This window comes from Deltaproteobacteria bacterium (genome assembly GCA_015233135.1).
In the GTDB taxonomy this organism is placed as follows: domain Bacteria; phylum UBA10199; class UBA10199; order JADFYH01; family JADFYH01; genus JADFYH01.
The window spans coordinates 1-48,779 of record JADFYH010000022.1 but is presented as its reverse complement, the minus strand read 5'-3'; the positions used below and the strand labels follow the sequence as shown (position 1 = coordinate 48,779).

Here is a 48,779-nt window from a genome sequence, read left to right as displayed (position 1 = left end):
CAAAAAAAGTGAGCCAGGGGAAAATAATTAAAAGAAAAAGGGGCCACTACATTTTGACCCTAAAATCCTCATCCTTACTTTTCATCCACTTATCTGAATATTTCAAAATTTAGCGCGGAAGTCGGGAGACTTTCCTAACCTACTGCGCAATCCCTCTGCTGCATTGGGATTCCCCCATTTTTCCTCACTGTACATGAGGTGCTCTTTCTTTCGGCTCATGCTCCGCCTTCAACTGCCCACAAGCCCCTAAAATATCACTCCCTCGGCTGCTGCGAATATTGGTCTGAAAATCACGTTCAGCCAGATAATTTTGAAACTGTTTTACGCTTTCGTCATTGGGACGCTTGAATTCTGAACCTGGGAATTCGTTGAATGGAATTAAATTAATTTTGCAAGGGACGTCCGATAAAATTTTGGTGAGACGCCTGGCATCTTCTTTGGTGTCGTTCACTCCAGCAAGCATCACATATTCCATGGTAATGCGTCCGCGTTTGGGGAGAGGATATTTGCGACAGGCCTCCAACAACACTTCCAGGGGATATTTTTTATTGATGGGTACCAGCACACTTCGTATTTCATTGGTAGTGGCACAGAGAGAAATCGCCAAACGCACATCCGAATGAGCACCAAACTCCAACATCTCAGGCACCAAACCACTGGTAGACACGGTCACTTTGCGTTTGGAAAAATTCAAGCAACGCGGCTCCACCAAGATGTGAACTGCGGGAATTACAGCCTTCAAATTATGCATGGGCTCGCCCATGCCCATAAAGACAATATTGCTCATGCGCTCACCTTCTCTCAAATTGCGTCTAACGACCATCACCTGTTCCACAATTTCAAATTGAGTGAGGTTTCTCTTTAAGCCCAAAAGCCCCGTCAAACAATAGCGACAACTCATCGCGCAACCCACCTGAGAAGAAATACAAAGGGTGAGGCGATCTTCGTTAGGAATCAGCACCGATTCTACGGTTTCGTTGTCCTGCAAGCGGAGAAGGTATTTGCGGGTGCCATCATTCGAGATCTGCTCGGACACAACAGAAAGGCGTTCTATATTGTAGCGTTCTGACAACTCCTGGCGCAATTTTTTAGAGACATTGGTCATCTCTTCAAAAGTCGTCACATCGCGCTCATAGAGCCATTGCAGAACTTGCTGCAGACGGTATTTCTCTATACCCATTTCTGCCAGCTCAGCTTCCAACTGAGCTAAAGGAATATTTTTGATGTTTATTTTCTGCACGCCAGGAGCGGGCTATAGTCTAGGAAGCCTACTTGTCAAGGGCTGTTGGGCGGACCACCAAAATGGCTCAAGATATCACGAAATTTTCCAATAGTGAGTATGGGCATGGGGTTAGTAAGCAGCTTTCCCTCCAAGGCAAGGTCATAGCTTCCATCCGGATTTTTTTGAGGCTCAATGAGCACAAAGAAAGGCACCGTTTTTACTACCTCAGGGCTCACCTTAAACTTTCCCTCTAAACTCAAGTTTGAATCTGCGACCGTTTTCCCCGCAAGAATTTTCCCTTTCAAGTTCAGATTTAAATCTTCACCGTTCAAATTCAGTTGAACCAAGTCTAGAGAAGACCCTTTTAAATTCATTTCGAGTATTGATCCTTTATCTTGAGCAATCTTTAATTCGTTAATGTGCAAGGCCGAGCTGGGGTTGCTGAGATCTAAGGGGATGTTCAAATCGAGTACTTTTGCGTTTTTAACTTCAAGTTTTAACCTTCCGTTTGTCTCAGAATTATTTTTCTTATTTATTTTGTAACTCATCTCCCCATTTATTAATCCTTCCATCGAAATACCTGTAAGGCTTTTTGCAAATCCGAGGTTATAATTGTCGGCCTCAAGCTCTATAGACGTTTGATTGGAATCATCGATTAGCATTCCCTCAATAATTCCCTTTCCTGATTTGAGCTGAAAACTCGATTTGGTTTTTCCAAACAATAGAGACAGTAGGCTGGGATTGATTCGAAAACGATCCACTTTCAACTGAACTTCTTCATTCGCAGCAGAGGCCCCTTGTACCTTATCAAAATCAAGACCGGTAAATAGGCCAAAACTTAATTCCCCCGCTCGAATACGATAATTAAAACCAAAGGTACGATTCAATACATCTTCCGCTTGATAGATGACTCTGTTTTTCAAGGCCTCATAGGGCAAAGTCCATAGAAAAAAAATCCCAAAAAATAAAAAGAAGGAGGGAATATAAAAAAAATTTCTTAGTGCGCGATTCACTTATTACCTCCCTCTTTCTCGTCTGATTTTGGCGCTTTCAGCGTGTAAGTAGAGACATCAAAATTTAAATCGAATTGCTGCCGATTGTCATAGCGGGGTTTTATCTGCAGTTTTTTTACCTTGAGCACCCCTCGTTGAAAGCTTTCAATTTTATATAAATAATCGATGGCTTGCTGCATGCTTACCCGGGAGACCCTTACTGCAGCAATATTTTCTTCGACCAGACCCTCGGAACCTGAGGAAGGTTGTTCTTTAATGGCATCAATATTTTTATCCAGCCCCGATTGAGCGGATAGGGATTCCAAAGTAGTAGATAACGGAATTTTTCCCCTACCTTCCCACTGACTTTTAATAGCCTTGAGTTGACTATCCACTAGCTGATACTCTCTTAGTTTCGATGACAGTTCGTCCATGTTTTTTTCGTGGTTGAAAATATTTTTTTGAAGTTTTGAAATTTTAGATCCCGCACAGGTCACAGGGACAAACACGAGCAAGAGGAGCAATAACACCGAGCCTATAGTTGCGAATAAACGCTGCTGCTCATCCAAGCTTAAAAACTGGTTATAGAGCTCTTCAGGATTTAATTTTTCCTTAAGGGAATAACGGCCCACATTAGACTCCTATATCAAATGAAAGAGAAAACTTGATTTCATCTTGCACGCCTTTACGGACATTCCCCGTCTGCACATTTTTAAACTGGGAAATCTTCTCCAAAGACGATTTTACTTTATCTACCGCCTCGTAAGACACGGTGCGGCCTTCTAGTCGAACATGGTCGGTGGCAATATTCAAATCGTCTACGTCCAATTTCAGATCTTGCCGGCTCGGAAGTCCCATTGAGATCATCCTTAGAATTTCCAAGGCCGACAAGGCAGAATCGCTTTGTAGCTTCGAAAGCTCGTCCTGAGACTTGCTTATTCTGTCTTTAATCAAATTCTGTGCGTCCGTCATTTTTTCAGGCACTTTTTTTGGGAGATTTGTCAAACCCTGAGTCAGCAAGGAAGCAACGCTTTTATTCAACTTCTGTTCACGGTCGCCTAGTAAATAAAGGCTAAACGAAAAGTAGACAACACCCAGCACCAACACCACAATAGCCGCAATGGCCATGGGTTTGAACTCCGCAGAAATGGCCTGAATATCTCGGGTATACGCAAATTCATCTCGTCTAAAATTAAGACTCACTGTTTTTCCGGGATACACAGCACGTAAAACCATCGCAACACAAGGCGCAATGAGAACTCTTGCAGTTTCCGGATCTTTCAAATGACTAAAGGAATAATCGAGCACATCCAGGGGAGAAACATTGAGTTTTAGAACAGTAGAAAGATATTGATCAATGCCCGAAAGCCTTGAAGTGCCCCCACAGAGAAAAACAGCTTCAATGACACTTCCTCCCTTTTCGTAAAAAGCAAAGAGGGTCTGTCGAACCTGAACTAAAATCTGGTCTACCACTTCTTGGATAGCCTCTGTAAGTTCTGAGGAGGAATCAAAGGCAGAAATTTGTCCTTCGCTGTGTTTGATTTGTTGAGCCCTCGAAAAATCAACCTCCATCACTTTTGCGATGGCTTCAGTGATATGTTTACCGCCGATGGAGATAGTTCTGGCCAACTTCAATTCTCCACCAGACAAAAGGGTGAGTTGGGTTTTGCTGTGACCCAAATCCAGTAAGGCATAACAACCTTGGGGAGGCAACATGCGCGAGTGGTACAAGTTGGCAAGGTCCAGACTTTCTACACCTACATAGCGAGGATCAAAGTTGGCTTCACTGAGCATTCCTAAAAATTTTGCGATTTGAGCCTTGGGGGTATAGGCCGCGATAACAGTAGTTTGAGATGCCTTCTTTTGGATGGGAATGTAATCGATGCAAAGATCTTCCACAGGAAAAGGGACGAAGGTCTCGAGTTCAAAATCAATTGCCGAATCAATTTTGGCCGCCTGGGTAAAAGGAAAATCCAGGGTACGCAGGGCAGTTTCGGTCCCTGAAAGGGCCGTAATAGCAGTATCGTAACTTAAGGGATGTTCCTCAAAAAATTTTTTGAGTGTAACAGAAATTACCTGCTCGGGGCTCAAGGCTTCATGTTGCTCGAAAGGAATTTCAAAAAAATCGCTGATTGCAAATTCTCCCATTGAGCGTTCAGCACGAGTAAGCTTGATAGAATAAGAACCCAAATCGAGCGCTAAAATAACTTGTGGCACTATTGAACCCTCCAATACAAAATCTTCCACTGATCAGGGTTGGCGTTAGAAGTATCGACTACGGCTACAATCTTAACTTCTGCATGATCCATGGTCCCCGTCGCTTGTATACGAAGATAATTTTCGTTGCTACTAATCATACTGGCAAAAGAATTCTGATTTGCTGCCCCTGCTCCCGCTCCGCCAGGCATCGAAGTAGGAGCCGGCTGAGAAGCAGGAACCGCTGTACTCGCCGGACTCGCAGCAGCACCTGCTCCCCCCCCCCCGCTAATGCCTAAACTTTCATTCAATGCCTGCGCCATGGCCTGGGGATCCGGACATTTTTCACGAACTTTCTTCAGCACGTTTGTCAGTCGCTCATCGTTGTCGGCCCGAATGGGTTCAATGTCGCTGCGCTGTGAATAAGCAATAATCAAACCTTTAAGCAATCCATCCCCGGCTGCACAGGCGTTGATCTTATCGGCACTTCCATAAACAGTCACATGTTTTTTTAACTCTTCGAGCAAATCTTCATTCATTCCCGGAATAAAAATGAGTTCATCCACACTCAGGAGTTTGGCATTTTTGGGTTTGGCTTTAGTTCCCACATAAACACTGGATTCACTTCCCCGTTCTGAGCCTCCCATTTCATTGATGACATCATTTTTATCGATATAATCCGCAATGCGATTCGTAAGTTCCTCGGGCCCTCTTTGCTTGTCTTTGATGTATTTTAATAACTCATTTTGCCTCAACAGGGAAATGAGTACTGTTTTCAGGCGATCGTACTCGGGTTGAGTGGGGGTCAAATAATAAAAGGCATTCAAAGGAATTTTTCCGTCCTCGGCATCCACCTCCGCATTAAAATTTCCCTCAAAGCTCAAAAAACTTTTTGCCTGTTTTTCAGACATCATGTCAGCACTTTGTTTGATATTGGACAACTGATCGGCACTCAATTCCCACTCCCCCGTCCCACCTTTTTCGGCTCCCGTCGCCATCTGCGCTAAGCCACGCAGCATCTCCGAATTGATGGGCAACATTTTATAAAGGGGTTTTATCTGAACAGTACGTCCCAACTTTTGTGAGGCCTGACGAACCATGTCTTTGGTATCCCGATCAAAACGAATCAAGATCAACGCAAACTGGTAGGCCGTTTGAGCCAGATAATTGGCCTGCAGGCGGTCGCGCTCATTCATAGCCACGTTAAAAGTTACGTTACTATTATAGGCAAAATCCACAACGATCGAAGTAAGCAAGAGCAGGGAAGAAATCACCATCAGAAGTGCAACACCTTTTTTTGATTTGAGTTTGTGCATAATGAAAGCATTAACTAAAAATTCAACGCCCCCTTATACATCCTGAGTTCCGCAATGGTCTGATAAACCAAATCGTCCTCCCCCTCTTCGCCTTCCAAAATTAACTGGATTTTTACCGCACGAGGAAGCTTGCCTGAATTTTCGAGTTGAGAAGAATCCCAGGATTTAAGCCATTCTTTTTTATCAGGATCATAATATTCAAAATGCATTTCTTTTACGCCCTCTACCAACACTTCGAAAACCCCACCCTCACTGGGCTTGTCATCCAAGGTTGCACTTTCTCGTCTGAGTAAAACTTTCTTTTGAGAATTTTCCTTGTCTGTATCGATTGAATACCCAATCTCACCAAAATCGGCTTCAGGAGAATTTTTAAAATAACGATAATGTGCAAAAGAAGGGAAATTGATGTCCGAATCCTGCCCTATGAATACCGTTTTCATGCGCCCGTCTGAGGGCATTAACTCAGCGCCTAGGATAAAGGCCATTTGCAAGTCATAACTCATTTTCCCCAAGGCGAGCGAGGCAGAATGATTTTGTTCATCTTTGTTTTCGGACATTTGTTTTCCATTAATCGTTTGAAAGGTAGAAGTGTAGATCAGCAGTGACATCATCGACAGGATAGCCATGGAAATCATGACCTCTATGAGGGTAAAACCGTTTTTTGATTTCATTTTAATTTCACCAAATGCGTCGTCAAAACCAACTTGTCTTGTCCCTCACCTTCTTCCCCCCAAAATACAGTCACCTTCAGTTCTCGAATGGACTCAGAAATTTTTTTAGTCACGGCTTGTGCCAAATTATTAACTATGTTGTCTATTCCTGGAGTGGAGTTCTGGCCCGTGCTCCCACTTTTTTCACTGGCTTGTCCCATATCGAGGCCTGCCTCTTTTCCTAGAAGTTGAGGACTGATGAAAGGAATTTCCACCTTCTTGATACTGTAAGCCCAGCGGTAATCTTCAAAAGGTTTTTCAAACACACCATTTTCTTCCTTTTCATCTGGAAAAGCTCCCCGGGCCATTTCCTCATCCAGCCCAATTCTGATTTCAGCCATGCGTCCACGGGCGAGTTGCACCGCTTTTTCAGTTTGTTCTGCCTCGGCGGAAGCCCTCAAACTATTGCCCATTCCGCTGTAGAGGCTGAGTAGGGAAAAAGAAAGAATTGCCAGGGCAATCATGATTTCTAAGAGAGTGAAACCGTGGGACGTGAGGCGTAAAACGGGATATAGATTTCTTATCGAACAAAACACTCCTTTCATTTCACGTCTTACGTTTTTCGTCTCACCTTTCACCTTCTTCATTTTCACTCCCCTTCCAATTTCATTTCCGCATAACTCGCACGGATTCGAGTTTTCCCACTTGCGGAGTAGGTTTCCAGTGAATAGAAGTTCTCTTCACTTTCGTCGCAGAGATTCATCACCATTTTTTCCACCCAACCATTTGGAAAGAAATAAACAAAGACTTGCCCAGAATCCACAGGAACGGGAGCATGCTCGACAAAGATATTTTTGAATTTAAGACCTTGGGGAAGTTTAATTTCCTTCAAAAGAGCCAAATCGACTGGGCTAAAATTTTCTTTCGGCTTGGCCTCTTCTAAGGAGGATTCCGCGCCTTCTGAGGGAGACGTTTTTTTCTCCTCCTTTGCCCGCCCCTCTTTATCAGAAGCAGCCTTGTCCGCTTCCTCTTCACTGGAAATTCTGAAAGGCTCTGCCGAGTATTCGGGAGTCATCGTGTTTTCGGTCAAATCGATTTTTAAACGAAAATACTGCCCCTTTACTGCCGATTCATTGAAAATCATCTTGATGCTGGTGGCTATCTGGCTGGAGATATCGCTTAACTTCTGTTCTCCGTTATCCGTAAGCAAGGTGGCCGCCAGACCCAAAATCATGGCGACTATCCCCATTGTGACCATGATTTCGATGAGGCTAAATCCCCTGTTTGATTTTAGGATTTTATTTTGCATGATTCTCCCCTCTCCCCCTTATATGAGAAAGCAAGGAGAGGGTTAGGGAGAGGGTGACGCCTACTTTATCTCATAATTTTTAATATCCGCCGCATAACCCTCTCCACCTTCGGCCTTGTCCTCTCCTAAAGAAGTGATCTCATAGGGATGCCCTGCTGTTCCTGGAGAAGTGTAAATAAAATCTTCATCCCAGGCATCTTTAGGAACCCGCTTCATGTAGCCATCTTTGGGGTAATTTTCTGGAATTTTGCCCGAAGTGGGTTTTTCCACCAAGGCCTGAAGTCCTTGCTCAGTACTGGGATACATGGAGCTTTTTCGTTTATATTGTTCCAAGGCATTTTCTATGTTTTTGATTTCAATCTTTGTCGTCTCCACTTTTGATTCTGCCAAATAATCCATGACGTTCACTGTGACCAAGGCCATGATGGAACCAATAATGGCCACCACCACCATAATTTCTATCAGGGTCATCCCTTTTTGATCTTTCATTCGCTGCATGAAGCGTTTAAACATATTTTTCTCCTCTTTTTTAAAATTAAAAACTGGTTCAACCATGTTTTACCACTTGGCCCATTTTTAACATGGGAAATAAAATCGATAATACAATAAACGCCACTACCACGCCCATCACCACAATCATAATGGGCTCCAGCAGAGTTGTGAGCGTAGAGACTTTGGTATCCACCTGCTGTTCGTAGTTGTTGGCAACTTTCTCCAGCATATTTTCCAATTCTCCCGTTTTTTCGCCGATGGCAATCATCTGGGTTACAATGGGAGGGAATTGCCCGCTACGTCTCAAAGGCTCGGCAATCGATTCTCCTTCTTTTACCGAAGTACGAGTTTCCTCAATCACCTGTGAAAGCACCACGTTCCCTACCACATTTTTCACGATATCTAACGCAGCCAGCAACTGCACACCAGATAACATCATGGTAGAAAGAGTTCGGCAGAAACGCGAGATAGCCAACTTGCGCAGCATGTCTCCAAAAATGGGGGCTCTGAGGGAAAAACGATCGAGCATGAATCTTCCTTTAGTTGAATTTTTAAAGCGATTGAATGCATACAGCAAAAGAGGAATTGCCAACAAAAAGACAAACCAATAACTTGAAATAAAGCCGCTGAGAGACACGACAATCTGGGTGGGGAGAGGAAGTTTCATTTTTGCATCTATAAAAATTTTTGTGATCTTGGGAACCACCCCCACCAATAAAAAGCACATGAGCAAGCCACCTACAGCCCCCATCACGACAGGATAGGTCAAGGCACCATTTACCTTACTGCGCAACTTGGCCTGACTTTCGGTAAAGTCCGCCAAACGACTCAGCACGGTATCGAGGGCCCCTGAGGCTTCCCCGGCGGTAATCATGTTTAGGTATAAATCCGAAAAGATATAAGGATAAGCCTTCATGGCATCGGCTAACCTCGAGCCTTCCACCACTTTATCTCGAATATCGGAAAGGGCCTGCTTCAATTTTGGATTTTCAATTTGATCGACTAAGGCATTGAGGGAATCGACCAGAGGAATATTCGCGCCAATCAAGGTAGAGAGCTGCCGCGTCATTTCGGCGATTTCCTGAACTTTCACCTTTTGAAAAAACTGAAACCCTTTAGTGCCCGATTTTGCAGCCTTCCCCTCTCCCACTTCGGTAGGAAAAACATTAATTTTGCGCAAGCGTGCACGCGCAGCCTTAATGCTTTCGGCATCCAGCGTACCGGAAACTTTTTTTCCTGTGGAGTCTATTCCTTTGTAGCTATAGATAGGCATTTTACCTTCCACCCCCTCTTAAGCTAAGAGGGGAAAACGCGAGAGTGTTTTCGGGAAGTTATGGCAATTGGATCCAATTGGACATAACCCCTCCTAACCTCCCCTTAGCTTAAGGGGAGGGATAATAACTTCACTCCCTCATCTGATCCTCTTGAGTTACACGCAAAATTTCCTCAATAGTTGTTTCTCCCAGAAGTATCTTGCGAACTCCATCCTCACGCAAACTCACCAGGCCTTTTTCCATCGCCCGTTTTTTTACCACGCCTGCTTCGGTATTTTTCATAACCAAGGCCCTGATTTCTTCGTCCATCACCAAAATCTCGTGAACTCCGGTTCGTCCTGCGTAACCCGTATCCATACAGGCGGGACAACCTTTCGCCCTGTAAAGCACCTTGTCGGCCAAGTCTCCCGGTTTTAATCCAATCATCTGCAATTCTTCAGGGGAAGGGGTATAGCGCAGGGCACAATCTTTACAAACGGTCCTCACCAACCTTTGTGCAATAATCGCGAGCACAGAAGAAGCCACCAGGAAGGGTTCTATCCCCATGTCTATCAAACGGGTGATGGAGGAAGCCGAGTCGTTGGTATGCAAGGTTGAAATCACCAAGTGACCTGTCAATGAAGCCTGAATCGCAATCTCAGCCGTCTCTTTATCTCGAATTTCACCGATCATCACGACATCCGGATCCTGACGCAAGATGGAACGCAAGGCCGAAGAAAAGGTAAGATCAATTTTATGATTCACCTGAATTTGATTGATCCCCGACAACTGATATTCTACAGGATCTTCAACGGTGATGATCTTCAAATCGACCGTATTGATTTGAGACAGCATCGCGTACAAAGTTGTGGTTTTACCAGAACCGGTAGGACCAGTGACCAAAATAATTCCATGACTTTTTTGAATGAGATTTTCAATAGTCACCAAATTTTTTCCATCAATACCAATCGCTCCCAGGGAGATAACCACTTTGCTTTTGTCGAGTAACCGCATAACCACCGATTCACCGAAACTGGCGGGCAATGTAGACACGCGAATATCGATATCTTTTCCAGCAATTTTAATGCGAATACGACCATCTTGAGGAATACGTTTTTCGGCAATGTTCAAATTTGCCATGATTTTAATACGGCTAATCACCGAATTTTGCACTTTTTTGGGCGGATGCATGATGTCGTAGAGAACTCCATCAATACGAAAACGAACCACTAAATCTTTTTCAAAGGGCTCCACATGGATATCGGAGGCCTTAGACTTGACAGCTCTAAAGAGCAAACTATTCACAAGTTTAATGATGGGAGCTTCATCCGATGCATCCAATAGATCCTGAGGTTCTTCCAACTCCTGGGCCAGGGTATCGAGATTTTCTTCTGTAAGGTCTTCCATCACCGAGTTCTGTCGCTCGCTTGTGCGATTATAAACTTCGTTGATAATTTCTGTAATTTGAACAGCGCTCGCAATAATGGGCCGGATAGGGGTTCCCAGAAGCATTCTCAAATCGTCCAAAGCACAAATGTTAATGGGATCTGCAATGGCCACTTCGATTTCATGCCCCACCTTTCGAAGCGGAACGAGCTCATTCTTCTTTGAAAAATTGATAGGCACCTTGCTCACGAGTTCAAAGGGAATCTGATCACTCTGCAATTTTGTGGCATAAGGAATGCCTAACTGGATACTAATGGCCTTTAAGATATCTTCCGAACGCAAATAGCGGAGCTGAACCAGGGCCTCACCCAATTTGATATTTTTTTCTTTTTGAACAAGTAAACCCTCTTGAAGTTGACCTTCAGTAAGCGAAGTGTGCTCGATGAGAATGTTGCCCAGGCTTTTATCTTCCATAATTGCAAACCCATTGAAAGTTTGAGTATTTAAAAATACCCGTATTATTAAGAATTGGGTAAAAATAGTAGATGGCTTCCATGAAAAAGATCAACTAGAAGTTTTTAATTTGGCTCCTATTAAGGCAGGCCCCCTTTATTCAGGCAGATTAGACGGGATTCCTGACCTGTTTTTCAATTTCTTCCTCTGTTCCAGGAGAAGCATTCTCCTCTGACTGTATTTTGGAAAAATGCAGCTTAAGGATTCTGCGCCTTTTTACCTCTTCCACCCGAACTGAAAAACCTTGTAACTCCAATTGATCGCCTTCTTTAGCAAGTCTACCCAAACAATTAATGATGTACCCTGCAATGGAAACATTATTTTCATCATGAAGTATAATATTCAACGCCTGGGAGACTTCCGGGATAGGCGTAGTGCCATCAATACGATATTCATCTTCTGAGATTTTTAAAATTTTTGGGGCTTCCTGATCAAACTCATCTTGAATTTCACCTACGATAACCTCCAAGACATCTTCCAAGGTCACCAAGCCTACAGTCATTCCAAATTCATCAATCACCATAGCCATGTGGATTTTTTTGGTTTGGAACTCTCGAAGCAGCTGGTCGATAGGTTTACCCTCCGGGACAAAAAGAATAGGCCTTTTAAGATCAAAAATATTAATCAGGTTATGCTCATCTTCAAGATGCCAAATAATATCCTTTACATTCACCAAACCCAACACTTGTTCCAAGTCCTTGTCACAAAGAGGAAAACGCGTGTGTCCAGACTCCTTGGCAATATCCAGATTTTCCTTACTAGAAGAATAAATCGAAAGAAAAACGATATCCTGTTTGGGCACCATAATGTGCTTCACGGTAGAATGCGAAAATTCAAACACATTTTCCAACAAAGAAGCTTTTCGCTGAGAAAGAGAACCATCTTCGTAGGAGTTTTCCACAATTAGTCTTATTTCTTCTTCATCATGGCAGGCTTCTTCGTATTCCAAATTAAAGCCCAAGGCCTTCATAATCAGTTTAGTAAAAAAATTAAGAAGCTTTAAGGCAGGATAAAAAAGGACATAGAATGCACGCAACAAAGGGGCCGTTATCAGCAAAATCTTTTCGGCCATCTGTATGGCCATTTGTTTGGGAACAAGTTCTCCTACCACCAAATGGAGAAAGCTAATAAGCGTAAATGCACAAGCAAAAGAAATAGTATGAAGTGTATTTTGAGAAATAGGTAGAAAAGAAAATAAAGGTTCTAGAAGAATTGCAAAAGCAGGCTCTCCTAGCCAGCCTAAGCCCAGGCTGGCTAGGGTAATTCCTAATTGCGTTGCCGAAAGATACTCATTGAGGTTCTCAACCACAGGAGTTGCCCAGCGGGCAAAAATATTTCCTTGAGAATACAAAGTCTCCAAGCGGGTGCTTCGGATTTTCACCATCGCAAACTCAGAAGCCACAAAGAAAGCATTAAAGAAAATACATAAAACGGCTAAAAACAGATGAAAGGAAGAAAAACCTCCCGGCGATAAGGGAATGTCCATAGTCGAATAAGGATATTGCATTTCTTGAATCAATCAATTACTATTTTTTCTGTGCGATACGTAAAACCACTTAAATTTGTTAAGGCTTGTAGTGTTCTGCTTGTGTTTTTTTACTTTCTGTCACCTCTTTGCCCTGTATTTTGCGGGGCTTTTCAATCTGGAAACACTCTGTTGTCTCAAAATGCCCATTCGTGTTGTAAAAAAAGAATGGCCCCCTCAATTAGTATTAAAAACGATTGCTGTGAATTGTGCCAGCAGGTTCAAAGCCCTACATTAACCTACAATCAAGACCAACACCTTAATTTGGCCTTGAGGCAAAACCCACTGGAAACAATTTTCGTTGTTTTCAATTCAGACTCTGCTTTTTCTTCTCATTCTTACAAGCTGGTACACTCCCCTCCTTTTGATGAGCAATTTATTTCTCTGCAGTGTTAGAAAAGATCCTCCCTGTTTTCTTCTATAGACTATAGATAGCTGTCATCTCGAACGGAGCTTTGCGAAGTGAGAGATCCAGTGGAGACAATTGAAAATCCAACGGGATCTCTCGCTGATGCTCGAGATGACAAACTCCATAATCAAAAAAATATTGCGCCATTAAGTTAATCCATAGGATTAAAAATGAAATACTTTTTACGGCTCATCTTTCTACTTATGGCTTTCTGTCTTGCGGCTCGATTTACCTGGGCCGAGGAAAAAGAAAGTCTCTCGCTTGAAACACTTCTCTCCCTCGCGCTTCAGGAAAACCCTCAGCTCAAAAGTATTCAAGCCCAAGGGCAGGCAGAAGGATATCGAAGCAAGGCCGAAAGCGGTTTAGACGACCCCGAAATCGGCATTCGATTTTATCAAGTTCCTTTGGATTCTGCTCCCAATAAGGCCATGGATATCGACTATATTCTGCGCCAAAAAATACCCTTTCCTGGCAAAAGAAATATTACGAAACAAATGATTCAACACGAGACTCTTCATCATCTGGAAAGATTAGACTCGAAACAACGTGAGATTATTTCAAAGATCAAACAAAACTTCTTTAGCCTCTTTGCCACCAAAAAGATGCAGCAGACTAATTTGGCTATGCAACAGACCCTGCAGAGTTTGAACAAAAATATTGAAAACGAAATTTCTGCGGGAAAAATGGACAGCTCAAACTATTTCTCTACCCTGGCCAATATCAGCCAACTTAAGATTGAAGAGGAAACACTCAGACAAAGAGAGACAGAACTTATTGCCAACCTGAGGACACTTTGCGCAGACAAAATAGAAGATAAAATATCTCTCCCTCAAAAACTTGAAAAACCTTATTGGAAAGTCAAAGTGGAAGAGCTGCTGGAATATGCCAAGACAGAACATCCCGAATTAAAATTGGCCTCTCATGAAATTGGCAAGAAAGAATTGGAAATTAGAGCTGCCAAAAAATCTTACGCCCCTGATTTTAGTGTGCAACTGGAATACATCCAGCACCCACAAGAGACAACAGAGGGCCAAAAAGATGCCTGGACCAGTGAATTCATGATGAGTGTGCCTTTGTGGTCCAAAAAGAACAGCAGCCAGGTAAAAAAGGCCCAGGCAGAACTGGCCGCTGCCCAATATGATAAAATTAATATTCAAAACGAGGTGAATCAAAAAATAAGACAAAGCTACAGTAAATTTCAAAGTGCACAAAAGACTTACGAAATTGTCTCCAAGTCTCTATTAAGCTCATTAGAAAATGCCCTGACTCTTTCTCAGACCGCTTACAGTGCTGGAAAGGCAAGCTTCTCGAGTGTATTGGAAAATACACAAAAAAAGCAGGAAGCTCAGATCCAGCAATGGAAGGCCTTTGAGGAATGGGGATTGGCACTTGCAAATCTGGAAGAAGCCAGCGGTATCACTCAAGAAGAATGGAATGAAAAAACAAAACCAATAAAAACAAAGGAGCCTTTATGAAAAAAATAATTCACTCAACACTGATTCTTTCTCTGGTAAGCCTCATCAGTTTCTCGATTTCTTCCTGTTCGAAAAAGGAGAAGACAGAAGAAAATTCGATACAAAACGATAAGCCGGGGCATGAGCATCCGCAAAAGATAGAGTACTATACCTGTTCCATGCATCCTCAAATTCACCGCGATAAACCTGGAACCTGCCCCATCTGCGGCATGTCTCTGGTGCCTGTTTATCAAGAAGAGGGAGGAATGAACCACACACACTCCATCCAACTGAACGAAGATAAAATCCAAAAAACAGGAATCAAAGTAGCCCCAGTAGAAAAGAAAAAAATAAGCCTGCTCTTAAAAGCCGCCGGGAGAATCAGTTCCAATGCGGACCTCTACCTGGCTGAACAGGAATTTCTAATCGCTCAAAGAACTAATCCGAGTTTAGCTCAAGCCACAAGAAACAAGCTTATGCTCCTAGGCTTGAATGACCAGCAAATCCAGGAACTCGCTCAAAATCCAAAGTCAGTCGCAGCAAGTCTTTTCCCCCATTCCAATGCTCAAAGCTGGGTAGAAGCCTTTTTTCCACAAAGTGACGCCACTTATTTAAAAGAAGGAGCGGCGGCTCAAGTGATAGAAAATGGCAAGCCTCGCGCTTATGCTGCCAAACTCATTTCCATCTCCCCTATTTTGGATCCCAACACCAAAACGATAGTGACTCGATTGTTGCTGGAAGACGCCTCTCCGATGCTGAAAGGCAATCAGGCGCTGCAAGTGCAAATCAATTATGAAAGCCAGGAAATGACGGTCATCCCCAACTCAGCCCTCGTGAACAACGGCGAAGAAAGTTTTGTCTTTTTAGCCTTGGGGGAAGGACGATTTGAAAAACAACAGGTGCAGGTTAAACTGCGCGGCGAAAAAGAAGTGGCGGTGGATGGCTTGGAGACTTCCCAAAAAGTGGTGAGTGAAGGAAATTTTCTTTTGGATTCGGAAGTGAATTTGAAGTCTTAGTAATGAAAAAATAAATTTATGATCCTCAAAATAATTGAATTCTGCGCAAAAAACAGGGCCCTTGTTTTATTGTTCACGGCCTTCTTGTGCCTTGTCGGCATCCATTCACTCAAGACTGCACCTCTGGATGCCATTCCTGATCTGTCGGATACCCAGGTCATTCTTTACGCGAAATGGGAACAAAGCGCCGATCGCATTGAAGATCAGATCACCTACCCTGTGATCTCTGCCTTGCTGGGATCTCCCAAAGTAAAGGCCATCCGCGGAATCAGCGATTTTGGGTCGGCCTTTATTTATATTATTTTTGAAGAAGGAACTGATTTGTATTGGGCTCGATCTCGCATGGTCGAATCGTTGGCCAAGATCACTCCAAAACTTCCCAGCGGTGCCAGTGTTGAACTGGGGCCGGATGCCTCTTCGGTGGGATGGATCTTTCAATATGCCTTGATTGATAAAAGTGGGAAAAATTCTTTGTCGGATTTGCGAAGTTTTCAGGATTGGAATCTGCGCTACTCCTTGCAAAGCGTGGAAGGGGTCGCGGAAGTAAGCACGGTGGGCGGATTTGTGAGGCAGTATCAGGTGAATATTGCTCCGGATAAACTCCAGGCCTACAATATCAGTCTTGCTGAAGTTCGAGAGGCCCTCAAAAAAAGTAATCAGGAAGTGGGCGGAAGAGTTCTGGAAATGGCCGGCCAGGAATTCATGATACGCGGTCGGGGCTACCTGAAAAATATCCAGGACATCGAAAATGTCGCAGTAAAATTTGATCCCGCAAGCCATACCTCCATTTTAATTAAACAACTCGGAGTGGTTGAACTTGGTCCAGATTTAAGACGTGGCGTGGCCGAGTTGAATGGTGAAGGACAAGTGGTGGGGGGTATCGTTACCCTGCGACAAGGCGAGAATGCGCTTCAGGTGATTGACAGGCTGAAGCAGCGTTTGAATGAATTGAAAGACTCTCTCCCCGCAGGAGTTGAGATTGTAACCACTTACGACCGTTCGGATATTATTCTCAAATCGATCGATACCCTCAAATCCACACTCTTTCATGAACTGCTCATTGTCAGTTTGGTGATTCTGATTTTTCTTTGGCATATCCCTTCGGCGATGATTCCCATCGTGACGATTCCGATTTCTATTTTGCTCTCCTTTATTTTGCTGAAAGAAATGCACATCACCTCCAACATCATGTCCCTTTCGGGTATCGCCATTTCTCTGGGGGTTCTCGTGGATGGAGCCATTGTGGAAGTAGAGAACGCCTACAAAAAATTGGAACTCTGGATTGCAGGAGGACGAAAAGGAGATTTTCATCGGGTGAGACTTGAGGCTTTGAAAGAAGTGGGCCCTTCCGTCTTTTTTTCCCTATTAGTGATCGCCATTGCCTTCCTCCCCATCTTTAGTCTGGAAGATCAGGAAGGGCGACTTTTTAAACCGCTCGCTTATTCAAAAAACATCGTCATGGCGATTGCCGCCCTGCTTGCCATCACCCTGGACCCCGCCTTGCGCATGCTTTTTACACGGATGGAACCGTTTAGTCTAAAGATAAAATGGCTCCCCGCTTTTGCGAGGAAGACAATCACTAAAACCTTAAATGCAGTCTGCGTCGGCACTTATTATCCCGAAGAAAAACATCCCATCAGCAAGGTCTTATTTAAAATCTACGAACCTATTTGCCGCTTCAGCTTGAAGCATTCCAAAAAAATAATTTTCGTCTCTTTTGTTTTACTTTTTACCACGCTCTATCCCCTGCTTCACTTGGGATCAGAATTCATGCCTCCTCTCTATGAAGGATCCATCTTGTATATGCCGACGACCTTGCCTGGAATCTCCGTCACCGAGGCGGCCAATCTGCTGCAGAAGCAAGACAAACTCCTGATGCAATTTCCGGAAGTGGAAAGTGTCTTTGGAAAGGTAGGGCGCGCGGAGACAGCGACTGATCCCGCTCCAATTTCAATGACGGAAACCACCATTATTCTTAAACCCCAAGACCAATGGCGGAAAAGAGAAAGATTTTATTCTCATTGGCCACAAGTCTTTCAAACTCCCTTTCAACATCTTTGGCCCGACCACATCGGCGCTGAAGAGCTGAAGGATGAAATGAATTTGTCCCTGCAATTTCCGGGAGTCACCAATGCCTGGACCAAACCTATTCGTGCCCGCATCGATATGCTGGCCACAGGTTTGCGCTCTCCTGTAGGAATAAAAGTTTTGGGCAACAACTTGGAAGAAATCGAAAAAATAGAATTACAAATAGAAAGTTTGTTTAAAAATAATCCTCAAGTAAGTTCCATTTCCAGTGAGCGGGTCAAAACCAATTACATCGACTTCGAATTCAAGCGCGAAAAGCTGGGCCAATATGACATGAGCATGGAAGACGCAAGCTTCATGATCTCCCAAGCCATAGGCGGTGAAAACATCAGCACAATTTACTTAGGCGCTGAACGTTATGCCCTCAACCTGCGTTTCAATCGCGACAACAGAAGTTCTCTCCCCGATTTAGAACGCCTTCCCGTGATTACTCCCACAGGCGAACAAATTTCACTTTCGGAGCTTGCCGAATTAAAAATCAAAAAAGGTCCTGCGATGATACGCAATGAAAACGGTCATCAAGCGGCCTATCTGCAGTTTGATCTGAAGACAGAAGATTTGGGAGGCTTCGTTTCTCAGGGCAAAAAATTACTGCGTGAAAAATTCAAAATTCCTGCGGGCTATCAAGTATTGTGGAGTGGGCAATACGAAAGTATGGAACGGGTAAAAGAGCGACTCCTCTACGTGGTGCCTCTGACTCTCGTGCTCATTTTTCTTTTGCTCTATTTCAACACCAACTCTGCCGTTGAGGCAGCTCTTGTTTTGCTGGCCGTCCCCTTCTCTGCCATCGGCGCAATCTGGCTGCTTTATTTTCTGGATTACCAACTCTCTGTTGCCGTGTGGGTGGGCATTATCGCGCTTTTGGGTCTGGATGCGGAGACCGGCGTCTTCATGCTTTTGTATCTGAACATGGCTTATAACGATGCGAAGCAAAATGGAAAACTGAATTCCAAAAATGAGCTGGTCGAAGCCATCGTCCATGGCGCCGTCAAGCGCGTGCGCCCAAAAATGATGACGGTGCTGGCCGCCTTCCTGGGGCTTTTACCTATCCTCTATTCGACGGGGATTGGAGCCGATGTCATGAAGCGCATCGCAGCCCCGATGGTGGGAGGATTATTCTCTTCCTTTTTATTAGAGCTGATGGTTTATCCTTCTATTTATCTCCTTTGGAAGGAGAATAAATCTTAATATTCAGGCCTGTTCCCAAAATCTCAAGGTCTCTTTTTTACTGTTAATTCGCACCCAGGTTTCAATCTCTTCCCGAATCTCCTCTTGCCCCTCATGCACATCTACATCAATGGAGGGAGCCGCTTCTGTACGAATGATCTGCCCATACTTATTTACACGTTTACGACGGGCTCTCTCCTTTTCATCCCGCTTCCTCTGAATCAGCTGTGCCGCAATTTCACCAATTAAGATCGAATAAAAGAGAGAGGCATATTCCGGAAATTGAAAAATCAACGAGGCCATTAAAGCACTATTGGCCTGGAAAGGAATGAGATGAGAATTGAGTTGAGTACTATTAAAAAGTGCAACTCCCTGCCCCAATTCTGCATGAACAAATTGGGGAGCTAACAAGGAAAGCCCAGGATAAGAAACCATACTTTTTAAAAAGCCAAGATTTGCCGTTTCAGAAAGGGAAGAAGTAAGCAAAGAACTTAAAAAAGAAGCAGGGGTCTGTGAATTAAATACTGCCCCTCTAAAATTATTCAGCAAGGGAGACTGATCGGCCAAGAGTGCAGCAGAAGGGGGCTTTAGATTTTGTCCGAGGAGTTCAGCTGTAGAACCAAGACCCCTCTGACCTGAACTCTCGGTAGTTTGTGCATTATTTTTATTTTCTTGAGCAAGGATTTGAACTTCTGGTTTTGAGACGGAAGTAGAAGCCACGGAAGACTTAGAAGAGAGAGAGGTGTTGAGGCTATTGGTAATTTGAGAAGGAGCGGAATTGAGAATGCCTCCAACCTTGTTCGACACCAAATCATTTTTAACAAGAGCTTGGGGCATCCCTAAATTCTTTGCTGCATTCATTGCGCTGGAACTTGAAGCTATTTTTTGAGTATCACTTAAGGTGCTTCTCTCCTGCGAGTGCGTGCTGGCATCTAGATGTGGCACATTCTTGTCGGAGGCAATGTGAGGCTGAAGGGTAGAGGCACTTGAAAAAATTGCAGCCTGTTTTTGTAAACTCAAATTAGGAGAAGAGTGTTCAAGAGGGAGATGATTTGTATTGGGCTCTTGTGGTGCAAAATGAGCTTCAGGTCTGGATAAAACGGGTGGTTGTGACGGTTTAGATACCTCACCAGGTTTTGTTGCGACCCCCTCTGAATTAACAAACCTGGGCGCAACAGTATCTGGATTGGGCCTGAGATGAGGAACAACACTACCATCAGGATTTACTCGAGAAGGCCTTCCGGGAAACTGTTGATAAAACCGGGTCCACTCTTGGAAACTTTTTCTTATTAAGTTTTTTTTCTTACATTTGTTACTCATCAATTTATTGAGCCCACCCAGAATACTTGAAATTCAGTTCTCCATTGGGGTCTGCTCTACGACATCGAGAAAATTCTGCGAAGGCCTCAACGTTAGCGGATGTTACAACATTTGGATGTGAGGCATTGTCGCCATAGTCATAAAGCAAAAAACTTCTAAAATTAACACTAGTGGCATGTTGGTTGTTGACGGCATAGTCTAACAGATCAGCCACCTCTCTTAAATTTTCAACCTCACTTAGCCTATCCACTAAGCCATTGCTCCCCACATAAAAAGCAAAGCCAGACAATAACAGGAGCGAACTTCTTAAATCCTGATCTGAAGAAATAGGCCTAAAATTCCCAGCATTTATTTCTGCTTGATGACGATTCACTTTATCAAGGATACGTTGCTCTCTAAAAAGACTTAGTTCTCTACCTGGATCTATCGCTCTAAATAGTCTCAAACTTCTAGCAATTTGGTTGCAGTCTGAAATGGGGACTCTTGGACGAGGGGGTGTAAAAACATCTCGACTGTTATTGTCAGAATTGCTTCTAAATAACTCCTCACAACCCCAAGCAAGGGCACCCACACCTACAACTGCTAACGTTCTTAATAAAATTGGCAGCATAATGAAAATACCCCCTGTTTCACTTATGTCATCGGCAGGTTCTCTTGAAAGTTGCTAAAAAAACATCTTTTTTTTCTTTTAAACTCTCTCTTGTCGCTGAATCAGCGTAAAAGCATCTTCGGGCGTAGCAACCTTGAGTAAATTGTCAATAAAAATAGGATCTTGGAAGACTCTGGAAATTTTGGCCAACATTTGCAGATGGGCCTCGAAATGATCTTGGGGGGATAAAAATAAAAAAACTTCATTGACCCGGACATTTTCGACGGGATCCAGGTAGGATTCTGGGATAATAGCCAAACAGGATTTCAACTCATCCAGGTTAGGAACTCGAGCATGGGGGATGGCCAAACCATTTTCTAAAACAGTTCTCCCCTCTTTTTCTCTATCCCAAACAGCTTTTTTTACAGACTCAACATCCTTCAAATGAGAAAGTTCACAAAGTCTTTCTAAAAGTCCATCAATGACCGTTTCTTTACTCACTTTGCCTGGGAGGAGAAGAATGTGAGAAGGACTCAAATAATGGCAGAGCATGAGCGAATTTTTTCGAGCTTTTTGATTAAGTTCCATGCCTTGCCCAATTATTAACAATAAGAATCTTTATGATGTCTCGATTAAACTAGCCCTATATAAATCTCTGTAATATTATTCAATGCCTTTTTAAGGCCTTAAAAAGGTTTTTTCAATAAAAGGGATTCCTCTCGTCCTGGTCCGAGAGAAATGAGAGTAAAAGGGATTTCAAGTTGGTCCGAAATAAATTTCAGATAATCTTTAAGCGATGAAGGCAACTTGGAAAAACTTCTAAGCGCAGAAATCGGCTCATTCCAACCTTTTAACTCTTTATAGACCGGTACACAGGCATTCAATTCTTCCACAGTAGCAGGCAAACTTTTGATTATTTTTCCTCTCAACTTATAAGCCGTGCAAACCTTTATTCTGCCTACTCCAGCGAGGACATCCAGTTTTGTGATGGCAAGCCCGGTCAGCGAATTCACTCGTATGGCATGAGCTAAGATTACCAAATCTAACCAGCCACAACGACGGGGGCGCCCCGTGGTGGAACCATATTCTCCACCTTTGTCCCGCAACAGTTGCCCCTTCTCATCATTCAACTCACTAGGAAAAGGACCCGAACCCACGCGAGTGCTATAGGCCTTGGTGACGCCCCAAATTTGATGAATGTGTTTTGGGCCAAGCCCCGAGCCTGTAGAAGCAGCCGCGGCAGAGGTATTGGAACTGGTCACAAAGGGATAAGTTCCGTAATCGACATCCAGTGAAGTGCCTTGGGCTCCTTCAAAGAGGATATTCTTCTTTTTCTTAATTTGAGAATCCAGAAACAGGGAACCATCTTCTACATAATTTTTAAGGATGCGAGCATGGGCCAAAGACTCTTGATACAATTCTTCCAAATCAAAGCCTCTCCCTCCTAAAACGCGCTCAATGTAGAGATTTTTTTCTGGGAGGATTTCTTCCAAACGTCTTCGAAACAAGTCGGGAGAAATATAATCGGCCAAACGAATTCCACGCCGGGCAACTTTATCTTCGTAACACGGGCCAATCCCACGACCAGTGGTTCCAATTTTATTATCGCCTTTGGCCTGTTCTCGCAGCTGATCGATCAGTTTGTGATAAGGCAAGATAATATGAAGACGATCTGAAATCTTGAGCTGTTTATCGTTTTTAAGATAGCCGCGGGCCTTAATTTTTTGAATTTCATCGACAAAAACCGCAGGGTCTAAAACCACACCGTTGCCAATCAGACAAAACTTTTTAGGATGTAAAATACCAGAAGGGAGAAGATGAAGAATCGTCTTCTCCCCTTTCACCACGAGGGTATGGCCAGCATTATTCCCCCCTTGAAAGCGCACCACGCCGTCTGACTGCTCGGTGAGGAGATCCACAATTTTACCTTTACCTTCATCGCCCCACTGGGCGCCGAGAATGACTAGACCTGGCATGGTGATCTCCTCCTCCCCTTAAGCTAAGGGGAGGTCGGGAGGGGTTATGGCCACTTGAACGAAATTACCATAACGCCCCCTCACCCCCTCTTAGCTTAAGAGGGGGAAAAGAATTACAAAGACAACTGCTTCACCGAAATAATATTAGGCAATTTGGAAATCTCTTTTAAGATTTCCGGGCTCACCACTTGATCAATATTATAAAAAGCAATGGCTTCTTCTTTTTCTTTGAGCAGTCCCAACTGCAAGCGGGAGATATTAATATTATTTTTTCCGAGCAGGCTTCCCAGGTTTCCAATAACCCCGGGTTTATCCTGATTATGAACCAGCAGGATCTGCCCTTCAGGCAAGGCCTCCAGATAAAAATTATCAATACGAACCAGGCGTGCATGCTTGTTTCCAAAAATAGTTCCAGAAACAGAGCGGCTTCCTTTAGAAGATTTTACTGTGATTTCGATGAGATTTTTAAAGTCTTTGCCTTCGTTGAGTTTCGCTTCCGTCACTTTAATGCCGCGTTCTTTTGCAATAAAAGGTGCATTGACGAAGTTGACACTCATGTCGGTAAGCAAATTTTCAAGCAGGCCTTTTAAAATAGAGACAGTCAACGGAGCCACAGGAAGATTGGCAAGCTCGCCGGAATATTCAATGAGAATTTCTTCCGGATTCGTTTCGGCCAGCTGCCCTTGTACCTTTCCTAATTTTTCAGCAATGGAAAGATAAGGCTGCAGTATACCCAACAGCTCACCGCTGATGGAAGGGAAATTCACGGCATTTTTCACCACGCCATTCACAAAAAACTCCACCATCTGCTCGGCAACTTCGACGGATACATTTTCTTGAGCTTCATCGGTTGAAGCCCCTAAATGTGGAGTACAAATGACTTGGTCTAATTTAAGCAAAGGATTTTCAGGATTAATAGGTTCCTGTTCAAACACATCCAGCGCGGCTCCGGAGACGATGCCTTCCTGAATGGCTGACACCAGGGCATCTTCATTGACAATACCACCGCGGGCGCAATTGATAAGATAAACTCCTTTTTTCATTTTTGAAAAAGCGGCCTTATCGATTAAATTTCGGGTTTTATCATTGAGAGGCGTGTGAGTCGAAATAAAATCAGCACGGGCAAAAAGATCACTCAGCTCCACCAATTCGACACCCATTTTAGAGGCGCTCTCTTTGGAGAGAAAAGGATCATAGGCAATCACCTTCATCTTTAAGCCAATGGCCCTGTCGGCCACAATTTTACCGATGTTCCCTACTCCAACGATGCCTAAAGTTTTATTGTAGAGCTCGGCCCCCACGAATTTGGTTTTTTCCCATTTGCCGGCCTTCATGCTTCCGGTGGCTTGTGGAATTTTTCGTGCGACGGCAAACATCATGGCAATCGCATGCTCCGCGGTAGTCACTACATTTCCACCCGGAGTATTTTCAACAATGATGCCTTTTTTAGACGCCGCCACGGTATCCACGTTATCGACACCAATCCCTGCACGGCCGATGATCTTGAGCTTGGTAGCCGCAGAAAGTAGATCTGCGGTTACTTTGGTGCCCGAACGAATCACCAGTCCATCGTATTCACCAATGATTTTTTTGAGTTCATCCGGTTTAAGACCGGCCTTGGTATCTATTTCGAGGCCAGACGCCTTTTTAAGAATGGCTAAACCCGCCTCTGAAAGTTTGTCTGAAATTAATATTTTTGGCATAAGATAGAATCCATCATTATTCTTCCCCCTCTTAAGCTAAGAGGGGGTTAGGGGGCGTTATGGTGATTTTGTCCAAGTGGCCATAACCCCTCCTACCTCCCCTTAGTTTAAGGGGAGGAAAGATTTTATTTACATTCCGCAATCACCTTCAACGCCGCCCCAACACCTTTTCCTAATTCCAGTTTGTATCCATTCTTATGGAGGGTAATTTCGATGGCTGCAAGCACACTCACCATGTCCATAGGGTCATAGTAACCCAGATGACCAATACGGAAGATCTTGCCTTTTGCGGCATCTTGTCCGCCGGCAATAGTCATGTTGAATCCATCGCGCAAACCTTTTACGATTTTACCGGCATCAATTCCTTCGGGAGAATAAACGGCGGTTACCGCATTGGAGGGATGTTCCGGGGCAAACAGTTTCAAACCCATCGCCTTAAGACCTTCGCGGCAGGCAGAACCCAGCAGCTGATGCTTTTTGAAGACACCTTCCAGGCCCATGGCCTTCATCGATTTCAATACATCATTCAATCCAATAACCAGAGAGACTGCAGGGGTATAAGCCGTGGTGTTTTCGAGAATAGCCTTCTTCTCTTTTTTGAAATCAAAATAAAATTTCGGAATATCCGATTTATCAATCAGCTTCCAGGCCTTGGCAGATATCGATGCGAAGGCGAGTCCTGGAGGCAACATCAGGGCTTTTTGAGAACCGGAAACCACAATATCCAGGCCCCATTTATCGCAAGGCAAATCAAAAACTCCCAAGCCTGTGATGGCATCCACAATCAGAACCGTGCTGTCATACTTCTTTACGATTTCCGCGATTTCTTTTACAGGATGCGCTACACCGGTAGAAGTTTCAGAAGCCGTAATCATCACCGTTCGGTAATCTTCTTTCGCAAGTTTTTCAGCGATAATTTTAGGATCAACGGCTTTCCCCCATTCCACCTGGATCACCTCAAAAGAAAGTCCGTAAGCCTTGGCAATTTTCCACCAACGTTCACCAAACTTTCCACTGTCAACTACCAGGGCCTTGTCCCCTTTACTCATGACATTGATGACAGCACCTTCCATGGCGCCTGTACCAGAAGCCGCAAAAATGAGAACTTCTTCTGTGGTTTGATACAGCCACTTCAAACCCTCTTTCACTTCCGCAACAATGGCTTCAAACGCGGCAGTGCGATGATGAATAATGGGTTCCGCCATGTGAGTTAACACTTTTTCGGGAACAGGGGTTGGACCGGGGGCGAGTAAACGATATTTGTAGAGAGACATTTTTTTCTCCTTAAGATTTAGATAAATAAATATTTAAAAATAACTACCTCATTAAAAAGTTTGTTTTTACGTTTTCACTTCACCAAAGCCTGCGGCAAATTGGGGCTATCCGGATTCACCATCAAAACTTGATGCGCAGGAGAAATCAGCAGATCCATATCCTCCATAGGAACGGCACCCAATAAAACTTCATCTCCCAAAACCAAAGCACCGACAAAACAATTTCTATTTTGAAAACTCACCTGTACAGGCCCCACATAAGGCACCACTTGCCTTCTTCCATCCGCAATAGTCACTTCACGTTTTTCCAGTTCTTCCAACTTCAATTGAATCCGAATATGTTCAGGAATGCAGAGCATCAAAGCTCCTGTATCCACTAACGACTCCACCTGAAGCGCTTGCAAACTAGTTTCTCGAGGATTTTTTAATTGTATTTTTGCTCGAACATAACCCATTTTTTTTCCTTATTTCTGCAACAATTTCCTCAACCTCAATCTTAAGGCATTCAATTTAATAAACCCTTCGGCATCTTTTTGATTATAAACTGTATCTTTTTCAAAGGTGGCAAAGGCCTCGGAGAATAAAGAATGCGGGGATTTACGACCCACCACCAGACAATTTCCTTTGTACAACTTCAGACGAACTGTACCACTCACCTTTGCCTGGGCATCATCAATTAAATTTTGCAGCAATTCTCTCTCAGGGGCATACCAGAAGCCGTTGTAGACCATTCCCGAATATTGAGGAATCAAGTTGTCGCGAATCTTCAAGACCTCTCTATCCATCGTAATCGATTCAATCGCCCGATGGGCAATATGTAAAACCGTGCAGCCCGGTGTTTCATACACTCCGCGGCTTTTCATTCCCACAAAACGATTTTCGACCATGTCGACTCGGCCAATTCCGTTTTCACCGGCAATGAGATTTAATTTTTCCAAAAATTTGGCCGGAGAAAGCTTCTCACCATTCAGTGCAATGGGATTCCCTTTTTCGTAGTCAATTTCAATGTAGATCGCTTTATCAGGTGCCTTTTCAGGGGAAGTAGTGAGGACAAACATGCTCTCAGGCGGCTCGGCCCAAGGGTCTTCTAAAATGCCGCCTTCAAAACTAATATGCATCAGGTTGCGATCGGAACTGTAAGGTTTTTCTTTGGTGACGGGAACAGGAATTCCGTGCTTCTCAGCATAATTAATGAGGTCGGTCCGCGACTTGAATTCCCATTCACGCCAAGGCGCAATAATCTTCACATCCGGCTTCATCGCATAAGCAGTGAGTTCAAAGCGCACCTGGTCATTTCCTTTTCCAGTCGCGCCATGCGAAATCGCCTGGGCATTTTCTTTCGCTAGAATTTCCATTTGTTTTTTGACAATCAAAGGACGCGCAATCGAGGTCCCTAAAAGATAAACGCCCTCATAAAGTGCATTAGCGCGAAGCATAGGAAAGATAAAATCCCGCGCAAATTCTTCTTTGAGATTTTCGACATAAACTTTTGAGGCACCGGTTTTTAAAGCCTTTTCTCGAACAGGCTCCACTTCTTCTCCTTGCCCAAGATCGGCCACAAAAGCCACGACTTCACATTGATAATTTTCGATGAGCCAACGGATGATAACGGAGGTGTCTAAACCTCCTGAATAGGCAAGAACCACTTTTTTGACATCAGACATATTGAAAGAACCTCTCTGAATGAACATTCATTTTTAAAAATGTTCGAGGCAGCTAGCACGACTGATTTAGGGAGTCAATACTTGCTACGAGACGAAAGATTTTTTAGTATAACACGTTGAATTTGATTAAAATTTGAATGTTGAAACTTATCCACAGATGTTGCCAGACTGTGGGTGACCATATATTACAGTACATGTTTATTCACAGACTGGGCACAATTGTGGATATCTTTAAAAAAAATCATATTTATCAATATGCTGAAAACATAGCCCCTTGATTTGATATATCATTTTGACACTTCTCTTTTTTTTGTTTAGAGCCTTGGCATGATCATCGGACTCACCGGAAAAAACGCCGCCGGAAAGGGCGAAGTGGCTTCTCTCTTTCAGGAGGCCGGATTTCGATTTTATTCTCTTTCGGATGTGTTGCGCGAGGAACTGCATCTTCGTTCTCTCCCCAGCAGCCGAGAAAATATGATTAAAATTGGCAACGAACTCCGGCATGCCTATGGGCCAGCTGTCTTGGCAATGCGCATTATGTCAAAACTTCAGCCCGATCAAAACTATGTCATCGATTCGTTTCGTAATCCCAAAGAGGTAGAAATTTTTCGTGACAAAGAGGGGTTTCACCTCATCCATGTTGCAGCCCTCCCCCAAAAAAGATTTGAAAGAATTTTGGCCCGACAACGAATTGGAGATCCTAAAAATTTTGAAGATTTTATCACCCTCGATGACAAAGAAGCCAATAGCGAGGACCCTCATGCCCAACAACTCGATGGGACTGCGGCTTTGGCGGATATTGAAGTGGAAAACAATCAGACGATTGAGGAACTTCGCACTCAACTCAAAGACATCGTTCGCAAACTTTCGGCGAATCAGGTGCGCCCCAGCTGGGATGATTATTTCATGAATATCGCACAAGGTGTGGCCATGCGTTCAAACTGTCTCAAACGAAAAGTGGCTGCGGTGATCGTAAAAGATAAACGCATTATTTCCACGGGTTACAATGGCACCCCTCGTGGGGTTGCCAATTGCAATGAAGGCGGCTGCCCGCGCTGCAACAATTTTGGAAAATCGGGGGCGGGTTTGGAAGATTGCTACTGTTCACACGCTGAAGAAAATGCCATCACTCAGTCAGCCTATCATGGGGTAAGTATTAAAGATGCCTTGCTCTACACTACTTTTTCCCCCTGCCTCCTTTGTACCAAAATGATTATTAATTCTGGAATTTCAGAAGTGGTTTTTAACCTGGCCTATCCTATGAGTGGAGCGTCCATAAAACTTCTGGAAGACGCTAAAGTGAAGATTAGACAGTTGGCTTGAAATGACAAACAGGAGCTTCTTATGAAAAAAATAAAAACATTTCTGACTGTAATCGCTCTATTTTCCTTAACTCTAATTCTGTGCCACACACTTATCTCCGGACCTGCAATTATACTGGATTCAAATCCTCAGGTCATCCAAGATCTCAAAAAATCGATGTATCGTTTTGGTAGTTTGGTGGCAGGACTTGAAATCTTAAGAGTGAAAGAAAAACAGCCCGATTGGGAAACTATTGATGTTTCTATCAAAGAGATCGAGAATATCATTCACGAAATGCAGAAATTAGATAAAGATGAGGTCTACAAGCAATATACTGCCAATGTGTCAAGTCAAGTAACAGAGCTGAAAAAACTCTCCAAAAAGAAAGATAAAAAGATTTATGAAGGCTTTGATAAACTGAGCAACGATTGTTTTCAATGCCATGCAGCTCATCGACCTGCTGATTTTTTGAAAAGCAAGGACGACCCCGGGCCTCAAGAGAGAAATAAAATCAAGGAGCGGAGAAATGGGTTTAGAAATAGTCCACTTTCACTAAATACAAGCCCTGAGCGGGTGCAGCGGGGCCAGCTTTTTTACGATCACAAGAGCGGAGTACTTCTTCCAATTGGTCCAGGCTGATTTTACCTCGACCCACATCCACCAGCGTTCCCACCATATTGCGAACCATCTGTTTGAGAAAACCGTCCGCAATCCACTCGATGGCGTACAGAGAAACTTCGTAAGGAGTTTTTATTTTTTTAAGCTTTGCTGAAAAAAGCGTACGTACAGTGGATTTCACCGGAGTGCCCACCGACTGAAAGGCCCTAAAATCTTTTTTGCCCTCGAGAAGCTTCAGCCCTGCCTGAACAAGCTTCCAATTTATTTTGAAAGGCACATGCCAGGTCGCGTCGATAAGCAAAGGATGCGGAAGTGTCTGATTGAGAATGAGATAGCGATACAGCTTTTGCTTGGCATCTTTTTGAGCGTGAAAATCGAAATCTACCTCTTCAATTTTGCTCACAATAATTTCAGGCCCCAAATAAAAATTAATCGCCGCTTTTAATCGATCTTTTGTCAGCCCCCCTTCACATCGGAATGAAACCACCTGCCCCAGAGCGTGCACTCCCGCATCCGTGCGACCTGAGGCAATCACAGTAATTTTTTGTCGAAAAATTTTTTCGAGAGCTCGAATCAGCTCGCTTTGGATCGAAATCTTATCATTCTGCATCTGCCAGCCACAAAAACCGGCACCATGGTATTGGAGGATGAGTTTATAATTTTTCATATTCTGGGACATCGTTACCCATTTTTTATGAAACTCGTACACAGTTTTAAAACGGCCTCTGCAGAGGCCTGAGAAATTTGGGGATGTTGCGCAGTAAACCAGGTTTGAAAATTCATATTAATCTTTCTGAAAAATAAATGGGATGTCGATGGATTTATGCGCCAAATCTATGCTAGGTAAAATTTTCTATGTCAAAGAGATTGATCCACACCGAAGAGAGGCCACATGATCCAAATTGATAATCTTGTGATTGGGGGAGGGCTAGCCGGGACCACCATTGCCGTTCATCTCCTGAACCAGGGAAAAGAATTCTGTGTTCTCGAATCCGCTTCGAGGCTGGGCGGCAAAATTGACACCCTGCTGACGCCTGAGGCCTGCTTCGAGTTTGGCCCCAATTCTTTCACCAATCAGACCGACGATATTTTTGATCTTTTGGAAATGCTGGGAATGAAAGAAGACCTTCTGGAACCCAGCACTGCTGCCCACTTTCGATACATACTCAAAAAGGGGAAAATTATTCGTCTACCGGCCGGACCACCGGAGATCCTCTCAACCCAGGCCCTGTCCTTGAGGGGAAAAATAAGATTTTTGAAAGAGGCCCTTTATGTGCCTGCAAAAATGAAGGACGAAGAATCCATCCGTGATTTTTTTGTGAGACACTTTGGGCTGGAAGTCGCTGATTCTTTTGCTGATCCCTTTGTCTCCGGGATCTACGCGGGGGATGCCGCGGCGCTTTCACTTCCAGAGGCCATGCCGACCATGGCTGAGGCCGAGGCAAAATCCTCTTCACTCATCCGCCACCTGATCTCCCAACGAAAGACAGCAAAGGCAGTCCCCAAATCTTATGAACTCAAACAAGGATTAGCTTCGCTCTTTCAGAAGGCCGAGGAAAAATTAGGAAAGGAACGGCTGCATCTGGGTGAACAGGTGCAAGAGATCCTCCCTCAAGGCCAAACTTTTCAAGTTCTCACAGATCAGAATGAATACGAAACAAAAAATCTCTATCTCACCACACCCGCTTATGTCTCTGCTGCACTGTTGAAGAAATCTTTGCCAGACGCCTCTCAAGCCCTGTCGCAGATTGACTATGCGCCTGTGGTGACGGTCCATCTTAAAGTGCCCAAAAAAGAAAATTATCCCTTCGAAGGTTTTGGAATTCTCCTTCCCTCGATGGAAAAGAGGCGAATTTTGGGAGTCTTGTGGAACTCCTCCGTTTTCCCCTCTCTTTTTGGAGACCAGGAAAATCATTATCTCACTGCTTATGCAGGCGGTGTGCGCAGGCGTGATCTTGTTGAAGCAGAAGAGTCTCAAATCCGCGCCATCGTCTCGGAAGAAATCCAGGACCTTTTTACACTTTCTTCAACCCCTTCCATTTTGCAGCTGCGTAAGCACTCGAAAGCCATTCCTCAATATGCCTTAGGTTATGGAAAGATCCTCAAGACCTTGCAGCAAGCCCTCTCACAGACTCCTACTCTCAAGTTGGCCGGTAATTTTATCGGAGGGATCAGCATGCCTAAAACAGTGACCTATGCAGTGGGAGTTACAAAATAGCATGCCAAAAATATCCACTCAAACTCACACAAAGCCCTTGGTTTGCTCATTTTGCCGTCAGGAAAAGGCCTCTCTTAAAAGCAATCTCCACTGTGGAATTTGTCAAAATTTATTTTGCAAAGATTGCCTTCAATTTGTTGAAGACTCCTCTTTTTCATTTCTAAATTCCATCCCCGAATTCCTTCGGCACAATGCTTATTGTGTCCCTTGCTACGATCAACAGGTGCTTCCAGCGCTGCAGGAATATTCCAAAAAAATGGAACAGGCAAAACAGGTAAGTTTATTTTTCAAGAAGGTCACCCAAACTCCGGTATTGAGACGCTCAAAAACTAAAGTGAATGTCGTGAATTGTCCCGATCGTTCTGAAGCCTTGATGCGCCTGGCTTTTTCAGCCGTAGAACTGTCTTTTAATGCCCTGATTGAAATCGATTTGAATTCCGAAAAAAAAGTTGTCCATGGCTATCAAAGCCTGTTCTGGAATGCCAGCGCCTATCCCGCAGAAATTGGAAGAAGCAAGCATGAGGAAAAAATTCTAAGAGCCGAAAAGCCTCAGCCTGAGGTATTTCGTAAGGGGAAAAAGGAGTGGGCGGGGGGTGAGGAAGGGTTACGCCGCTTGCCGCATTAGGGCAATGCGCGCAATGGGCTGTATGCGCAGGTTCTCTGCCAGCTCCTGATAAGAAAGCACCGCCAGTTGAGGGAATTCCAGTTCGATAATTTTTCTGAAGTAACGCCGAATTTCAGCGGTGGTTAAAATAACCGGAGGACGGGCACCGGGAGGAAAAGGATGCGAAGCGATTTCTTTACCAACCGCCTCTACGATTTCTTGGGTGTACTCGGGCTCCAGTGCCAGATAGTTTCCTTTTTCGGTGCTACGGATAGCATTGCGTACCATGTCTTCAATTTCAGGATCTAACAGGTAAACCGCCAGGGTATTGGCATGGCCGGCATATCGGTGAGTGATGTAGCGTTTCAATCCCCCTCGAATGTGTTCGGTGAGTACCAAAGTATTTCGTTCCACCTCGGCCCATTGAGCCAGAGTAGAAAAGATGGATTTTAAATCGCGAATGGAAATTTCCTCTTGAACCAGGCGTTGAAAAATTTCGGAAAGCTGCAAGACGGTAATCACCTTGGGCACCAATTCTTTGATGAGTGCCGGATGCGACTTTTCCAGTTCGTTGAGTAAAGTCTGAATCTCCTGCAGGCCCAAAAATTCGTGCGCATGTTTTCGAAGCAGATAAGACAAATGCAAAATGAGATATTCGGACACATCCCACATTCTGAATCCCGCCTGCACCGCAGTTTCTTTGTGTTCTTCGGCTATCCAGGTCACGATGGATCCATCAACCGGGTGAATAGTTTCGACCCCTTTGATATTAAAGAGCGAAAGTTGTTCCAGAGGTTCACCCACCAAAATACAGCCGCGATAAATCCGGCCTTTGGCAACGGGGACCTCGTTGATGTTGATCACATAACTTTCAGGTTCCAGATCTACATTTTGTCCTCGCACCTGGATCCCTGGAAAGTTAACACCCAATTCATAATAGAGACCATGACGTAATAGTGGGATAAGCTCGTTGATAAAGCGCCCGCCGTCCTGACTGTCATCCACCCAGGGAATGATGGCCTCCCCTACTTCAAGGGAAACGGGAGAAGGCATAATGAAAGGCAGAATATCGGGATGTTTTTCAATGGCCTTTTTGATGACCTGTTCTTTGGGCACATCCGCCATTTCCTGGGTTTCAACTTTTTTACCTCGGGTCTGAAAAAATGCCATGGCCCCCAATCCAATAGAAACAAACAAAAAGGCCGGTTCCAACATCGCTGCGGCCATTAAGGCAAAAATGACTGAACCAATGATATAGGGTTTGGGATAGGCCGTCATCTGCCCTACAATATCACGACCCAAATTGGTTTCGCCTTTATCTCCAGCACCCACGCGAGTGACCACTACACCGGCTGCCAGTGAAATCATTAAGGCCGGAATTTGTGCCCCAATGCCATCTCCGATGGTCAGTCGACTATAAGTGTGTAGCGATTGAAGGGCATCCAAATCTCTCCCCAACATTCCGATGAGAAAACCGCCGATGAGATTGATGACGGTAATAATAATACCGGCAATAGCATCTCCTTTAACAAACTTCATGGCACCATCCATGGCACCATACATCTGGGCTTCCCGTTGCAAGATGGAACGTCGTTCCATGGCCTGCTCCATATTAATGACCCCTGCCCGCAAATCGGCATCAATACTCATCTGCTTGCCAGGCATGGCATCCAGTGTGAAACGAGCGCCTACTTCCGAGACACGCTCGGCACCTTTGGCCACGACGATGAAATTTACCAAGGTGATGATGATGAAGAGTATGAAACCCACAACTTCACTTCCCCCAATCACCAACTCAGCAATTTTATCGATGATTCCACCGGCATTGGCTTGAGTCAAAATAAGTCGGGTAGAAGCAATATTGAGCCCCAAACGAAAAATAGTGGTCATTAACAAAATGGTAGGAAAGGAAGCGAGTTTGAGCGGATCGGTAATATAAAGAGAAACCAGTAAAATAAGTACGCTTAGCCCTAAGTTACAACCAATGAGCAGGTTGTTCAGGGGGATGGGAAGTGGAACAAAGATCAGGGCCAACACCACCATGACCATTCCCGCAAGGGAAAGATCACTGTGTTTGGAAAGAAAATCATTAACTTTGCTGAATTGAAATTTCATCGTGTAAAGGTAGGAACGGTTTTTTTACCGAGAACTTAAGTCCTGTATTCTGCATTAATCTTCACATAATTGTAATTCAAATCGCTGGTCCAAACCCTGAAAAAACCATTTCCCTGATTCAGTTGGACACGCACCGTAAAATAAGGGGCCTTCATGATTTGATGGGCCTTGGCTTCCGACTTTCCTTGCACAGCGATGCCCTTCGAAACCAGCTTGACCTTACCATAATAAATATCGACCTGTTTGGGGTCGAAAGTTGCGCCTGAATAACCGACGGCCGCAAAAACACGGCCCCAGTTGGGATCCTGTCCAAAAAAAGAAGTTTTCACCAGCTCCGATCGGGCGACCGCGTAGGCAGCGAGTCTGGCCTCTTTTTCATTTTTGGCGCCTTCAATGTTAATCTCTACCACTTTGGTGGCGCCTTCGCCGTCTTCTACCATTTTGATGGCCAAGTAACGGGCTACTTCTTCCAACTTTTTTTCAAAGATTTCAGCATCGCTATTCATTTCTTTCAGGAGTTCATTTTCAGCCAGGCCATTCGCCAAGAGAATGGCCGTGTCGTTGGTGGACATGTCGCCATCCACACTGATGCGATTGAAAGTTCTATCGATGACCCTGCTAAAAATTTTACGCAGCAGAGGTCTAGCGATATTCAAATCGGTCATAAAATAACCCAACATGGTGGCGTGTTTCATGGCCGGTTCTATCATGCCTGCCCCTTTGGAAAAGGCGATAAGGCTATATTCTTTGCCGGCACATTTTGCCTTTACGCCGTAAAACTTGGGAAAGAGATCGGTGGTGAGAATGGCCTTGGCTGCATCTTCTAAAGACAAAGGGGAGAGTTGAGGGGTAATTTGTTTGATTCCCTCAGAAATTTTTTTGAGAGGAAGTTGAACTCCAATTTTTCCCGTAGAAGAAATGAGCACCAGTTTTTCGGAAATATTCAATTGCTGCGCGGTTTGCTTCAACATGCTCCAGGCATTCTGCAGGCCTTTGTCGCCAGTGCAGGCATTGGCATTTCCACTGTTGATGAGAATCGCCTGCGCCTTGCCCCCCTTCATTTGAATTTCATCCACTAAAACAGGAGCCGCCTTGGCCAAATTAGTGGTGAAAGAAGCCACCGCGATGGCTGGCACCGTGGAATAGATCAGCGCCAGATCCATTTTTTTGGAGCTTTCCTTTATGCCGCAATACACGCCGGCAAATTGAAAGCCTTTTACTTGGGTGATGATTTTTTTGTCGGACATATTTGTATTTCTCCTACTTCCCATGACACTTCTTATATTTTTCCCCACTGCCGCAAGGGCAAGGGTCATTGCGTCCCACCTTGGGAGTTTCCCGTTGTTGAGATCCCGTCACTTTATTTTCTGAGGTCTTATTCCCATGCGAGTAAGTCATGGGCATACTGCGATTTTGAGAGCTTTGATTTTGAAGACTTTGCAGGGGCCTTGAAAAACTGATTCCCGATTCTACTGGAGTCGCTTCAGATGTAGGCAGTTTATCTGTAAAGACCGAACTTTCCGCATTTCCCTCATTTGGATCTCTGGATTCCAAACTGATCTGCACCCGATAAAGCTTTTCCAGACTATCTTCCGCCAACTGCAGCATCATGTTTTCAAACAAACGAAAACCCTCTTTTTTATATTCGATGATGGGATCTTTCTGGGCGTAACCCCGCAGGCCAATGCCTTCGCGCAAATGATCCATGTTCAACAGATGATCTTTCCAGAGCGTATCCAAAGTTTGTAACAAGATAATCCGTTCAATATGGCGCACTACAGCAGGGGTGTACTGCTTCTCCCGTTCTTCATAGACATCGATCATCTTATTGTAAATTTTTTCACCCACTTCATCGCTGGAAACTTCAGGGGCCAAGGTCTTGAGCTCTTCGTACCAGAAACCATAGGTTTTATAGAGGCGATCTTCCAGGCCTCTCCAATTCCATTCTTCCCCTTTGGCAGGCTGAAATTCCTGGGAAAGCGCGTCCACGTGTTGATCCACGAAGTCCGTCACTTTTTCTTTCAGCTCAAGGCCGGATAAAATCTCGTTGCGTAATTTGTAGACGGTGCTGCGTTGCTGGTTCATCACATCGTCAAACTCGATTAAATTTTTTCGAATATCAAAATTGTGCGCCTCCACTTTCTTTTGCGCATTTTCGATCGCCTTGGAAATCCAGGGATGAAAAATGGGTTCGTCTTCTTCCATGCCCAGACGCTCCATCATGCTTGAAATACGGTCCGAACCAAAAATTCTCATCAAATCATCTTGCAAGGAGATATAAAAACGCGAAGAACCGGGGTCGCCCTGTCGTCCCGCGCGACCCCGCAACTGATTGTCAATACGACGGGACTCATGGCGCTCGGTGCCCAAAATACGCAGACCTCCCGCTTCAATCACCTTTTGTTTTTCCACTTCACACTGCTTTTTAAAATCGATCAGCGCCACCTGATAAACTTCTTCGATGGCCTCTTTACCCACTTTGGAGCGCGCTAAAAATTCGGGATTGCCTCCGAGCAAGATATCGGTTCCACGTCCCGCCATGTTAGTGGAGATGGTGAGGGCCCCAAAACGACCCGCCTGAGCCACAATTTCCGCTTCTTTTTCGTGTTGTTTGGCGTTGAGGACATGATGAGGAATCCCGCGGCGTGAAAGCATCGCAGCCAGTTCTTCGGATTTTTCGATGGAAATGGTTCCCACCAACACGGGTTGGCCTTTTTTATAACACTCTTCAATTTCGTTGATGACGGCCCTGAATTTCCCTTTTTCATTTTTGTAAATAAGATCCGCTTCGTCTTCGCGAATCATGGCACGATTGGTGGGCATCACCATGACTTCCAGATTGTAAATTTTACTGAATTCCGCGGCTTCGGTATCGGCAGTGCCCGTCATACCGGAGAGTTTTTTGTACATGCGGAAATAGTTTTGAAAAGAAATGGTGGCCAGTGTCTGATTTTCATTTTCGATGGTCACTTTTTCTTTGGCTTCTATCGCTTGATGCAGACCGTCGCTCCAACGTCTTCCAGGCATCAGTCGACCGGTAAATTCGTCGACAATAATAACTTCGCCCTCTTTCACCACATAATCAACATCGCGCTTGTACAAGGCGTGAGCGCGCAAGGCCTGATTCACATGATGTACCAGTTCCATGTTTTCGGGCTCATATAAATTTCCTACGTTCAACAGTTTTTCGACGTGAGAGACGCCTTCTTCGATGAGCACCGCGGTACGGCTTTTTTCATCAATCGTATAATCGGTTACCGCTTTTAAATTGGGAATAATGCGATCGATGCGTGCATATTTATCGGTCGATTCTTCGGAGGGACCCGAAATAATCAGTGGCGTTCGCGCCTCATCAATGAGGATACTATCCACTTCATCCACCACCGCATAATGCAGCTGGCGCTGTACGCACTGACTGAGATCAAACTTCATGTTGTCGCGCAGATAATCGAAACCAAATTCGTTATTGGTTCCATAGGTAATATCCGCTGCGTAATTCTGACGGCGCTCTTCGTCGTTTAAACCGTGAACAATATTGCCTACGCTGAGGCCCAAAAAGCGATACAGACGGCCCATCCACTCCGAGTCACGCTTGGCAAGGTAATCGTTCACTGTCACAACATGTACGCCTTTGCCTTCCAGCGCATTCAGATACACCGCCAAAGTGGCCACCAAGGTTTTTCCTTCACCGGTTTTCATTTCGGCGATTTTACCTTCGTGCAGCACCATACCGCCGATGAGCTGACAATCGTAGTGTCGCATCCCCAGCGCACGCTGCGAAGCCTCACGGCAGACGGCAAAGGCCTCGGGTAAAAGATTGTTAAGGGTCTCCCCTTTTTCGAGGCGGCTTTTGAATTCAAAGGTTTTTTGTTGGAGTTCAGTATCGGAAAGCTTTTGAATCTGAGCTTCGAGATCGTTGATTTGGATAATGGTAGGACCAATACGCTTCAATTCTCTATCGTTTCTGGTCCCAAAAATTTTTCTGGCAAAGGCGGCAAAGAACATGAAATCTTCCTTTTGTTTGATGAAGTCACAGGCAAATCAATAAAATGAGGAGTGGAATTAACGCAATTTTTTTGGAGAGTCAAAAGAAAGCTGAAGGGTTTTTGGGAGGGATACTTTAGAAATTTAATGTGCAGGGATTCTTTCACGAACTAGATGCCCCGCACTGTGCCCCAAATTAAAACAGACATCGCTGGCAAAATTATGAGTGAGTTGTCGGGCATGAAATTGATCGCGGACACCTTGATCGGCGGAGGCGAATCTAAAAGATGATCCCAAGTGTTGAGAAACAAGATTGGCGAGTCTGAAAAATCCAATCGCCCCTGCGCCGCCCACGCTCATACCCAGGGCCCCAGCCATCCTCGATAAAATAAATCCCAAAGGCAGGCGCTGAGCCATGGCGCCAAATAATCCGGCAAACACCACATTGCTACAAGCCCCTAAATCTTGCTCGGTCTGAAAAAGATGAAAATGATTCTCTCCCGTTCTTAGAGTTGCTACCCCTTCTTCGGCGTAGCGCATGGCTAAAGCGGTAGCGATAGAGCGCAGTAAAAATCTGGAAGAAAAAACGGTGGAGGCCAAGGTGCTGGCTGCCGTGCAGGTGAATAAAGCCAGGCCGGTGTGCAGAAAAAAATCGGGAGTAATTACTTCTTGATCGAGCGTATGCAGAACCTCTTGAACGGTAACAGCGACGGATGATCCCGCTGCAGTATAGCTTTGAACAAAACTTTCTGCAGACTGAAACAAGGCATGACTGCGAGGCTGAATCTGCGCGGCAAAAACCTGGTGTGTCAGAGTTGCAGTTCTCTGACAAAACTCGCCAAAAATTGTTAAAGATTGTTCACTCGGTAGAGTGGATAAATTGGGCTGTGCAGCGCGTGGACGCGCTAGAGCTTGAGAAGGGGAAATTGTATTTTGAGAAACGGAGAAAGGCATGAGAGTTCTGATTATAAAATGCCAAATTACGGGCGACCACGGAGGGATCGCCCCTACAAAAATGGGGGCACCGACTAGAAGATTATCGGAGTTTATTGGGAAAGGTTGCTAACTATCTCAACACAAATTTCATAGGATCGGTAGGCACACCGTCAACGTGGACCTCGTAGTGCAGATGAGGCCCCGTGGAAGAACCGCTATTTCCCACGCTGGCAATCAGTTGGCCGCGTTTTACCTTCTCGCCTTCTTTCACGTAGATATTGGAGGTGTGTCCAAAAAGCGTGGACACTCCGTAACCATGATCGAGATTTAGGGCCAAACCGTATCCGCCTTTATGGCCCGCAAAAGAAACCACTGCATCCGAGGGGGCATAAATGGGTGAACCAATGGGCGCTGCAATGTCTAGGCCTTCATGAAATTTGGCCGAGCCCGAGATGGGAGAAGTACGCATCCCAAAATCACTGGTGATCCAACCATTGACCGGTAGAAAAGAGGGAGTAGAGGCCCAATAAGAAAGCTTGTCTTGAGAAAGCTCATACACTTCGTTGGCGCGGATTTCCAAAGAATTGGCAAACTCGGTGAGGTCTTCCATTTTTACAGAAAGCCTGTTGTAGAATTGATCAGAACCCGCGCTCAACTCTTCATCGCTAGACTTAGGCAATTCTTTGAGTTTGTCGAGGTAAGACTTGATGTTGTCTGAATCATGAATAGGACCGACCCCTATCTTGAGTTTACCGGCATCCACCCCCGCTAAACTTTCCACGCGCGAGGCAAATTGCTGGGTGCGGTTCAGAGAATTTTCCAACTGATTTATTTTTCCAAGCAGTTCGGAGCGATAACGTTCTTCGCCCCCGCTCAACGTTGCAACATTCTTCGCGAGACTGCGGTAATGGATAAATCCCCAAGTCATGAAGGTGAAAAAAATAAGAAATAAAGCAGCAAAGCTGATCCCTAGGTGGATGCTCGACTTACTCAGCTGAAACCGCTTCGATTCTAAATGATTCTCAGGAATCACCAAGATGCTGTACTGGCTCATAAATCCCTCTCTTCCTAATTCTCGGCAGCAATACAAATTAAGTTGCTAGGTTTTCTTCGGCTAAACGCCGATATCAAAAAAAGAGAGGGCTCGTCAAGCCCTAAGGCAGACAGAAGCCCTCATGCATATATTCTATATATTTGTTGTTTATCGAGTGGTTGTTACCAAATTAGGAATCTAATACTTCTATAATAACAGCGGTAATGTTGTCATCCCCCCCACGTTGATTGGCAAGTAAAATCAGTTTTTCACAGGCTTCTTTAAGAGGGCATTGCCCGATAATGTCGAGTAAATCGTCATCCTCAAGCATATTGGAGAGCCCATCGGAACAAAGCAAAATCCTATCTCCCACCTGAAGCGCCTCTACCACCAAATCGCTCTGCACCTCTTCTTGATACCCCACGGATCGAGTGATGATATTCTTAAAGCGATGCCCCCGGGCGTCCTCGGGGTTAATGAGGCCTGCTTTAATTTGTTCGGAAACCAGGGAATGGTCTTCGGTGATTTGTTCGATTTCATGATCTCGAACCAAGTAGGCACGTGAATCTCCCACATTAGCCACATAGGCGTTTTTTCTATCCAAAAGGATAGCAACGGTGGTGGTGCCCATCCCTTTTAGGGTTTCATCGTACTGAGCCTGCTCAAAAACACGTTTACTGGCCTCACTAATGGCAAAGCGAAGTCGCTCCCCGTAGACATTAGCTTCTCCATTGACCCCATGAATTTGAGTTGCCTCCGGATTGGAAAGCCGAGAGATGACTTCTTCGATAGTGGATACCGTTAATCGGGAAGCAAATTCGCCTCCCAAATGTCCACCCATTCCATCAGCAACCACATACAAAGATAAGTCGTCGTTCACCAAATAGCTGTCCTCATTTTGGGAGCGTTTCATTCCAACATTAGATAGGCCGTAAGATTTCACTTTCATATCCACTGATTCTCCCGAAAAAATAGTAATAACTCAAGCTAAGTAAATTACGTTACTCAATATTTAAGTTCGAACTCCCTCCCCCCTCGGAGGGGGAGGGTTGGGGAGAGGGGGTATAATGAATTTCCCTTATATTTCAAAGTGATTAAAATAAGGTACTTTTCAATCTATCACCCTCTCCCTGCCCTCTCCCGTCAAGGGAGAGGGAGAAAAAATTCAACACTCAAGCACCAGCAACATCTAAATGAGAAAGCAAAATAGACGGGGTTCCCAATCTAAAATAAAATCTCAGATCATTTCCAACAGCTTCTATAGAGCCCAACATCCTTTTCAAGTTTCCAGAAATAGCCATTTGCTTGAGGGGATAGGCAATCTCCCCCTTCTCTACCCAAAAACCCTGGGCCCCCACCGAAAAATCTCCAGAAACAGCGTTGGCGGTGTGCATGCCTATTAATTCTGTTATATAAACGCCTTTTTCCATTTTTTTAAGTAATTTTTCAAAGTTCAATTCCCCTTTTTCCAAATAGAGATTCGAATAATTCAGATGGGGTAATTTTTTATAGCTGTCCCGATGACTGGATCCCGCTGCCTTCAAACCCATTCTCCGCTGATATTCTTTATCGGCAAGAAAGTCTTGCACAATTCCCTGCCGGAGTAATTTTTTTTCAGAACCCAAAACCCCTTCTGCATCGAAAGGAAAAGAGCCTGCCCCAGAAGTAAGCAGGGGATTATCCAGAAGTGTTAAAAGAGGGGAAAACACTTGCTGGTTTTGCTTGTCGACAAGCATCGATTGCTTTTTAAAGACGTGATCTGCATAAAAACTGGGGGCCAGTACATCAAAAATATCCGAGACGACAGAAGAATCCAACAAGGCTGGACCCTGATAATTTTTTCCCTCCTGCCCTCCCAAATACGCCGCCGCTTTTTTTGCCGCTTTTTCACCAATATTTGAAGGATCCAGTTTTTCAACGAAGGGACTAAAACCAAACTCATACGCCGATTCTGCTTCGTCCCCTTCTTCCGCGACGGCCATCAGCGAAAGAATGGAAAGCGTCTTTTGATGATTCAGCTCCAAGCCCAAAGAGTTCGCCAAACAAATTTCAGTCAATGTGGCGGAGGCCGAGGCGCCCCGCACATGTTTAATGAGAGGGTGATAAGACAAGGCCGCCTTTTCAAGCTCCATGGCTTTTTGAGTAAAGAACGCCGGGGGATGACTTTTGAAATTCACATCGTAATCGAGCAAATCCATGGGGGGCAAGGCATAGGCGGTCTGAAAATAAAGAGACTCATTCTTGGCGGCATAGGGCAAGATTTGCAGGGCAGAATCGACACAACGCTGCAAAGAAGCCTCGCCAAAATCGCTGGTATAAGAAAAACCCAACTGCCCCTCTTTTAAAACCCGCAGGCCCAAACCATAAGTATCAGCCGATTCAAAGGTGTCGAGTTTTTGATCTTTCACTTCAATTTCCAGATTATGTTCGTAGACGTAGAAGAGTTCAAATTCTACTTTTGGATGAGAGTGAAATTTATTTTTGATTTTTTTGAAAATGTTTTTGAAATTTGTATTAGACATTTTTTCTTAGTAAGTCATGTTACGCGATATTCGAGTCCGCACTCCCTCCCCCCTTGGCGGGGGAGGGTTGGGGAGAGGGGGAATTATAGAAAGTACCTTATATCTCAATGCAATTCAAATATTGTACTTTTCTATTATGCACCCTCTCCCTGCCCTCTCCCGTCTAGGGAGAGGGTGGGGAATTAAAATTGTCACGCAACAGGATTCAACAATTTCTGCGCATGCGCCAAGGCTTCCGCGGTAATTTTCTGACCGGCAAACATGCGGGCAATCTCTTCTTCCCTGGGTTTTCCCTCCAATATTTTGAGTTGGGTATAAGTCCTACCCGCCTTTTCAATCTTGTATAAGAAATAATGCTGAGGGCCTAAACTGGCCACCTGAGGCAGGTGCGTGACGCAAATCACTTGGGTCTTTTGAGACAAGGAAAAAATTTTCTTTCCCACCACTTCCGCTGCAGTCCCGCTCATGCCGGAATCGATTTCATCAAAAATAAAGGTTCCGCAAAGCCTTGCCTTTTGCAGGACAGTACGCAGGGCTAAAATAACCCTCGAAAGTTCGCCGCCGGAAGCAATGTCCGAAAGTTTTTTGGCCTCTTCGCCCACATTGGGGGCAAAAGTAAAATCAATCTGGTCGGCCCCGTGGATGGATATTTTTTTCTCCAACTCTTCTCCTTCCCATGCCCCGGCCCAAGGGACTACGCGCAAGACAAAACTGGCCTTCGGAAGCGCCAAATCCTGCAATTGATTTTGCACAATCTTGGAAAACTTCTCCGCGGCCTTGAGCCGAACAGCACTCAGCTCTTTCGCTTTTTGAAGAAGATCTTTTTTAAGCAGCACGATCTTCTTTTTGAGTTCAATCGTCAGATCTTCCTGATTTTCCAAATGCGTGAGCAGGCCTTTCAGTTCTTCTTGTTTCAAGATCAGCACATCGATTTCGCTCGCATATTTCTTTTTGAGACGACTCAATTGCTCGAGCCGATCTTCCAGCCGGGTCAAGGCAGTGTCGTCGTATTCGATATGAGAGGCATAAAGACTGAGGTCGCGGACGAGGTCTTCAAATTCGGTACTTAAATTTTGAAGCTGGCTGATTTTTTTATCCAGCTTATTATCTATGCCCGTAATTTTGAGCAGTGCTGTCTTTGCCTTGGCGAGGTTCTCAATCGCAGAGGCCTTTCCGGAGTAAAGCAGACCATCCGCGCTTTGCAAGGCTTCGGCCATTTTGGAGCCGTGCTGTAGCAGTTTTCGTTTCTGCAGCAGTTCTTCTTCCTCACCCGATTTAAGCCGGGCCTCTTCCAATTCTTTCAACTGAAATTTGTAAAAATCCTGCTTTTGCTGAAAATCCAGAAATTTCTTTTTGAGCTGTTCCAATTCTTCCTGGGCACTTTGATAGGCTCGAAAAATTTCCTGATAAGCCAGCAGTGTTTCTGCATAGCCGCCTTCGGCATCCAGAATTTCACGGGCATAATTTTCATCGAACAGGCGACTGGACTCGTGTTGAGAAATATACTCCACCAAATCGGAAGAAATTTTTTGGAGCTGGGAGACTGAAGACAGCTCCTCATTAAGCCAGACCCGGGTTTTCCCATTGCGATGAATACTGCGTTTGATGCGCAGTTCTTCTCCAAAAGAAGTGGCTAAGGATGAGTTTTCAGGAAACTCAAAGACCGCTTGAATGAGACACTCTTCTTCTCCACTGCGCACATAATCACTCGAGGACTTTTCACCCAAAAGCAAGGAAATGGCCTGCAAGACGATAGACTTCCCTGCCCCGGTTTCGCCGGACAAAATAGTGAGCCCCTCTTGAAATTGGATCTCAAGGCTGTCAATAATCGCCAAGTTTTTAATGGACAAAAAGTTGAGCATATTCCTAGCTCAAATTATGTCTGATCTATTTGACTGGCAAACTAAAAATCAAACTTCTAGACATTCCTCTTCTCAGGCTCCCCTGGCGGAACGCCTACGGCCTAAAAACCTGGACGATTTCGTGGGGCAACAGCATCTGATCGCTCCCGGCGCGGTGCTGCGCACTTTGATTGAAAGTGACACCCTGCCTTCCCTTATTTTATGGGGACCTCCGGGGAGTGGTAAAACCAGCCTGGGCCATTTGATTGCTCACACAACCAAACGAAATTTTGAATTTTTCTCCGCCGTACTTTCTGGTATCAAAGAGGCCCGAGAACTGATCGAAAAGGCCAAAAATAATTTCAAAATGTTTGGCAAGTCTACTATTTTGTTTGTGGATGAGATTCATCGCCTCAATAAAGCCCAGCAAGATGCCTTTTTACCGCATGTGGAGTCTGGTGATATTTTGATGATCGGTGCCACCACGGAGAACCCCTCGTTTGAAGTGATTGCCCCTCTGCTTTCCCGCAGTCGTGTCTTTGTCTTGAAACCCCTGGAACCTCAAGACCTCAAAAAGCTGATTCAGCAGGCCTTGCACGATACTGAAACTATTTTTGGAGTAAGCAAAATAAAACTAAGCCCGGAAGCCGAAAACTTTATTGTCGATTATGCCCAAGGCGATGCGCGGCGTTTATTGGGGGCAGTGGAAATTTCGGTGATGTATGCCAAGGCCCTGGGGTCTCAAGCTCAAAATAAAGATCTGGTGTTGGATGAAAAGATCTTGAGTGAGGCCCTGCAAAAGAAAACCCTGCTTTATGATAAAAAAGGGGAAGATCATTACAATGTCATCTCGGCCTTCATCAAAAGCATGCGAGGTTCTGACCCCGACGCCGCCGTTTATTATTTAGCAAGGATGCTGGAAGCCGGCGAAGATCCCCTGTTTGTCGCCAGACGCATGGTAATCTTTGCGTCGGAAGATGTGGGCAACGCCGACCCGCAAGCCATACAAGTTGCTATCGCTGCCCAACAAGCCTTTCATTTTGTAGGCATGCCCGAAGGATGGATCCCGCTGGCCCATGCCGCCACCTATTTGGCTTCGGCCCCCAAAAGCAATGCCAGCTATATGGCTTATAAATTCGCAAAAGCCGATCTGGAAAAATACGGCGCACTGCCTCCCCCTCTGCATTTGCGGAATGCTCCGACGAAGTTGATGAAAGAATTGGATTATGGAAAAGGCTACCAATATGCCCATGACCAAGAAGGCCTGAGCCCCGAGCAACAACATCTGCCGGACGAATTGAAAGAGAAGGTTTATTACTTACCCAAGGAAAAAGGATATGAAAAAGTGATTCGGGAGTATTTGAAAAGTGCTTCAAAAAAGATAAGATTCCCATTTTCCTCTCCCCTCTAAAAATCTAACCCATCCACCCCCAATCCCAGCTCTTTTCTTCTTTTGCAAAGAGCTGCAATTTTTTAAGCACAGGATCTTTCCATTTTTTCCCTCTTGTTTTTAAATCTTCCCAAGCGAGCAGGAGATCCCCTTTCCTCTCTGCAATCAAAAATTCGAATAGAGCTTTCGCTCCTGCTGCAAAAGTTCGGTATAACGGGTAAGGGTGCTGGGGAGTAAAGGTTCAAAATATTTTGGCATAGTTTTTATACGTTTGGTTTTGAAGCGAACGTATAAAACTTAAAAATTTTAGGCAAAGTAAAAATTGTCGCGCAAGCTGAGTCAATAAGTCATGTTACGCGATATTTGTAATAATCGGTTACACAAAAATCCCCTCTCCCCTTGTGGGCATAGGTATCTACACATCTTTTGGTATTGCCCCCTCTTAAGCTAAGAGGGGGTTGGGGGAGTTATGGAAAACCGTGCAAATTACAGTATTTTTGAGTTCAGCAAGATCTTCCATAACCCCTCCTAACCTCCCCTTAGCTTAAGGGGAGGAACAGCAGAGTCAATAAGTCAAAAGGATGTCATCCACCAAAGAACCCGGCACGACGGTAGAGCTCATACAAATCCTCGGATTGGTTTTTGAGAAACTGTTCAAGAGCGATAGATCCATCCCCTCTGTCACTTAGCGGTGTAGTAACAAAACCAGCAGGAGGCCGGGGGAAAAGGTCGAGAATCCGTGGGCCCAGGGTGTCGGTTAAGGCCTTTTGACACCACTGCACAGCCTGCAAAACTTCGCACAAGACATAGACCCGACGGATAAAAGCTTCAACGCTATTCCGATCGGCCAAAGGAAACGTACCATTCGACCGAGGAACAGGGCGGATATTCTCTCTCGCAACTTCCTCAATGAAATCGCCAAATCCTGGCCAAGATGAGGATGACGCTTTGCTGCCGAGAAGACTTACCAGCAATAGCCTGTAAAGAGGGAGACAATCCCCAAAAGCCCCATGAGTTTCAATGATCTCCCGGAAATTGGTTGCAGTTGCCTCGCCAGTCTTCGCGCGAGTAGGGTTCTGATAATAGTACTCAAGAATGATAAAACTGAGAGCATTCATTAGGCGATCAGGATTGAGCCCGTCTGGCCTAAGCCCTGCTCCTGGGCTTCCTCCAAATCTCCCCTTCTAAAGAGACCTTCCATCGCAGCAAGAGCGCGTTCAGCAAGCTCTAACTCAGACTCCTCGTCGGAATATCTCTCCAGCATGGCAATCAAACTTGTCTGCTCAGATTCAGTGAGAGGGGTTGGCCCTCTGATTATTTTATTGAGACCTTCATCCCCAAAGACAGAGCGAATCACTTCAGGCGTAAGCTCAGGATTTTCAGGATCGTCAAGTCTTCTGGACAAAGTCTCGAGAAGCGAGTCCAAACTCCGAACTGTTGCTGGATCAGCTCCCTCTTTTCCAGCCATCGCCATTCCCAAAAAAGGTGTCGCAACGCCCAAGAGTTCCAGGGCCTCCCGCGGATGGCTCAAAAACAAGGCCCCCAAACCCAGCACTCCACCGGCGGCAAACACCCGCGAAAGATTTGTTGTGGGCAATAGCTCTCTTAAGGTCTGGCCAAGAGAATCGTGTTGCCTTGCCGTGGCATGGAGGGCAGGGCCGATAAAATGTCCCCCCGCATTCATTCCCAAATCACTAAAGAAAGATTTTGTGAGGGCCTGCACCGTAAAATGGGCGGCGAGGCTATCGTTTTGGGGCTCTACAAAATAATGAACTCCCAATAAGCCATCCAAGACACGAGCCCCCAAAATTTCAGCCACCGCTCCCAAACTCATGGTGAGCCCGCCCAAAGAACGGGCCAGCAAATAACTGAGGCCCTGACTGACTAAACTGGATCCGGGAATAAGTGCCGCAAGCACAGGTTGAGCAAAGTGCCCCACATATTCCGCGGCCCCCATGTTGAGTGTCCCACGCACATCGTGATTCACCTCCACCAGATGCATCCTGTTTTCGCCGTAATAAAGTGATTCCAGACCTTGGCGCAGACGACTGGAAGCCAGATGCACCACCAGACCTCTCAAAAGCAGATTTTTGATCCCCAAGGCTCCGGCCACAGAACCCCCAAAGGTACAGGTGACCAGGGCCAGGCCCGTTTCGATTGTAAAATCAGCAGTAAGCACCTGATGCTGCACCGCAGATAAAAATTCATTAGCGCCATGATTGAGTGTTGTATTGGCCAGATGTCTGTCGACAAAATGATGGGCCGAATCAAATAAAGGATTGGTATAAGGGAGAACCCTGTTTTGTACCTCGTGGGCCAAAAAAACAAAATCATCGGTCCAATGTGTAATAAAATTGGGATGCCTAGGTTGTTGAGGGAATGATAAAGAGGCCGTCTGTACACCCGGACCCTGGGAACTGCTCTGGGCCTGCAATGGCAGAGGAGGATGGGAACTTCCGCCAATGCTTGCCTCCTGTGAAAAACGAAGAATCTTTTGCATGCCCTTTCTCCTTATTTATCCAAGTCAGAGGACTTATCGGTAAAAATGAAGAAAAGTTGCGTGGTTTTTGTGTTTTGGATGCATTTAATTACTGGGGGTAAAAAAGAGCAAAAAGTAAGGAAAGTTTAATTTTGCTTAGAGATAAAAAGAAGGCGAGGATTTCTTGGTTTGAAAAGGACAAGAAAGGAGCCTCGCCTATGAT

At 44.8% G+C, this 48,779-nt stretch carries 39 protein-coding genes; 8 read left to right on the top strand and 31 right to left on the bottom strand.

Features of this window, described 5'->3' with window-relative positions:
- Positions 1–184: 184 nt before the first annotated feature.
- The 12 genes from rlmN to HQM15_08175 form a co-directional block, all read right to left on the bottom strand.
- Positions 185–1,240, bottom strand: coding sequence for a 23S rRNA (adenine(2503)-C(2))-methyltransferase RlmN (rlmN, locus tag HQM15_08230; GenBank protein ID MBF0492753.1), 1,056 nt, complete (start codon positions 1,238–1,240; stop codon positions 185–187).
- Positions 1,241–1,275: 35 nt separating this feature from the next.
- Positions 1,276–2,235 carry a type II secretion system protein GspN gene (gspN, locus tag HQM15_08225; protein MBF0492752.1) on the bottom strand — a complete coding sequence of 320 codons (960 nt, stop codon included), beginning with the start codon at positions 2,233–2,235 and terminating at the stop codon, positions 1,276–1,278.
- Positions 2,232–2,846, bottom strand: coding sequence for a hypothetical protein (locus HQM15_08220; GenBank protein MBF0492751.1), 615 nt, complete (start codon positions 2,844–2,846; stop codon positions 2,232–2,234). Before HQM15_08220 ends, gspN begins: the two co-directional genes overlap by 4 nt.
- 1 nt (position 2,847) lies before the next feature.
- Entirely contained in the window at positions 2,848–4,431 is a 1,584-nt protein-coding gene (gene pilM / locus HQM15_08215) for a pilus assembly protein PilM (protein MBF0492750.1), read from the bottom strand.
- On the bottom strand, positions 4,431–5,726 hold the full coding sequence (locus HQM15_08210) for a general secretion pathway protein GspK (protein MBF0492749.1): 1,296 nt from the start codon (positions 5,724–5,726) through the stop codon (positions 4,431–4,433). Before HQM15_08210 ends, pilM begins: the two co-directional genes overlap by 1 nt.
- 14 nt (positions 5,727–5,740) lie before the next feature.
- On the bottom strand, positions 5,741–6,397 hold the full coding sequence (locus HQM15_08205) for a prepilin-type N-terminal cleavage/methylation domain-containing protein (protein MBF0492748.1): 657 nt from the start codon (positions 6,395–6,397) through the stop codon (positions 5,741–5,743).
- Positions 6,394–7,023, bottom strand: a complete 630-nt coding sequence (locus HQM15_08200) for a prepilin-type N-terminal cleavage/methylation domain-containing protein (GenBank protein MBF0492747.1) — start codon at positions 7,021–7,023, stop codon at positions 6,394–6,396. Before HQM15_08200 ends, HQM15_08205 begins: the two co-directional genes overlap by 4 nt.
- Before the next feature lie 2 nt (positions 7,024–7,025).
- Entirely contained in the window at positions 7,026–7,685 is a 660-nt protein-coding gene (locus HQM15_08195) for a prepilin-type N-terminal cleavage/methylation domain-containing protein (protein MBF0492746.1), read from the bottom strand.
- A gap of 60 nt (positions 7,686–7,745) precedes the next feature.
- Positions 7,746–8,198, bottom strand: coding sequence for a type II secretion system major pseudopilin GspG (gspG, locus tag HQM15_08190; protein ID MBF0492745.1), 453 nt, complete (start codon positions 8,196–8,198; stop codon positions 7,746–7,748).
- A gap of 34 nt (positions 8,199–8,232) precedes the next feature.
- Positions 8,233–9,450 carry a type II secretion system inner membrane protein GspF gene (gspF, locus tag HQM15_08185; GenBank protein ID MBF0492744.1) on the bottom strand — a complete coding sequence of 406 codons (1,218 nt, stop codon included), beginning with the start codon at positions 9,448–9,450 and terminating at the stop codon, positions 8,233–8,235.
- Positions 9,451–9,580: 130 nt separating this feature from the next.
- Positions 9,581–11,290: a type II secretion system ATPase GspE gene (gspE, locus tag HQM15_08180; protein MBF0492743.1), complete on the bottom strand. Its 1,710-nt coding sequence runs from the start codon at positions 11,288–11,290 to the stop codon at positions 9,581–9,583.
- 148 nt (positions 11,291–11,438) lie between these two features.
- Positions 11,439–12,815 (bottom strand): HlyC/CorC family transporter, encoded by a 1,377-nt coding sequence (locus HQM15_08175; GenBank protein ID MBF0492742.1) that lies wholly within the window; start codon positions 12,813–12,815, stop codon positions 11,439–11,441.
- A gap of 651 nt (positions 12,816–13,466) precedes the next feature.
- Between HQM15_08175 and HQM15_08170 the strand changes: the two genes are divergently transcribed.
- The 3 genes from HQM15_08170 to HQM15_08160 are packed head-to-tail and all read left to right on the top strand — an operon-like array spanning position 13,467 to position 19,009.
- Positions 13,467–14,738: a TolC family protein gene (locus HQM15_08170; GenBank protein MBF0492741.1), complete on the top strand. Its 1,272-nt coding sequence runs from the start codon at positions 13,467–13,469 to the stop codon at positions 14,736–14,738.
- The gene (locus HQM15_08165; protein MBF0492740.1) at positions 14,735–15,733 is read left to right on the top strand and encodes an HlyD family efflux transporter periplasmic adaptor subunit; all 999 of its coding nucleotides are present in this window, start codon (positions 14,735–14,737) and stop codon (positions 15,731–15,733) included. The genes HQM15_08170 and HQM15_08165 overlap by 4 nt, the downstream gene beginning before the upstream one ends.
- 18 nt (positions 15,734–15,751) lie before the next feature.
- A complete protein-coding gene (locus HQM15_08160) occupies positions 15,752–19,009 on the top strand; it encodes an efflux RND transporter permease subunit (GenBank protein MBF0492739.1) in 3,258 nt (1,085 codons plus the stop codon).
- Between the two features lie 3 nt (positions 19,010–19,012).
- Here HQM15_08160 and HQM15_08155 read toward each other — a convergent pair whose 3' ends face one another.
- From HQM15_08155 to HQM15_08120, 8 genes are all read right to left on the bottom strand, one after another.
- Complete coding sequence (locus HQM15_08155) at positions 19,013–20,008, bottom strand: hypothetical protein (protein MBF0492738.1); 996 nt, start codon at positions 20,006–20,008, stop codon at positions 19,013–19,015.
- A 304-nt stretch (positions 20,009–20,312) separates the two neighbouring features.
- Entirely contained in the window at positions 20,313–20,918 is a 606-nt protein-coding gene (locus tag HQM15_08150; protein ID MBF0492737.1) for a hypothetical protein, read from the bottom strand.
- Between the two features lie 78 nt (positions 20,919–20,996).
- A complete protein-coding gene (locus HQM15_08145; protein MBF0492736.1) occupies positions 20,997–21,485 on the bottom strand; it encodes a PTS sugar transporter subunit IIA in 489 nt (162 codons plus the stop codon).
- A 98-nt stretch (positions 21,486–21,583) separates the two neighbouring features.
- Entirely contained in the window at positions 21,584–22,873 is a 1,290-nt protein-coding gene (locus tag HQM15_08140) for an adenylosuccinate synthase (GenBank protein ID MBF0492735.1), read from the bottom strand.
- 113 nt (positions 22,874–22,986) lie between these two features.
- The gene (locus tag HQM15_08135) at positions 22,987–24,576 is read right to left on the bottom strand and encodes a phosphoglycerate dehydrogenase (GenBank protein MBF0492734.1); all 1,590 of its coding nucleotides are present in this window, start codon (positions 24,574–24,576) and stop codon (positions 22,987–22,989) included.
- Between the two features lie 125 nt (positions 24,577–24,701).
- Complete coding sequence (locus HQM15_08130) at positions 24,702–25,850, bottom strand: alanine--glyoxylate aminotransferase family protein (protein ID MBF0492733.1); 1,149 nt, start codon at positions 25,848–25,850, stop codon at positions 24,702–24,704.
- 74 nt (positions 25,851–25,924) lie between these two features.
- A complete protein-coding gene (locus HQM15_08125) occupies positions 25,925–26,305 on the bottom strand; it encodes a clan AA aspartic protease (GenBank protein ID MBF0492732.1) in 381 nt (126 codons plus the stop codon).
- Positions 26,306–26,314: 9 nt separating this feature from the next.
- Positions 26,315–27,514, bottom strand: coding sequence for an argininosuccinate synthase (locus tag HQM15_08120; GenBank protein MBF0492731.1), 1,200 nt, complete (start codon positions 27,512–27,514; stop codon positions 26,315–26,317).
- 327 nt (positions 27,515–27,841) lie between these two features.
- On the opposite strand from HQM15_08120, the gene HQM15_08115 reads away from it, so the two are divergent.
- On the top strand, positions 27,842–28,837 hold the full coding sequence (locus tag HQM15_08115; GenBank protein MBF0492730.1) for an AAA family ATPase: 996 nt from the start codon (positions 27,842–27,844) through the stop codon (positions 28,835–28,837).
- Between the two features lie 21 nt (positions 28,838–28,858).
- Positions 28,859–29,455, top strand: coding sequence for a hypothetical protein (locus HQM15_08110; GenBank protein ID MBF0492729.1), 597 nt, complete (start codon positions 28,859–28,861; stop codon positions 29,453–29,455).
- On the opposite strand, the gene truA is transcribed toward HQM15_08110, so the two are convergent.
- Positions 29,349–30,101, bottom strand: coding sequence for a tRNA pseudouridine(38-40) synthase TruA (gene truA, locus HQM15_08105; GenBank protein ID MBF0492728.1), 753 nt, complete (start codon positions 30,099–30,101; stop codon positions 29,349–29,351). The genes HQM15_08110 and truA overlap by 107 nt on opposite strands.
- A gap of 225 nt (positions 30,102–30,326) precedes the next feature.
- Here truA and hemG point away from each other — a divergent pair, with 225 nt between their 5' ends.
- On the top strand, positions 30,327–31,652 hold the full coding sequence (gene hemG / locus HQM15_08100; GenBank protein ID MBF0492727.1) for a protoporphyrinogen oxidase: 1,326 nt from the start codon (positions 30,327–30,329) through the stop codon (positions 31,650–31,652).
- A gap of 1 nt (position 31,653) precedes the next feature.
- Entirely contained in the window at positions 31,654–32,277 is a 624-nt protein-coding gene (locus HQM15_08095; GenBank protein ID MBF0492726.1) for a hypothetical protein, read from the top strand.
- Here the strand turns inward: HQM15_08095 and sctV are convergent.
- From sctV to recN, 8 genes are all read right to left on the bottom strand, one after another.
- The gene (gene sctV / locus HQM15_08090; GenBank protein MBF0492725.1) at positions 32,257–34,371 is read right to left on the bottom strand and encodes a type III secretion system export apparatus subunit SctV; all 2,115 of its coding nucleotides are present in this window, start codon (positions 34,369–34,371) and stop codon (positions 32,257–32,259) included. The genes HQM15_08095 and sctV overlap by 21 nt on opposite strands.
- 35 nt (positions 34,372–34,406) lie before the next feature.
- Entirely contained in the window at positions 34,407–35,618 is a 1,212-nt protein-coding gene (gene argJ, locus HQM15_08085) for a bifunctional glutamate N-acetyltransferase/amino-acid acetyltransferase ArgJ (protein MBF0492724.1), read from the bottom strand.
- 13 nt (positions 35,619–35,631) lie between these two features.
- Positions 35,632–38,376: a preprotein translocase subunit SecA gene (gene secA / locus HQM15_08080; GenBank protein MBF0492723.1), complete on the bottom strand. Its 2,745-nt coding sequence runs from the start codon at positions 38,374–38,376 to the stop codon at positions 35,632–35,634.
- 123 nt (positions 38,377–38,499) lie between these two features.
- Entirely contained in the window at positions 38,500–39,309 is an 810-nt protein-coding gene (locus tag HQM15_08075) for a hypothetical protein (protein MBF0492722.1), read from the bottom strand.
- A 112-nt stretch (positions 39,310–39,421) separates the two neighbouring features.
- Positions 39,422–40,345, bottom strand: a complete 924-nt coding sequence (locus tag HQM15_08070) for a peptidoglycan DD-metalloendopeptidase family protein (protein ID MBF0492721.1) — start codon at positions 40,343–40,345, stop codon at positions 39,422–39,424.
- A 169-nt stretch (positions 40,346–40,514) separates the two neighbouring features.
- Entirely contained in the window at positions 40,515–41,273 is a 759-nt protein-coding gene (locus tag HQM15_08065; protein ID MBF0492720.1) for a Stp1/IreP family PP2C-type Ser/Thr phosphatase, read from the bottom strand.
- 223 nt (positions 41,274–41,496) lie between these two features.
- Positions 41,497–42,846 carry a TldD/PmbA family protein gene (locus HQM15_08060; protein MBF0492719.1) on the bottom strand — a complete coding sequence of 450 codons (1,350 nt, stop codon included), beginning with the start codon at positions 42,844–42,846 and terminating at the stop codon, positions 41,497–41,499.
- A gap of 191 nt (positions 42,847–43,037) precedes the next feature.
- On the bottom strand, positions 43,038–44,708 hold the full coding sequence (gene recN, locus HQM15_08055; GenBank protein MBF0492718.1) for a DNA repair protein RecN: 1,671 nt from the start codon (positions 44,706–44,708) through the stop codon (positions 43,038–43,040).
- A 16-nt stretch (positions 44,709–44,724) separates the two neighbouring features.
- On the opposite strand from recN, the gene HQM15_08050 reads away from it, so the two are divergent.
- Positions 44,725–46,098, top strand: a complete 1,374-nt coding sequence (locus HQM15_08050) for a replication-associated recombination protein A (GenBank protein ID MBF0492717.1) — start codon at positions 44,725–44,727, stop codon at positions 46,096–46,098.
- A gap of 563 nt (positions 46,099–46,661) precedes the next feature.
- Here HQM15_08050 and HQM15_08045 read toward each other — a convergent pair.
- Both HQM15_08045 and HQM15_08040 read right to left on the bottom strand, forming a co-directional pair.
- Complete coding sequence (locus HQM15_08045; GenBank protein ID MBF0492716.1) at positions 46,662–47,195, bottom strand: hypothetical protein; 534 nt, start codon at positions 47,193–47,195, stop codon at positions 46,662–46,664.
- A complete protein-coding gene (locus HQM15_08040; GenBank protein MBF0492715.1) occupies positions 47,195–48,577 on the bottom strand; it encodes a hypothetical protein in 1,383 nt (460 codons plus the stop codon). Before HQM15_08040 ends, HQM15_08045 begins: the two co-directional genes overlap by 1 nt.
- Between the last annotated feature and the right edge of the window lie 202 nt (positions 48,578–48,779).

Excerpts from the sequence above, each read along its gene's own strand:
- HQM15_08210 (MBF0492749.1), bottom strand. The coding sequence starts at position 5,726 with ATGCACAAACTCAAATCAAAAAAAGGTGTTGCACTTCTGATGGTGATT.
- HQM15_08205 (MBF0492748.1), bottom strand. The coding sequence starts at position 6,397 with ATGAAATCAAAAAACGGTTTTACCCTCATAGAGGTCATGATTTCCATG.
- HQM15_08200 (MBF0492747.1), bottom strand. The coding sequence starts at position 7,023 with ATGAAGAAGGTGAAAGGTGAGACGAAAAACGTAAGACGTGAAATGAAA.
- HQM15_08195 (MBF0492746.1), bottom strand. The coding sequence starts at position 7,685 with ATGCAAAATAAAATCCTAAAATCAAACAGGGGATTTAGCCTCATCGAA.
- gspG (MBF0492745.1), bottom strand. The coding sequence starts at position 8,198 with ATGTTTAAACGCTTCATGCAGCGAATGAAAGATCAAAAAGGGATGACC.
- gspF (MBF0492744.1), bottom strand. The coding sequence starts at position 9,450 with ATGCCTATCTATAGCTACAAAGGAATAGACTCCACAGGAAAAAAAGTT.
- gspE (MBF0492743.1), bottom strand. The coding sequence starts at position 11,290 with ATGGAAGATAAAAGCCTGGGCAACATTCTCATCGAGCACACTTCGCTT.
- HQM15_08175 (MBF0492742.1), bottom strand. The coding sequence starts at position 12,815 with ATGGACATTCCCTTATCGCCGGGAGGTTTTTCTTCCTTTCATCTGTTT.
- HQM15_08170 (MBF0492741.1), top strand. The coding sequence starts at position 13,467 with ATGGCTTTCTGTCTTGCGGCTCGATTTACCTGGGCCGAGGAAAAAGAA.
- HQM15_08165 (MBF0492740.1), top strand. The coding sequence starts at position 14,735 with ATGAAAAAAATAATTCACTCAACACTGATTCTTTCTCTGGTAAGCCTC.
- HQM15_08160 (MBF0492739.1), top strand. The coding sequence starts at position 15,752 with ATGATCCTCAAAATAATTGAATTCTGCGCAAAAAACAGGGCCCTTGTT.
- HQM15_08150 (MBF0492737.1), bottom strand. The coding sequence starts at position 20,918 with ATGCTGCCAATTTTATTAAGAACGTTAGCAGTTGTAGGTGTGGGTGCC.
- HQM15_08145 (MBF0492736.1), bottom strand. The coding sequence starts at position 21,485 with ATGGAACTTAATCAAAAAGCTCGAAAAAATTCGCTCATGCTCTGCCAT.
- HQM15_08140 (MBF0492735.1), bottom strand. The coding sequence starts at position 22,873 with ATGCCAGGTCTAGTCATTCTCGGCGCCCAGTGGGGCGATGAAGGTAAA.
- HQM15_08135 (MBF0492734.1), bottom strand. The coding sequence starts at position 24,576 with ATGCCAAAAATATTAATTTCAGACAAACTTTCAGAGGCGGGTTTAGCC.
- HQM15_08130 (MBF0492733.1), bottom strand. The coding sequence starts at position 25,850 with ATGTCTCTCTACAAATATCGTTTACTCGCCCCCGGTCCAACCCCTGTT.
- HQM15_08125 (MBF0492732.1), bottom strand. The coding sequence starts at position 26,305 with ATGGGTTATGTTCGAGCAAAAATACAATTAAAAAATCCTCGAGAAACT.
- HQM15_08120 (MBF0492731.1), bottom strand. The coding sequence starts at position 27,514 with ATGTCTGATGTCAAAAAAGTGGTTCTTGCCTATTCAGGAGGTTTAGAC.
- HQM15_08115 (MBF0492730.1), top strand. The coding sequence starts at position 27,842 with ATGATCATCGGACTCACCGGAAAAAACGCCGCCGGAAAGGGCGAAGTG.
- HQM15_08110 (MBF0492729.1), top strand. The coding sequence starts at position 28,859 with ATGAAAAAAATAAAAACATTTCTGACTGTAATCGCTCTATTTTCCTTA.
- truA (MBF0492728.1), bottom strand. The coding sequence starts at position 30,101 with ATGAAAAATTATAAACTCATCCTCCAATACCATGGTGCCGGTTTTTGT.
- hemG (MBF0492727.1), top strand. The coding sequence starts at position 30,327 with ATGATCCAAATTGATAATCTTGTGATTGGGGGAGGGCTAGCCGGGACC.
- HQM15_08095 (MBF0492726.1), top strand. The coding sequence starts at position 31,654 with ATGCCAAAAATATCCACTCAAACTCACACAAAGCCCTTGGTTTGCTCA.
- sctV (MBF0492725.1), bottom strand. The coding sequence starts at position 34,371 with ATGAAATTTCAATTCAGCAAAGTTAATGATTTTCTTTCCAAACACAGT.
- argJ (MBF0492724.1), bottom strand. The coding sequence starts at position 35,618 with ATGTCCGACAAAAAAATCATCACCCAAGTAAAAGGCTTTCAATTTGCC.
- secA (MBF0492723.1), bottom strand. The coding sequence starts at position 38,376 with ATGTTCTTTGCCGCCTTTGCCAGAAAAATTTTTGGGACCAGAAACGAT.
- HQM15_08075 (MBF0492722.1), bottom strand. The coding sequence starts at position 39,309 with ATGCCTTTCTCCGTTTCTCAAAATACAATTTCCCCTTCTCAAGCTCTA.
- HQM15_08070 (MBF0492721.1), bottom strand. The coding sequence starts at position 40,345 with ATGAGCCAGTACAGCATCTTGGTGATTCCTGAGAATCATTTAGAATCG.
- HQM15_08065 (MBF0492720.1), bottom strand. The coding sequence starts at position 41,273 with ATGAAAGTGAAATCTTACGGCCTATCTAATGTTGGAATGAAACGCTCC.
- HQM15_08060 (MBF0492719.1), bottom strand. The coding sequence starts at position 42,846 with ATGTCTAATACAAATTTCAAAAACATTTTCAAAAAAATCAAAAATAAA.
- recN (MBF0492718.1), bottom strand. The coding sequence starts at position 44,708 with ATGCTCAACTTTTTGTCCATTAAAAACTTGGCGATTATTGACAGCCTT.
- HQM15_08050 (MBF0492717.1), top strand. The coding sequence starts at position 44,725 with ATGTCTGATCTATTTGACTGGCAAACTAAAAATCAAACTTCTAGACAT.
- HQM15_08045 (MBF0492716.1), bottom strand. The coding sequence starts at position 47,195 with ATGAATGCTCTCAGTTTTATCATTCTTGAGTACTATTATCAGAACCCT.
- HQM15_08040 (MBF0492715.1), bottom strand. The coding sequence starts at position 48,577 with ATGCAAAAGATTCTTCGTTTTTCACAGGAGGCAAGCATTGGCGGAAGT.